We start from the raw sequence: 42204 nt of genomic DNA, 5'->3' as shown, positions 1-42204 counted from the left end.
CGGGGGTGGTCTCGGATTGATTCTCGTCATCGTCTTTACATTATTGAATGGGGGAAGCCCGACCGACCTCGTCAACAATATCGGACTAGGCGAGCCGCAAACCGAAGGAACATACACCGGTACGGAGCGAGAAGAGGAGATGGCGGACTTTGTGGCGGTCGTCTTGAAAGACACGGAGGAAGTATGGACGGATATTTTTGCAGAAAACGGCATGACGTACCAAGAACCGACGCTCGTCCTGTTCTCGGGACAAGTTGAATCCGCTTGTGGCATCGCCGGCTCGGCGGTCGGCCCCTTCTACTGTCCGGGTGACCAAAAGCTGTACATTGATTTAAGTTTCTATGATGAGCTGAGTCAACGCTTCAATGCGCCGGGTGATTTTGCGATGGCATACGTCGTCGCCCATGAGGTCGGGCACCATGTCCAGACGCTTCTCGGAACGACAGAAGAGATTATGCCGCTTCGGAATGAGATGAGCGAGACTGAATTCAATCGCTATCTCGTCCGTTTCGAGTTACAGGCGGACTACTACGCAGGCGTATGGGCGCATCACGCGCAAGGGCTCGGCTATCTCGAAGCAGGGGACGTCGAAGAAGCGATGAATGCGGCCCATCAAATTGGTGACGATACACTACAACGACAGGCGCGTGGATACGTGACGCCGGACTCGTTCACGCACGGAACGTCGGAACAGCGGATGCGCTGGTTCGAGAAAGGCTTTGAGAACGGATCGATTCAAGGTGGGGACACGTTCAATACGAACAACTTATAGGTCGGGCGCACGCTCGACCTTTTTAGCCGATTGGAATATGAGGATAGAATCCGCTATCATAAAAGAACAACAGTTGCAGGAAGGGGATGACCCGATGGAATCCTTACTTACGAAAATCGATTTAGCAAAAGACGATATGACGGCGGTTGAAAAGAAAATCGCGGACTATATCTTGTCCCATTCAACGCTCATTCCAAATATGACGACGAAAGAACTTGCCCAAAAGACGGATGTGTCCGAGGCAAGTATCGTCCGTTTTGCCCGCGTGGTCGGGATTGATAGCTTTAAAGCATTTAAACTTGCGCTCGTGAAAGACTTGGCCGTCACCGAAACGACATTGACGGACTTCAACGTTCTCCAGCAAAAGGATACGCCGTACGATTCGTTTCAAAAAGTCATCCATGTGAATAAAGCGGCCATCGAGGCGTGTGCCGAAGCGATGGACAAACGCGAGCTCGAACATGCGGTGGACTTATTCGCGCGCGCGAATCGTGTCATCTTTTATGGGGTCGGTGGATCGTCGACTGCAGCGATGGATGCGCACTATAAATTCACGAAGCTCGGGTATGCGGCTACGACATCGCCAGATTTTCATTACATGTTGTCATTGATTCCGCATTTAGGAAAATCAGATGTATTTGTCGCCATCAGCACGTCGGGTCGGACGAAAGATGTGCTCGAACTGGTTCGTTTCGCCAAGAAGAAGCGTGTGCCCGTCATCGCCATCACGAACTTGGACAAGTCGCCACTTTATCGGGAAGCGGACGTACGCCTTTGTACGCCGAACGTCGAGAGCGATTTCCGAATTGCGAGCATTGCCTCACGGATGACGCAACTGACGATTGTCGATACGTTATATATGGGTCTCTTGCATCGAAAAGGAGAAGGCTTGATTGATCGCTATGCAGAAGCGCGAGATGAGATGGTGAAGTTGCGCCGATGATCAGACCGTATTCGAAAGAAGATCGCGCGGATTTGGAAGACTTTTTGGTAAAGCAACGTACCTTCGCTCGCTTGAATGGACAGTCCTTTGAAGAGTTTTGCGACGAGAATGTGGCGGATTTTGAAGAGGATGGCACCGTCAGTCTGATTATTCGTGAAGATGGACGGATTGTCGCCATCGCGGACCTGTTAAAACGACATCCCGTGGACGGTTCGCTTTGGCTCGGATTATTCGTCGTCGAGGAAACCCTTCACGGGACGGGCTTGGCGCAAACGTTATATGAACAAGTGGAAGAAGAGTATATGCGCCCCTATGAGACGGTGTTTCGATTAGGTGTCCTTCCGAACAATCTGCGCGCTCGTCGGTTTTGGGAGCGGAACGGCTATGTATACGAAAAGGATTCTACCATGAATAAGGGTGTGCGCGTTCATGTCCTGAAGAAACAACTCATTCGACCGGAGTGAGTTTTTCTTTCGTAAATACTGAAATTAAATTTCAAAAATAATTAATAATAAATTGACTTTAAGTTTCAATATAGTACGATGAAATCATAGAGAAGAAAGGATGGTGGCGATGCTAGAAAAATTGGCTACAGAAAGACGGAATGAACGAACGATGCAACTAGATGAGATGTCGATCGAGGAGCGATTGACGATCATGAACAGTGAGGACCGACAAGTCCCGCAAGTGATTCAACATCAGATTCCTGTCATCGCGCAAGTCGTGGAGCGGGTCATCGCATCCTTTCGTAAAGGCGGTCGCTTGATTTATATCGGAGCGGGTACGAGTGGACGTTTAGGCATTTTAGACGCCGCAGAGTGCGTACCGACGTTCGGGGTGTCCCCGGATCAGGTCATCGGATTGATTGCCGGTGGCGAGCGTGCGCTCATTCAAGCGGTCGAGGGAGCAGAAGACAGCAAGGAATTGGCAGTCGATGATTTGAAAGCGCTTCAACTGACGGCGGACGACACGGTCATTGGGATTGCGGCGAGCGGACGGACACCATATGTGATCGGAGGTCTCGATTATGCGCGTGAAGTTGGAGCAACCACTGCGGCCATCTCCTGTAATCAAGACGCAATCATCAGCCGTCATGCAGACTATGCCATTGAAGTGGAGACAGGACCGGAAGTGTTGACCGGTTCGACACGATTGAAGGCAGGGACGGCACAGAAATTGGTCCTCAACATGATTTCGACGACGTCGATGATTGGAGTAGGCAAAGTGTATCAAAACTTGATGGTCGACGTGAAACCGACGAACGAAAAATTAGAAGTACGTGCCAAGCGGATGATTGCAGAAGCGACAGGGGTCGACATGGAAACGGCCGCGCGTTATTTTGCGTCATCTAAAGGACATGTCAAAACAGCAATCGTCATGATTTTGGCGGACGTCTCTTACGAAGAAGCCATCAAACGATTAGAGCGTGCGAACGGGTTTGTCCGCGAGGCGCTATAAGGGGGAAAATCGAGATGAAGAAAGAAGAGGTTTTAGCACGGGACATCCTCGCACATGTCGGGGGGAAAGAGAACATTCGTCAACTCGCTCACTGTATGACGCGTGTCCGGTTGTCGTTGAAGGATCCGACCAAAGCCGATCTTGACGCCTTGAAGAAGATTGATGGCGTCATGGGGGTCATCGATGATGAGACGCTACAAATCGTCGTCGGTCCGGGAACGGTGAATCGGGTTGCGGACTATATGAGTCATGAGACAGGTCTTGCAATTGGAGAAGAGTCAGTGGATGCGAACTTGACGCCAGAGGAACGCGCAGCGGTGGAGCGTCAAAAAGTAAAAGAGAAGCAAAAGTCACCGTTCAAACGATTCCTTCGTCGACTCGGGAATATCTTCATCCCGCTCATTCCGGGTCTTGTCGCTTCAGGAATCATCAATGGTGCGGCGAACTTTGCTGTCAACGCCGGTGTCGACCGGACGGAGACGTGGATGCAGATTTTACTCGTTCTCGGTAGCACAGTCTTCGCATACTTAGCTATCCTCGTCGGGTGGAACACTGCGAAAGAGTTCGGGGGGACACCGGTGCTCGGGGCGATTGCCGGGGGGATTCTGTTCAACCCGCTCCTCGCGGACATCGTCATTTATGGGGAACCGCTCGTCGTCGGACGCGGTGGCTTGTTCGGTGTCATTTTTGCCGGTTGGCTCATGACGTATATCGAGAAGCACATTCGTCGTTTCATGCCGGTATCGATCGATATTATCTTCACACCACTCTTCACAGTCCTCATCGTCGGATTTACAGCACTCTATGCGATCATGCCGGTCGCGGGTGTATTGTCAGATGGGATCATGCGAGGCATCAATGCGACGCTTGAGTTCGGGGGACCTGTCGCGGGGGCACTTTTGGCCGGTTTCTTCTTACCACTCGTCATGGTCGGGTTACACCATGGTTTGACGCCGATCCATTTAGAACTGTTGAATACGGTCGGGACGACGGCGCTTCTTCCCATCTTGGCGATGGCAGGTGCCGGTCAAGTTGGTGCGGCGCTTGCGATTTTTGTGAAGACAAGCAACCCACGACTCCGTAATATTATCAAAGGGGCCATCCCGGTCGGTTTCCTCGGAATCGGTGAACCACTCCTTTACGGGGTCACGCTTCCGCTCGGACGTCCGTTCTTAACGGCTTGTCTCGGCGCCGCGGTCGGTGGTGCCTTCCAAGCAACGATGAAGACGGCTGCACTTGGCATTGGCGTATCGGGTCTATCCCTTACGCCGCTGATTGACGACGGGATGTACTTGACGTATGTCGCCGGACTATTGATTTCTTATACGGCAGGCTTCCTGTTCACTTATTTCTTCGGCTTCAAAGAAGAGATGGCGGATGGGATTTGACAAACAAAGATGGCTCGCTCGAGTCATCTTTTTCTATACGTTTTGTGAGGAGGGAAATAGATGAGAGGGATTTCCGTTTACTTAAGTGAGGAACTGACGTCTGCGTCCATTGATTGGATCGAACGCATGCGAGAGAGCGGGTTCACGAGTATCTTCACGTCGCTTCATATTCCAGAAGACGATTCGACGTTATATACAGGACGGCTCCAGCAGTTAGGGGAATTGGCAAAACGTCTGGAGATGGAGCTCGTGGCAGACATCGCCCCGTCATCTCTACAGGCGCTCGGCAAAAACTGGAATGATGCCCATACATTGTTAGAGTGGGGCGTCACAGGGTTACGTGTCGACTATGGCGTCACACCGAAACAAGTGGCCGACTTGTCACGACATATGATGGTCGCACTCAATGCTAGTACACTCACGGAAACAGAGTTTGAAGAGATGTTGCGACAAGGGCTACGACGTGACCACGTCGAAGCGTGGCATAACTTTTATCCTCGTCCTGAGACGGGGCTCGACCGCTCCTGGTTTGACGAGAGAAACGCTTGGTTACATGCGCAAGGAATCAAGGTGCAGGCGTTCATCCCTGGAGATGAACAATTACGTAGTCCGCTTCATGAGACGTTACCGACACTCGAGGCGCACCGCCATCAGTCTCCGCTTTCGTGTTACATCGATTTACAAGCGACGATCGATCGGATTTTGATTGGTGACCCGCGCGTGTCCAATCAGGCGATGCGACAATTTCAGGCGTACGATGAAAGGGTCATCGTCCTTCATGCAACTTCAGAGTACCGTGTCGATTCATTACCGACACTGCATACGAACCGGATGGACCCAGCCCGAGATGTTATTCGTTCGGTCGAATCGAGAGCTTACGGACGACCAGGTGACCATTTGATTCAACCGCAAAATACAGAAGAACGACTGCTCGGTAGCATCACGATGGACAATGAACGATATGGACGTTATGCGGGAGAACTGCAAGTGACGAAGCGAGATTTGCCGGCAGATGAACGGGTCAACGTCATCGGTCGGGTCATTGAAATAGACCGCACGCTCGTTCAACATATCGGACCTGGTGGACGTTTCCAAATCGATTGGACGTGACTCGGGATTGCCACCATCCTATATCATTGTGTACAGTAGAGAGGGAGGGTGGAACATGAAAGACATTAATTTTAATATCATTTCAGACGACGCGACGGACGGGCACGGCGGTTTTGGTGTCGGTTCGCTTAGTTTAAATAACATGTCCCCGGTCATCATCGATGTCGAGGCGGGCACGGCGACAATCGATATAGGTGCGATGCACGCCAAGTCTGCCATCGAGAAGCGTATCAAGTTTTTGACGGACCAAGAAGCGGTACCGAATGGGAAACCGTACTGGATCGTTTGGGTGACGGTCGGTCGGAAACGAGAAGGCTTTTACTATGGCGGCGTCGCCGCATGTGACATGTTGGTAGATGTCGAAGCGAGACGAGGCTATAAACTATTGCCTTATCACGTCAATCAGATGGACAAATCGTTGAAGGGTCGGATTTTAATCGACATGATGGACGCTCCGTCCCGCAACGTATTGGCGAATTTCCTACAAGAGCATCGCCCGGAAATTTGGACGAACTCGACTGAACTTCATGCAGAGCTCGAGCGCTTAGGCGTCGAGTAAAAAGATTGGACGATTATTTCGTCTCCAATCTTTTTTGTTTCGCATTTTTGGGAGTAACAGGAAATTATGTAACTGAAGAGATATTCATTTGTAATTGTATGAAAATTCAGTATTATGATATACTGACTACATTGTGAAAAAACGAAAGGGTGATACGATGAGCGAAACGAAAAAAATCTTAATCGGTCTCGCGCTAGGTGTTGTAGTTGGTCTCGGATTGGCAGGATTGCCGGATTCAATTTATGAGATTGTAAATCCGTATATTTTATCTCCGGTCGGAACGATCTTTTTGAATTTAATTAAAATGTTAGTCGTGCCGATTGTCTTCTTCTCGATTATTTTAGGCGTCATGGGTCTCGGGGACCCGAAAGAGCTAGGTCGGGTCGGGACGAAGTCGATTTTGTTCTTTTTAGCGACGACAGCACTCGCGATTATGTTGGCGATGGGCGTCGCATCTGTCTTACAGCCAGGGGAGCGTGGGGACTTCCAAACAACAGGTCTTGAATTTGAGTCAACAGCGACCGAGGAATCGTCAAATATCGTACAGACATTCGTCAATATGATTCCAACGAATCCGATTACGGCACTCGCTGAAGGGAACATGCTTCAAATCATCGTCTTTGCAGCATTGATTGGATTTGCGTTAATCGCTCTTGGGGACAAGGCGAAGACATGGCGTCAATTCGTCAAACAAGGTGATCGCATCATGATGTACCTCATCCATATCGTCATGAAGCTCGCTCCTTACGGCGCATTCGCATTGATTGCTTCGGCAATCGGAGGCATCGGTCTCGATGCGGTCGTCGCCATGGCATGGTATATGATTGCCGTTGTCTTGACGCTCTTCTTACACGCAACGATTGTATACGGGGCAGCCGTTTACTTCATCGGGAAGATGAGCCCAGTGTTCTTCTTCAAAAACTTCTATGAGGCGATGACATTCGCATTCTCGACATCTTCGTCGAATGCGACGCTTCCGGTATCGATGGAAGTCGCACAGAGAAAACTCGGTGTGCCACGTTCGATTTCTTCGTTCGTGCAACCACTCGGGGCAACGGTCAACATGGACGGAACAGCCATCATGCAAGGTGTTGCAACCATCTTCATCGCGCAAGTATTCGCGTCTGATTTAACAATGACTCAATTGTTGACGGTCGTCATTACGGCGGTCCTCGCTTCAATCGGGACAGCGGGTGTACCAGGAGTCGGGCTTGTCATGCTTGCCCTCGTCCTTCAGTCGGTCAACTTACCGGTAGAGGGAATTGCCCTCATTATCGGGGTCGACCGTATTCTCGATATGCTTCGCACATCTGTCAACATCACGGGGGATGCGGCATGTGCGGTTGTCGTTTCGAAATTGGAAGAAAAACATTTACCACCAGTCGACGAAGACTCGTGGGATGAAGCGGGTGCGACCTCTTCATCATCGCTATGATATAGTAAAGGACCATGACAACACGTCATGGTCCTTATTTTGTGAATAGAAAGAGTGATGATTATGGAATGGGAACTGCTCCCGCTCCCTTTATTTTTAATAATGAGTATTTTACTAAATAGTGTGATTGCGGTGGCCGGGGTGTTACCGAGCGCTTTTTTGACGGCGATCAACGTGAGCGTCCTCGGTCTCGTACCTGGTATTCTCGTCTCGATTGTCGGTGAGGCGGTAGGGGCCATCGTCAGTTTCATCCTTTACCGAAAAGCGCTGCATCGTTACACGTCCCCGGACGGTGGCCGGTTTCAGCGACTCCGCGAGGCCACAGGAGCCGAGGCCTGGTTTCTCGTCCTCGGCATGCGTCTCATGCCGTTCGTACCGTCTGGACTCGTCACGTTATCGGCAGCGTTCAGTCGTATGACACTCGCCTCATTTGCGGTCGCAAGTACGATTGGGAAAGTGCCTGCCCTCATCATGGAAGGGCTGGCGGTGACGGCAGCGATGCAATTGACGATCGGATGGCAATTGTTCTTAGTCGGTCTCGTCGGAGTTTCTTATCTCGTCTGGCGAATGCGTCAGAGAAGGGGCGAGAAGATATGACAAAACGCCTCGATGAATCGCTTGCCGGTCGTTTTCTTCCGTAACACGGCCCAGTCGATTAAAATCGATTCTTCAAAATCCTTTAAAAAGGCTTCGTGAAGTTGTTGAATCGACGTCGTATCGAATTGGGCGATCATCATCTCATGGTTGAGAAACATACTCCGGAAGTCGAAGTTAGCTGACCCGACGAGGGCAACTTTGCCATCGATCAGGAGCGTTTTGGCATGAATGAAATGGCGATTGTATTTATAAATTTTAATGTTCCGCTTCAAAAGCTGTTCGAAATAATATTCGGTCGCATGGAAGCTGAACCATTCGTCTCCCTTGCCTGGTACGACGATACGCACATCGATGCCGCTACGACCTGCGACTTCGAGAATCGCCAACAGTTCAGGTGGAGGCACAAGGTATGGGGTGGTGAGCCAGATTGACTCTTTTGCCTCCATCAACAGACGCATCAACCCATCGCGAATCGTCACGTCTTTACCCGGTGACGTGACGAGTAGTTGTGTCGCCCCGTTTTGTCCTTTTGGTTCATTCACAAAGTACTGAGAGAGATGTTCTTCGTCTGCGAATAAATCCCACGTCTCATCGATGGCTCCTTGTCCCGCATATAACCAGTTCTCGACGAAGAGCTGTTGAAGTTCTCGGACGAGGGGACCTTCGAGACGTAGATGCGTGTCACGCCAGAAACCGAGCAACTCATTCTTCCCGAGATATTCATCACCGACGTTCAACCCGCCTGTTAGCGCGATTCGCCCATCCACGACAATCAGTTTTTGATGGTTGCGGAAGTTGGCATTGAAGACAAGATAAGGGTGCAGGACCGGATCGAACGCTTGGACGTGGACACGGGACTCCCGTAACGGCTGGATAAAGTCTTCCCCGATTTCTTGGCTACCGAGTCCATCATATAAAAAGCGAACGATAACGTTCTCATTGGATTTTTGGATGAGTGCATCTCGGACCTTTAGTGAAATCTCATCGGTTCTAAATAGATAGTATTGAATGTGAATATGGTCTGTCGCACTATTAATGGCGTCTAACAGTGCGTCGAATTTTTCTTCGCCATTGACGAGGAGAGTCGTCGACGTGTGAGCGTCCGCACCGGTTGCTCCTAATTTTTCAAGTGTCCGTGTCAACGGATAGGTAGATACGATATCGGGAGAAGTCTCGATTTTTTCGCTTTCAATCGCTTGTCTTAGCATCCGAATTTCGGATGACGTTCGTTTAAAGCGTCGATGGCGACGCGGTGTACGGCCGAACATGACCCATGCCAAGACGCCGATGAACGGAATGAAGAATACAGTCAATAACCAGGCGAGCTTCCCTTGGGGCTGTACTTGGTCAAATAATATCTGCCAACCGACGACGAGCGGTGCGACGATGGCAATCCCGATTAATACGGGAATGAGGACATCGAGCCAAAACAAGAGACCGACGAGCAAGATGACGCTGATGATCATGATGATGAGTTGAATGACGCGACGTTTCAAAGGAAACACCACCTTTCCAAAACGATGAAAACGAGGGGAGATTCCCCTCGTTTTTTAGTACACACTGTTTAGGACAGCGTTGATTTCGTCCGCATAACGAACGAAGAAGTACACATTTACTGCGAGAGAGAACAAGACGAGGAAGAGACCGAACTGTGCTTTGACCCGATTTCGATTCCAGTAATAGAAGACGGACAAGAGCACTGCCAGTCCTACGAATAGAGCGATGACTTCAACGATTCCCCAGACGATATCCTTGGATAAAAACATGTCGACGATTGTCATGACGACATAGATGAAGACGACAATCCCCATAATCACGACTAAAATAGCTAAAATGATGCTAATCCAATCCGAGCTAACTGCGTCAATTAGGTTTTCAATGGCCATTTCATATTCGCTCACAACCGTTCCTCCTTTCGACAGATTGCATAACTATACATCTCTTACCCTTTTTTTCATCTCTAAAATCAGGCTTTTATTGGCGAATGGATGAATGAGGGGAGTGGAATTTTAGAAACGATGGCCACGACCGCAAATACATAGAGCCAACTATTCGGCGGGAAAAAGAGCACGAGTAACACAATGATGGCCAACGGTTGTCGCATCGCCGTGGCGAGTAAGGCACTCGTTGTTAAAACGACCGAGAATGTCATATCGAGCTCGAATAAGAGGCTGAAAAAATAGCCGAGTGTGAACGACGAGAAGAGAAGCGGATAGATGTGTCCACCGCGCCATCCAGTTGCTAGACAGAACGCCGTAAAGAGCAGTTTCAACACGCTGTAGAGAAGAAGGGTGTACAGCGGAATGAGTTGCCAGTCTTCTGCATATTCGAGAATCGTTTCTTCTCCGGAGAAGAGGAGGTCCGGATAAAGTAGAGCCATGATCCCGATTCCGACGCCGCCGAGCGTTGTGAGGAGTAGAATTGGCACGTTTGTGAAGAGGCGCATCAATACATGTTCACTGATTAAATACAACCAGCCGAGAATCATGCCACTAAAAATAATCAATAACATCGTCCAATCAATCTGGACACTTTCAATCGCAGGGAACTTAATGATGAACGGTGGACGTTCGTCAAGTTGATTGAGTAAATAAAAAGTCCCGATTCCGGCGAGTGTCGCAAGCAGGTTCAGCATCGGTTGTTTTTTCTGCTCGGTCTCTTCCGCTGCGATTGCCCCGAAGAGTGGCGCGTTGAAGACGATCCCGAGCACGACGGCATGACCGACTTCTTGCAATTCCGCTAATTCTTGACGGACGTGACGGATGCGCTCTGAGAACCACGTCGTGAGCCCGCCGACGATGCCGACGAGCGCGGCCTCGGGACCGAGACTTGCTCCTCCAATGAGAACGAGGAGGGCGGTCAACGTCGTAAAGCCGATCAAACGATAGTCAATGCGTCCCGTTCCTTTTCGTTCTTCTAGCACCTCAGGCATGAGACGGGGCATTCGCCCATACCGACGTTGCAACAGACCGATGCATATACCGGCGATGACCGGAACGAGAAACACATAAAACGGAAAATTAAATTGCTCAGGTACCGTATGCCACACAACGTGTATGCCTTTATAAACAACGGATAAAAAGAGCCAACTCACTAAGCCGATGATGATTCCGAGTACGATGGCATAGCCACTGACAATCCATGATTTCATCTACATCTCCACCTTTTTCGCTCGCGTCGACCTTCTATAATATGCTATCTCCTGAACACCTCAGACTGAAACCTAAAAATCGACGAAACCGTTTAGAAGAGATGAGTGGGGGCTACTCACCGTAGAAAATAAAAAAGTGCGGGCACTCGATCACGTCGATGCCCGCACTTGGAATAAAGAAATATGCTTATGCTGTTTTGATGGCGTGCTCCTTCGCAGGAGCCGGTTTTCCGAAGAAATAACCTTGTGCCAAATCAAATCCGAGTTCACGGCACACATCGGCTTCTTCGATGCGCTCGACGCCTTCAGCGAGAAGTGTGATGCCCATCGAGTGGGTCAACGCACGCACTTTTTTGAGGAAATCCCGCTTCTCGGCATCCTCATCACAAAATGAAATATACGAGCGGGGTCAACATATCGATGGTCGAGAAACCTGCACCGACGTCGTCTAAAGCCACTTTCATCCCCCGCTTTTTATACGTTGAGAATACGTGCTGCAAATGATCGACGTCATGTACCTTTTCTGTCTCCACGACTTCAAAGATAAAACGGTCTGGGCTAAGTTGATATCGGTCGATGATATCGAACGTATGCTGCAAACAATAGTCCGGGTTGTAAATCGTCGAAGGTAAGAAGTTGATGAATGTCTTTTGGTGAGGGGCGACTGCTTCGTGTGTCGCTTTAATCGCCTCAGCACGAGCTCGTTGATCGAGCTTTGAATGAAGACCGAAACGGTTTGCCGTCCGAAATAAATCATAAGGTGAGATGTTGGCACCGCTACGGAGAAGTGCCTCGTACCCGAATGTTTCCGTAGAATCGAGGAAGATGATTGGCTGGAGATGGCTCTCGAACGTGCCGTGCTGAATCTGTTCAATGATGTGCCGATTGGCAAGCTGATCCTTTAACATGTCGACCTCAAGCGGCGGGGTCTGACGGTTCGATGCAGGATCGACACAGTATACCGTTCCATTTACTTGTGTGAGGAGTACATCTAGTTCTTCAAACGATGTATACGGGTATTCCTTAAATGTTGTGACGAGGGTCCCTTGAGCAATCAAAGGAATTGTTGTATTACAAGAAGCGCAGGGTGACCACATACTATTCCACCTTTCCATTCAAAATTGGTTCATTCAGTATATCGGTCACGTCTCACAAAAAACTCACATTCCGGAGACATTCTTCAAAAAATTCGTGCAAAATGGGTACAGGTTTTGTATACTTCCTATCGTATGATTAAGAAGCGCCTCAAAACGCCACTCGCATACGAACAACTTTTTGAACAGAAAGGGGTTCTATCGATGGACCAAAAATTAAAATTATGGTTTACGGAGCACCAAACAGAAGATTACGGAATCACGTTCCGTGTAAACCACGTTTATGAGAGCGAACAAACGGAGTTTCAACGACTAGAGATGGTCGAAACGGACGAGTTCGGAACGATGTTGTTACTTGACGGGATGGTCATGACGACGGATAAGGACGAATTCGTCTATCACGAGATGGTCGCACACGTCCCACTCTTTACACACCCGAATCCAAAGCATGTGCTTGTTGTCGGTGGGGGAGACGGCGGTGTCATCCGTGAAATCATGAAACACCCATCAGTTGAAAAGGCAGTTCTCGTTGATATCGACGGGAAAGTCATTGAATATTCGAAGAAATACTTGCCGAACATTGCCGGTGAACTTGATAACCCACGTGTTGAAGTCATCGTCGGTGACGGTTTCATGCATATTGCGAAGTCAGAAAACGAGTATGACGTCATCATGGTCGACTCGACAGAACCAGTCGGACCAGCAGCGAACCTCTTCACAAAAGGATTTTATGCAGGCATCTCGAAAGCGCTCAAAGAGGATGGCATCTTTGTCGCACAGACAGATAACCCGTGGTTCACACCAGAACTCATTCAAACGGTTCAACGTGACGTGAAGGAAATCTTCCCGATCACGAAATTGTACACAGCGAACGTTCCGACGTACCCGAGCGGGATGTGGACGTTCACAATCGGTTCGAAGAAATACGATCCGGAACAAGTATCGGCTGAGCGTTTCCATGACATCGAAACAAAATACTACACGCCGAAGCTTCATAACGCGGCGTTCGTCCTTCCGAAATTCGTGGAGGATTTGACAAAATGATCAAACGTTTTGATGAAGCATACTCAGGTAAAGTGTTTATCGCCAGTCTCCCAGAGGTGACAGAGGCGAAGACGGTTCTTTACGGGATGCCGATGGACTGGACGGTCAGTTTCCGTCCGGGTTCACGTTTCGGTCCGAACCGAATTCGTGAAGTGTCAATCGGACTTGAAGAATACAGCCCGTATTTAGATGGTGATTTGGCAGATGCGGCGGTATACGATGCTGGGGATATCCCACTTCCATTCGGGAACGCACCGAAGTCACTTGACCTCATTGAAGCGTTCGTCAAAGATGTCGTCAAAGCAGGCAAGTTCCCACTCGGAATGGGTGGCGAACACCTCGTCACATGGCCGATCATCAAAGCGATGCACGATGTGTACGGCGACGACTTTGTCATCATCCACTTGGATGCGCATACGGACCTTCGGGATGAGTATGAAGGCGAGCCGCTCTCACACTCGACTCCGCTTAAAAAAGCGGCAAACTTGATTGGACCATCGAACTGTTACTCGTTCGGGATCCGTTCAGGGATGAAAGAAGAGTTTGAGTGGGCACGTGAAGTCGGCTACAACATGCATCAATTTGAAGTCATCGAGCCTCTCAAGCGCGTCTTACCGACACTCGCTGGGAAAAAAGTATACGTCACCATCGACATCGACGTCCTTGACCCTTCAGCAGCACCTGGGACAGGCACACAAGAAATCGGTGGTATCTCGACGAAAGAATTGTTAGAAGCGGTACACGCCATCGCGAACGCAGACCTCGACATCATCGGTGCAGACCTTGTCGAGGTGTCACCGGCATACGATCAGTCGGATATGACGGCCATCGCGGCGGCAAAAATTCTTCGTGAGATGATGATTGGATTCGTGAAGTAAATGCGGAAAAAAGGTCAGCTGGAAATGGAACTGAGCGCCCGAATCACCCAATGGGAGAAAGAATACTTGGGTCGCGGGTCATTGACGTGTAAGGCAGACCTGCTTCGGGACCTCGCCATCATCACACTCCAAGGTGTGTTGACGCCGGCCGAGTATGACTTGGCCACCAAGTCGTCAGGTCGCGAGCAATTGAAAAAATACCGCAACAATCTCGTCGAATCGGGACGGAGCCAACTTGAAACGATTGTCGGGCAAGTGCTCGGCCGTTCGATTGTTTCGCTCCACACGGACATCAGTACGAAAACAGGGGAGCGTCTCATCGTCTTTCGGTTGGACGCACCTTGGGATCAAACCGATTGACAACGGAACGTCGACTTTTTAAAATGAAATTCAGAGACGTGAGAGGAGCGAATGGACGAGTCGTCACGAGGCGTGCTTTCGAGATCTTCTTACGGAGCTACTGAACAATTTAATCAACCGACAGTTGTCGGCCTGACGGAGCGAATAGTCGAGCCGTCGGCATACAGCGCACGCCTTCTTTAGGTGTGCGCTTTTTTGTCGCCAAGGAGGAACATGTATGGATTTGTTTTTATTTTTACTAACGAGCGCTCCCGTGCTTCTATTTGTGACGGGCGTGATTGCCGCAGTCGGGAAATCGAACTTGAAGATTCCTGATTCACTGAGCACGACGCTCAACATTTACTTACTACTTGCGATTGGATTGAAAGGTGGGATGGGACTCGCCTCGGTATCATTTGAAGAAATTGCACTGCCATTGACGGTGACGCTGTTGATTGGGATTTTATTACCGCTGCTCGCCTTTCTCGCAGGAGGTCTCCTGAAGTTTACCTTCCACGAACGGATTGCCATGGCTGCGACGTTCGGTTCCGTCTCGCTCGTGACTTATGTAGCCGCATCGACACAGCTTGAGCGACTTGGGATTGGATATGAGCCGTTCATGACGACATTGGTCGTCGTGCTTGAAATCCCTGGATTGATTGTAGCGTTACTGTTATATAACCAAACGCAGGTGATGGGGATTACGGCGACGTCGGGTAAGGCGAATTCGTTGTCTGTCCTCCGAGATAGCTTATTTTCGAAGAGCATCTTGCTTATGCTAGCAGGTCTTGTGGTTGGACTCGTGACGCCAGACGCGACTCCGCTCAAACCTTTCTTTGTGGACTTGTTCCCAGGCGTGTTGCTTCTCTTCTTATTAGGATTGGGAGTAAAAGTCGGGCAACAGTTGAAGACGGTACCGACATATGGGCTGAAGTTCGTTGCGATGGGTATGTTGTTCCCGTTGATTGGAGCACTCGTTGGCTTTTTGGCGGCGGGTGTCGCTAGTCTTTCGGAAGGGGGAACGATTCTTCTCATGACGTTAGCAGCGAGCGGTTCATACATCGCTGCGCCTGCGATGCTACAAGCTTCGGTCCCAGAAGCGAAACCATCCTTTTATTTGACCCTCTCCCTTGCGGTCACGTTCCCGTTCAATTTGTTGATTGGCATTCCGTTGTACATTGCAATCGTCACATGAAAAAAGCGTCGACTCCTCCTGAGTCGGCGCTTGAGCATCATTGTGTCACTTTTTGCGCTTCCATACATTTGAGAGCGGCCGTCCAGCTGCCAAAGAGGACGTTAATCGTCGATGTACTCGGTACGTTCCGTCCTTCCGCCCATTTTCGATAATGGAGGATGCTGAAATGAGGCAATTCTTTTTTCGCGAGCCGGAGCGCTTCAATCACATCCTCTTCATCCCATTTTCGTTTCGGAGGAGCGATGTCTAATACGAAAAGAGCATAGCTCCAAGAACCATACTTTCTAGCGATGGTCGCAACGGTCGGATAGCCTCGTTCTTGCGCCCACACCGCATAATGTTGAGACGTGAGGCGTTCGAGTTCTTCCGATGCTTCGATCAAGGCTTGGATGATGCGTTCTTCACTATTTTTAGCGGCTGTCGTTTGAAGCTTCGCTTCTCGGAGTGCATTCGACCATGAACCAAAGCGACTACTGATGAGTGTGAGAGAAGGCGATCGTGTCACTTTTGACCATTCTCGGTACGTTTGACTCGTGAATAGTGTGAGCTCTTCTGCGGCTTTGTTTAACGCGCGTAGAATATCTTCGTCTGAATAATAATGAAACGAAAGCTTAATCTGTGCTGCAACGAGGGCTTCACGCCACGAACCAAATTGGTGGATGACGGTGGAAAGGGAAGGGACATTTTTGTCATGAGACCAAACACTATATTGTTTGGAATCAAGTTCTGCGTATTCTTGGGCAGCCAACTGCAAAGCTTGTACGATTTGAGGTCGTGTCCATTTTTTCATCTTGGTGTCTCTCCTTTTGTGTGAACGCTCACGAGCGTCTCAGAAGGTCTCTTGGTGTGAATGAACATGTATGTTGTCAGATTGGTCGTACAGAAGTCAAACAGCGATGCGTTATGGGTACCTCCTTTTCATTTAAAACATAGTTGTCAACAACACCCAATTTTATTTGGTATGTTCTTTCCATTCCCGCTCGGAAGAAAATTATTCATTATGTGAAAGAAAAGATGAGAATAACTTTGTGAACTTATTTGTTACAGCGATTTCATTAATAACAAAAAGCTCGCATTATCCTTAAATTTGTTACAACATCAACGTATTCTTCGCACACCATACCCAACACGATTACACAACTTAGACATTTGGAGGTGCAATACACAATGGCTACACTCGTCAACGTATATCGAAGAAATCGCAGAAACTTATTATTCTTCTGCGTCGATATCGCAATCGTCTCAATCGTCTTATATATGACGTTTGACATTTTATTTTCGAAAGTGATGCCGTTCACAGCGACAACATACGATTTGTTGCTGATGGTGGCAATCAAAATGTTTAGCTTCATGCTTGTCGGAGCGCTTTTGAAAATTCATCGCATCGATTGGCGATACGCTTCAATCCATGAAATGAAACAAGTAACCATTGCGTTGGTTAGTAGCGACTTGATTCTCTTTGCCTACAACCAGTTTCAATTCGGACGTGGTCTCGGTGTCATGATTGCGGTTCAAGGGCTATTAGCATTCAACATGATTTTATTCACGCGTTTCTTAGCCCGTCATCACGTCTTGCATACGTTCAAGCCACACGCTGCTCCACAAGGCCGGAAAACACTGATTATCGGAGCCGGGAATTCTGGACAGCTCATCGTACGTGAGTTGAAAGAGTATCGGACGAACGTCCTCCATGTGGTTGGAATTCTCGATGACGATCCGATGCTCGCCTCTTTATATGTACACGGTGTCCCGATTCTCGGTATGACAGACGATTTAGAGCGCATCATCGAGGAACAAGGAATCGAAGTCGTCATTTTCTCTATCCCGAGTCTTGCACACGCGAGACGGATTGAATTGTTGAAACGGATTGAAAAGACTGGCGTTGAATCACATGCACTCCCGATGTTGTCTGAACTTGCGACCGGAAATGTGTCGATCAATGAAATTCGCGAAGTGAAAATCGAGGATTTGTTAGGACGAGAGCCGGTACAACTTGATATTTCAGGTATTTCGAAACATGTGGAAGGAGCAACGGTCCTCGTGACAGGAGCTGGAGGGTCGATTGGTTCGGAACTCTGTCGTCAATTGATTAAGTTCAAACCGGCCGAGATGATTCTTTTCGGACATGGTGAAAACAGCATTTATTTAATCGAGAAAGAGTTAAACGGACTTGGACTCGAGACGAAACTTCATCCAGTGATTGGGGATGTGCAAGATGTAGAGCGACTCGAACACGTCTTTCAAACGTATCGTCCAGAAATTGTCTATCATGCGGCGGCACACAAACACGTTCCACTCATGCAAGACAACCCGCTTGAAGCAGTCAAAAATAATATCTATGGCACAAAGAACATGGTCGATGTGGCTTCGAAATATCGGGTCGATCGTTTCGTCATGGTATCGACCGATAAAGCGGTCAACCCAACGAACGTCATGGGGTCGACGAAACGAATCGCCGAGATGATCGTTCAAGAAAAAGCACGTTCAAGCGATACAATTTTCGCTGTCGTTCGATTCGGTAACGTTCTCGGTAGCCGTGGTTCGGTCGTCCCTCTCTTCAAAGAACAAATTGCTCAAGGAGGACCGGTCACGGTAACGGATTCGGAGATGACACGTTACTTCATGACCATTCCAGAGGCGAGTCGACTCGTTATTCAAGCGAGTGTACTATCTCGAGGCGGAGAAATCTTCGTGCTCGATATGGGGGAACCGGTCAAAATTATCGATTTAGCGAAAAAAATGATTGAGCTCAGCGGGTTTACCATCGATCAAATTCCGATTGAAGTGACGGGAATTCGTCCGGGTGAAAAGCTATACGAAGAATTGCTGGCTACAAACGAACTCGACCCGGAGGCGAATATTTTCCCGAAAATCTTCGTCGGTTGCACCCGCCCCTTCACATCGGTCGCTCCAATCTTACGGTTGATCGAACACTTCCGACAGAACGGTCCAGCATTGACAGACGCGTTATTGTTTGTGGCGAACAGTAATGATATTGACCGAGATTTACAACGGATTTTTGCAAGTGGATTCGAGTTTATCCCAGCCCAGCATGTGCGCATCCGGGTCGTCGATGGAAATTAAAGGGGGGAGTGCAATGGATCGTGTCATGGTGATCGGTGTGTCCACGTTCAAAGGGTTTCATCTTGCCAGGCGACTACTAAAAGACGGATACGAAGTGATTGGGATTGATGACGAAGGAGAATCAAAAACGCAACTTGCGAGACAACGGCTATACGTCTTGTCTCACCCCTTGTTTCATCTCATTCGAACGGATGTCTCACATAAGCCACATATGCGCCAAATCATGACGATGTATGAACCGAATCACGTCATCTTATGCAGTGGGTTCTATCAAAATCGTAAAATAGAACGTTACGAACAAGTGAAGCAGCTCGTCATGAATCAAAAAAATCGAGTACCGATTCAGTCGTTCATCACGTTCGATCTTCCGATGGAACAGACTCGTCATTCTTCATCAGCCCTTCATCTTATAACGGAGGATGTATACGGACCTTGGGATGATTCGACAACCCTGTTTTCGAAAGCGGTACTCGCGATCGACCAAGGCCATCGTATGGTCGGATTCTATGCAACGGATATTGTAAAAGCCTCTTATATCGATGATGTGGTCGAAACCGTCGTTCGTGTCATCAAATTGATTCAGTCAGGCTTACCGATCGTTGGACAGTTCCGAATCGATGCCTCGGATTATGTACACGTCCAAACGCTGCTCACAGAAATCGGACACCAGATGCATCAACCGGTCCATGTATCTCTACCGATGCGTGACCAAGTCTTTCAAGAAACAGATTTGCCTACGCTAGAAGCGATGATTGGATTTCGACCACGCACCCCGCTTCACGAGGGGTTACGGAAGACGATTGAATGGTACAACGCCTATCAAACGATGATGAAGGAGGACATGAGCACATGACTATTTTATTATCAAAACCGCACATGTCCGGACGAGAGATGGCTTATGTAGAAGAAGCATTCGCAAGTAACTGGATTGCGCCACTCGGTCCGAACGTTAACGCCTTTGAAGAAGAGCTTGGGAAGTACGTTGATCACCCGCATACACTCGCGACGAGTTCTGGCACAGCGGCGCTCCATCTCGCGTTGTTGACGTTAGGAATCGAAAGAGGAGATGTGATCTTTTGTCAGTCGCTCACGTTCGTCGCTTCGGTCAATCCCATTCTGTATGTCGGGGCGACCCCGGTATTCATCGATTCAGAGAAAGAAACGTGGAACATGTCACCGGAAGCATTACGAAAAGCATTGGTTCAAGCCGCTACAAAAGGAAAGTTACCAAAAGCGGTCATTGTCGTTCATTTATACGGGGTAGTCGCGAAGATTGGCGAGATTCGTCACATTTGCCAAGAGTTCGGGGTGACACTGATTGAGGATGCGGCGGAATCGCTCGGAGCGACTTGGAAAGGGCAGATGACCGGTACGATTGGTGACATCGGATTCTATTCGTTCAATGGGAACAAAATCATCACCACGTCCGGTGGAGGGATGTTATTGCTAAGCTCTGAAAGTCAGCGCCAATATGCGTTGAAGCTTGCAACGCAAGCAAGAGAGAACGTTTTACATTACGAACATGAAGAAGTCGGGTACAACTATCGCTTGAGCAATGTGTCGGCAGGGATCGGTCGAGGACAGCTAGAGGTCATCGAACAACGAGTTCGGGCGAGACGTAACGTCTTTCGTCGGTATGAACAAATGTTTTCGACGATTGATGTCACGTATCAACAAGAAATTCCCTTTTCTCGTGCGAATCGTTGGTTGACCGCCATGCAAGTCGGACGCGACATCGCCAGCCGTGATCAGTTGATTCAACAGTTGAACGATGAGGGGATTGAATCACGGCCAGTCTGGAAACCGATGCACCTACAACCGCTCTATCGAGATGCCGAATACGTCACGGTTGACGGGGAAGACGTGAGTCGTCACTTATTTGAAAACGGTATTTGCTTACCATCGAGCTCGAGTTTGACGATTGGTGAGCAACAGAAAGTGATTCAGGCCGTGCTAGATACACGCCATTTCGTAAAAGAAAAAAGCGTGTAAGGAGGAAATGAAATGAAAACGGAAGCAGAGATTATTCGAGCGCTTCAAACCGCAGCATCTCTGACTCCATCTCTCACGGTGACACAATATCAACGATGGAGCCAATATCGAGACGTTCCCACGTTCGCTGATATTTTATCTGTGTATGGAACGTGGACAAATGCCCTGAAAGCATCCGGACTGTTAGAGGTCAGGAGATATGAGTCCCAGGATATGATTCAGGCACTTCGGCTCGCATCGGCAGAAGAAGGAAGGCTGACGAGTGCTCAATATCGGCACTGGGCATCAGGACGAAGTGTTCCTTCATTAGGCGATATTATTACCCACTTCGGGTCGTGGAGTCTCGCCGTCAAAGCGGTCGAGCGTTTAGAAGAAGAGCATTTCACCGTACAATCTGCCAAAGACAAAACGGAGATTGTACAAGCGTTATATGAAGCGTATCGAGTATTAACACCTTTCAATGCGATTACGTATCAAAAGTGGGCTAAACGTTTTAATAAACCGAGCGTCGCAAAAGTATCGAGACGATTTGGTTCTTGGAAACGAGCGTTATGCGAACTAGGGATTCATGAAATGACGGATCAAAAGTGATCAATGGAGGGATCGAGAGATGACTAGACCGATTGTACTCATGATTAGTGACCATCATACATCCACTTTCGTCTATCACGCTATCCGCGATTTAGGCGTGACACATGTCATTCAAGAAGACGGTCCCACTGAACATCGACCACAGTCGCTCAAACAATGGATGACTCAATTGTATATTCGATGGGCGACACCGCTTATGAAATGGACGAGTCAAGCGCGTATTCGAGAAGTGAGAGAGCGTTATCCACTACAGGATTCTCCGATTCCCCCGCACCACCTCATTCATGTCTCATCCTTGAACGATGACAAAACGCTCATGTGGCTCGAACGACTCGCACCGAAGCTGCTTGTGATTCATGAAACCGGTCCAATCGAGCCGAGTCGTTTGAACCAGTTTTCATGCCCCATCATCACCGTTCGTCCATCGATGGCGGAAGGGCAGCTACAAGCCTATTGGGCGATTCAATCTATGCCTTCTTTTTGTGAGGCGACGCTCGAACAATGGACGACACAAGGATGGCGCGTTCTCGATCGGGCGGTCATTTATAAAGGTGGAAGCGACAATTTTGCCACATATCCTTATTTACAATTGACCACGGTCTTGCCGATGTTGCGCCGACACATCGAAACACTGGATCTCGTACAATCAGACCGACGACAAATTAAAGTCCAAGCCTGAGGCTTGGACTTTAACTGTTCGCGATACAATAATACTGGATGGCTTCGTTATAATACGATGCAAGACCTGATTCGAAGCGATCATAATAGGTGGTGAATCGCTCATCCGCTACATACATCTGTCCGAGTCCGCTGAACATGTCGAGCGAACAATCGTAAAAGTGAGTGTGGATGAACAGATGATTGTCTCTGACGACTGATTGAACGCGGTCATCTTCGATTGCGACTTGTGAAAGAAACAAATCGACGAGTGGCGCAATCAAATCGAGTTGCATCTGATTCATACGTTCCCAGTCCGCTTTCGAGCGCTTCGCAGCTCGTTCTTGCGCAGTTTTGTAAGCGGAACTGTCTCCCCAACGCTCGATTACCTCATCTTGATGCTTTGCCTCATGTGCTTGAATCTCTTCATAAGACAATCCTTTGAACAATGACTTGTCTTCCATCGGAATCCCTCCTTTGAGTGAGGTGAGGGTCGCTTCCGCCGTCTCCGCGAGTTGCGCGAAATAGGCGGCTTTTTGTCGTAACGCCTCGACATGTTCGTTCAATACTTCGACTCGATCAAACGCCGATGCATCGAGCAACTGTCCGATTTGATCAAGCGGAACGTCGAGCGTTCGATACAGTAAGATGAGCTGTAGACGCTCGGCATCACGCGACGTATAACGGCGGTAGCCATTGTCGTCACGCATGGGGACGAGTAATCCAATCGAGTCGTAATGGCGAAGCGTCCGTGTCGTCGTTCCGGCGAGTGACGCAAGCTGTTGAATCGTATACATCCCTTCACCTCCTTAGCACAAGCGTAAAGGTTGACGTCACGTCAAGGTCAAGCCTATTTTTCAAATAATGAAAATCCGTTCCGTTCTCCGATATAGCGGAAGCCAAATTGAGGATAGTACCCATTCAAGAACGTGTTGTCTGCGACGCAATCCAATCGAACGGTCGAAGCAGTGTGAGAGAGGGCGTACTGCATTAAACGCTCGCCGATGCGTTCTCCTTTCACGTTCGAGTCCGTGACGAGTCGGTGCAAGTAGACGGCACCGTCCGCGTCATTCCATAGATGATGGTCCCAATCGGTCGGTGGGATGAGACTGACCGCACCGACGACCTGGTGGTCACGTTCATACACAAACACAGTCCCTTTCGTTAAATCGTGTCGCACATAATCCGAGCGACTCGGCTCTAAATATTTGACCCATTGGGACTTCCCGGCTGCCTGAAACTCTTTCGCTTTCTTTACAATCAACTGGTCGATGGCTGAAAAATCATCAAGTGTAGCGAATCGAAACATGATGAGGCACCTCGCTTTCATTTATTTTCAAAATCGTGTAGGGTACACGTTGAGTATGCTGATGAAACATCTTTGTATCATCGAATGTTTTTTGGTAAAATAAATTTATTGCATCGTGCAAACGATTGCGCTAATGATATAAAGTTCACAGCACGAATAAGATAATTATAAATGATGAGCAGTGAGTTTTGGGATAAGGAGTATCTAGATCACATGCAACTTTTACAACGAGAACAACAACAAACACAAACGCTTAAACGCAACTGGTGGAAAGAAGCCGTCGCCTATCAAATCTATCCGCGCAGTTTTTATGACGCGAACGGAGACGGAATCGGAGACATTCAAGGAATCATTGATAAGCTCGACTATTTGAAAGACCTCGGCATTGACGTCATCTGGATTTGCCCGATGTATAAATCGCCAAACGATGACAACGGGTATGACATTAGTGACTACCAAGACATCATGGACGAATTCGGTACGATGGAAGACTTCGACCGTTTATTGGACGAGGTGCATCAGCGCGGTATGAAATTATTGCTCGACCTCGTCGTCAACCATACGTCGGATGAACACCCTTGGTTCATTGAATCGAAGAGCTCAAAAGACAATCCGAAGCGCGACTGGTATATCTGGCGTGACGGGAAACCAGACGGCTCGAAGCCGAACAACTGGGAATCCATCTTCGGCGGCTCGGCTTGGGAATTCGATGAAGCGACAAAGCAATACTACTTGCACGTCTTCTCGAAAAAACAGCCAGATCTCAACTGGGAAAACGCTGAGATGCGTACAGCCGTATACGACATGATCAACTGGTGGCTCGAAAAAGGAATCGACGGGTTCCGTGTCGATGCGATCAGCCACATCCGCAAGAATCCGACGTTCGCCGACTTGCCGAACCCAAACGACCTCGACTTTGTACCGTCGTTCGAGATGCACATGAACGTGGACGGGATTCACGACTATTTAGAAGAACTTCGTGACGAGACGTTCAATAAACATGACATCATGACGGTCGGTGAGGCGAACGGGGTATCACCTGACGATGCGCACCTTTGGGTCGGTGAAAAAGAAGGGAAGATGAACATGGTCTTCCAATTCGAACACATGGACCTATGGAGTGAGGACGCCGATTCGAAACTCGATGTCGTCCACTTGAAGAACGTGTTGACGAAATGGCAAAAAGGACTTGAGGCTGACGGATGGAACGCGCTTTACGTCGAAAACCACGACCAGACGCGTACGGTCTCGAAATGGGGAGACGACGAACGTTACTGGAAAGAAAGTGCGAAGTCGATTGCGATGATGTACTTCCTCATGCAAGGAACGCCATTTATCTATCAAGGTCAAGAAATCGGGATGACGAACGTCAAATTCGATTCGATCGACCAATATGACGATATCGCGACACGCAATCGCTACTATATCGGCGTCGAGCAAGGGAAGAGTCATGACGAGATGATGCGGATCACGTGGAACTCGTCACGCGACAACACACGCACTCCGATGCAGTGGAGTGATGCACCGAACGCCGGCTTCACATTCGCAGAGAAGCCATGGGTCGGCATCAACCCGAACTATACAGACATCAACGTCGAAGCACAGCTTGAAGACGAGGACTCTATCTTTAACTTCTATAAAGAGATGATCCAACTCCGTAAAGACGATGAGACGTTTGTATACGGGGCGTATGATGTCGTTTTACCGGATCACCCGGAAGTCTATGCGTATACGCGTACGCTCGGTGATACGCAGTACCTTGTCGTCACGAACTTGACGGCGAAAGAGACGATGTTCGATATGGACCAGACACTTCGTGCGAAAGATGTCGTCTTGAGCAACATGCCGGTCGAGGGCGATGCAGAATCGACGCTTCTTCACTTGAAGCCGTTCGAAGGTCGCGTGTATAAAATCAGTTAATTTTTCAGAACTCCAAGGTCGTGGACGAAAATTCGTCTACGGCCTTTTTTGTTGAACAAAGGGGATAACGGCGACTCATGCGAACTCCTTATAGGGAGATGAAGAAGGAGGAGACGGAGATGAAACTGTTATTAACGTCAGCAGGTATAAAGAACGAAAGCATCAAACAAGCACTTCTCGAGTTATTGGACAAGCCGATTGAAGAGTGTGAGGCACTCTGTATCCCGACAGCCATCTATGCGTTGAACGGTGGAACGCAGCATGCATGGAACTTTTCCAAGGGGGATTTCTCGACACCGATGTGCGAACTGGGCTGGAAGTCGATCGGGGTGCTCGAACTGAGCGCGCTCCCGAGTATCGATGAATCGGTATGGAGACCGGCATTTGAACGAGCGGACGTGTTATTGGTGAACGGTGGTGATCCGCTGTTTTTATATCATTGGATGAAACAGTCTGGGGTGGTGGCGTTACTCTCATCTTGGGAAGGCGTGTATGTCGGATTGAGCGCCGGCAGCATGGTGATGACCCCACGAATCGGAGAAGCATTTGTCGGATGGCGTTCATCTGATGAGCAGAGCGATGAGACGTTAGGGTTTGTTGACTTCTCAATCTTTCCACACCTCGATCACGAGATGCTACCGGAGAATACGTCACGAGATGCGGCAGAGTGGGCGGAAGCGTTACAGGCACCCGCCTATGCGATTGACGACGAGACTGCGATTCGTGTGAATGAAGGAAAGGTCGATGTGATTTCGGAAGGAAAGTGGAAGAAGTTTTTCTGACTGTATAAAAGTAATAGGAAGGGGACCTGAAAGATTGAACCGATTTACGCATCAACGAAAAACGAATCGAATCGTTGTACGACCGTTAGAGAAACAAGATTATGACGCGTGGTTAAGTGGATTTACAAATCGTCTTGTTTCGCAACATGAGTATGACCCTGGGAAATTAGACATGAGCGACTGTACGTCCGTTTGGTTTGACCAGCTAGTCGACAACCATCAGGCACTTGCGCTTGAAGACGAGGCACATGTCTTCGCCATTTTCCGACTCGACGATGGGACACACCTTGGTATGGTGGATTTTTCTACTCTTGCGCGAGATGCGTTTCAATGGGGGAGGGTCGGGTATACGATTCATAATCAGCATTGGGGTCAAGGGTATGGCACAGAAGCAGTCGACCTGGCGATACGTATCGCTTTTGACGATTTGAACTTTCAACGAATCGAGGCACATATCAATCTCGACAATGAGGCGTCGGTTCGTCTCGCGGAGCGTGTCGGCATGTCGTACGAGTGTACGAGAGAAGGGTTTATCTATGAGAATGAGGAGTGGGTAGACCATCTCGTCTACGTGAAAACGAAGCGCCGTCGATAGAACGACTCCTACCACATATGGTACGATGAGTTGACGGAAAGGGGGATGAGCATGGCGATTGAACCACTTCGCGTGCGTGTCCAGCAAACAACACGGATGAGTGATATGCCAGAGGCAATCGAACTCTCGGCTGACGGCTTATATTATCCATTGAAGACTGGCTTTATTTTAATGTTTGACCAACAACAAGAGGACGGACCGGTCCCGACGACAATCAAGTATACGCCGGAACGATTGGCGCTGATCTGTAAGGGACCAATCGAGATGAATCACTCCTTCATCGAAGGTCGCTTCACGCAAAGCTTATACAAGAATCCATATATGTCGATGACGATGGCGACGACGACATCGCGCCTCGATGTGTCAGAAGAATCATGTACGTTCGTATATGAGTTGTCCATGAATGAAGAAGATGTTGGCATATATGAAGTACATGTCACATGGACATTTGAAGGAGGAGAAGACTGATGAACTTTACAGAACGCGTAAACAAGATTGAAGAGATGTTGAACGAAGACTGGTTCGAGATGCTCGAAACAAACGAAGAAGAGTATGAAGAGTGGCGCGGTCGCCTCGAGGACCATGCCGAACAAGTCATCACGCACTACGATCAGGAGAACGGTGTCGATGTCAATTCGATCGATAAACTGCTTCAATTGAACGATGAGTTCCCGCTCCTTTACGGAGAAGACACCGTTCGCCTGTATATCGCACTCATCGAGGCACGTCCAGAGGACAAAGCGGTATACGATCGGTACGTCGATTATTTGGCAGCCATCAGTGATGCATCGCACGAACAGTTCTTACATTTCCATACGCTCGTCGAAGCAGGGCGGTTAGAAGAAGCGAGACAACTCGCTCCACACATGCCGCAACGTCTCGGACTCGAAGAATAAGCATACCGAAAGTGTCATCTGAACAAGGTGGCACTTTTTTCATGTCTGAAAGGGGACAAACCTTGACGAGAACGTCCATTTTATTTCGAGTGTGCGTTCCTTAAGATGAAGGAACAAGGAAATCAATTTATAGAGCGCGAATGGAAATGAATAAAGGGGGAAATGTGATGTTAAGACTAATCAAGACGTCTGTCGAACAAAAAGAACAGATTCTCGCATTTTTAGAGGAATGGTACGAACGAGATGAACGGATTGTCCCGACCTCGGTGGACCGAGAAACGACAGACTTCGAGGCGTACGTCAACACGTTACGTCAGAAAGAGTTACGTGAGAACATAGAGGAAGGCTGGGTCCCGAGCACGACGTATTGGCTCACGGACGGAGAGGAGCTTCTCGGGGCGGCGAACATTCGTCACGAGTTGAATGAATCGCTCTTGAAGATTGGCGGGCATGTCGGATACGGGGTAAAACCGAGTGCGCGTGGACGCGGACTCGCTACGATTCAATTACAACTTGCGCTTGAGAAAGTGAAAGAGCTAGGCATTGAGCGTGCCTTAATTACGTGTAATCGGACAAACGTCGCTTCCCGTCAAGTCATTTTAAACAACGGTGGCGTCGCGGACACACCGTATACGGAAGAAGATGGGACGATTGTCGAGCGGTTTTGGATTGATTTGAGAGGATGAAGACGAGATGGCGAACTGGATCATCATCTATTTGGCGCTGATTAACTTCTTCGGCATCTATTTGTTCCGGGAAGAGACCGTTCCTTCAAAGAAATGGTTCTCTTTCTCGAGCGGGGTCGCCATCACTTACTTCTTCATGCATCTCTTGCCGTCGCTGAACAAACGCCAGGACACGCTTCGCATCGATTGGTTGAATCTGGCCTTACCTTCAGAGATTTACATCGTCAGTCTCATCGGGTTTACGTTGTTCTACGGTACGATGCGGTTCGTTCGGACGCCTCACTTCCAAGATGAAGCGGTCGATCGGGCCGTTTCGTATTGGCTACAAGTGACCTTGCTCACGGCATACATGACATTTTCAGCGTATGTGGTGACGGCGGACTCCGTGACGTTCGTTGCGAGAAGCTTCTATGCGACGGCACTCGGTGTCCACTTTTTGGCGCTCGGGCATGACTTGAATCGGCACTATGGAGAACGTTACATGCGACAAGGACGCTACTTGTTGAGCGGTGGGATTTTGCTCGGTGGGTTCTTTTCACGCTGGATTGACTTGGCCGCGCACATCGAAGCGCTCTGTTTTGCGTTCGTGGCCGGAGCGATGATTCTCAATATCGTGAAGTTTGAACTCCCGTCCGACCGAAATCTGCACTTCCGCACATTCGTATTGGCCGTATGTAGTTATGGGGGATTATTGCTCATCTTGAAACATCTTCTAAACTTCTGACGAGAACTTCACAAAAATGAATGACTGTTCATTCATCATTTGATATACTGAATTCAAGATTGAATCCGTTTTCAAAAGGGGGAGTTTTGGGGATGTCTACATTTTTAATCGTCAACTGGATTCTATTCTTGCTCGTCCTCGGCTATGGGGTGTATTTATTTGCTTCGCTGGTTCATCAGCGTTATACATTCATCAAGCTCGGGAAGAAGGCAGAATGGAGCCAAACGAACAAAGAACGACTCGAACAGGTCATGATCAACGTGTTCGGTCAAAAGAAATTGTTAAAGGATAAAAAGAGTGGCGCCATTCACGTCATGATGTTTTATGGTTTTATCCTCGTCCAATTCGGGGCGATTGATTTTATTTGGAAAGGACTAGCGGTCGGAACACGTTTCCCACACATCCCGCTCGGTCCACTCTATCCGATTTTCACGTTCATGCAAGAAATCGTCATGCTCATGATTCTCGTCGCGGTCGTTTGGGGATTCTACCGTCGTTACGTCGAGAAGCTCGTGCGCTTGAAACGAAACTTTTTAGCAGGTCTCGCCCTCATCTTCATCGGCGGATTGATGGTTTCCGTCTTGTTCGGGAACGGGTTTTACCTCGTCTATAAAGAAGAGCTCCCGATGTGGGGTGAACCGGTTGCGACACTCATCGGTTCAGCGTTTGCTTGGGTACCAGGTCCGATCGCTTTCGCCTTGTTCGTCGTCTTTTGGTGGATGCACCTCTTATTCTTACTCAGCTTCATGGTCTACATCCCGCAAGGCAAACACGCGCACTTGATCGCCGGGACGCTCAACGTCTGGCTCGGGCGCACACACAAAGTCGGTCGCTTGGCACCTGTTGATTTTTCAGCGATGGAAGAAGCGGAAGAGTCAGATGAAGAAATCGTCTTCGGGGTCAACAAGATTGAAGACTTTAACCAGAAGCAACTCGTCGACTTATACGCTTGCGTCGAGTGCGGACGTTGTACGAATGTATGTCCGGCAACGGGGACTGGGAAGATGTTGTCACCGATGGACTTGATCGTCAAACTTCGTGACCATATGAATATGAAAGGGGCGGCGGTCACAAGAAAATCACCGTGGGCACCGGCACTCATGTTCCAAAACACGCAAGGTGCTGAAATCGCAGCAGCAGCGCAAGATGGCCATATGCTCGTCGCAGACGAATTGATCGGCAACGTCATCACGGAAGAAGAAATCTGGGCGTGTACGACGTGCCGGAACTGTGAAGATCAATGTCCGGTCATGAACGAGCACGTCGATAAAATCATCGACCTTCGTCGTTACCTCGTCATGATGGAAGGGAAGATGGACCCTGAGGCACAGCGCACGGTCGCAAACATCGAGCGTCAAGGAAACCCGTGGGGAATGAACCGGAAAGAACGCGAGAACTGGCGCAAGGATACAGAACTCGTCATTCCGACGGCGAAAGAGAAGAAAAAAGCAGGCGAAGAATTCGAATACCTCTTCTGGGTCGGTGCGATGGGCTCTTACGATAGCCGTAGTCAAAAAGTCGCGCAGAGCTTTGCGAGCGTCTTGAACAAGGCGGGCGTCTCATTCGCTATTCTCGGAAACGAAGAGAAGAACTCAGGGGACACACCTCGTCGAATCGGAAACGAATTACTCTTCCAAGAACTCGCCGAAGCGAACATTAAATTGTTTGAGAAGTACGGGGTGACGAAAATCGTCACGGTCGACCCACACGCCTACAACACATTTAAAAACGAGTATCCAGACTTCGGACTTGATGGTGTGAAAGTGTATCACCATACGGAGTTACTCGCCGAGTTGCTCGATACGGGTCGAATTCAGCCTGATCTTCAAGTGAATGAGCGTGTCGTCTATCACGACTCTTGTTACCTCGGTCGTTACAACGGCATTTATGATGCACCACGATTCGTCCTCGAACGAATCCCAGGTGTCGAACTCGTCGAAGCGACACGCAACCGTGAAAACGGCATGTGTTGTGGAGCTGGTGGTGGCCTCATGTGGCAAGAAGAGAAAGTCGGGACACGTGTTAACGTGGCTCGGACGGAACAATTGCTTGAAACGAAACCGACAGTCATCGGTTCGGCATGTCCGTACTGTTTGACGATGTTGTCTGATGGAACGAAAGCGAAGGAAGTCGATGAGACGGTCGGCACGTTCGACGTCGTCGAATTACTCGATCGCTCGCTGAAAGCCATCGAGATACCGGAACCGATTGTACAATAATGCAGGAAGGCACGGTCCGCGGACCGTGCCTTGTTTGTTTATTGCATTTCAGCGGTGGATAGAAGTGAAGAGGTCAGGTGAGACAAACCTTGTGTCGTCTCGTTGATGGATGAAATGGTTTCAACCATCTGTCCGAGGTCTTGTTTGTTCCGTTCAAATGAAAGGACGTATTGCCCCATTTCATCTTGAACGGTCGAGAAACCTGCTTTCACGGCGTTCAGTTGACGCATTGCTTCATCATTCGTCCGATGCATATGCCCCATTTGATCGAAGAGTTCGGCGATATTTGCTTCATTTTCGTTAATGAGCGCATTGATTTGACTGCTGAGTTGTTTTGCGTTCTCCGCGAGTGTGCGCACCTCGGTGGCGACGACAGCGAATCCTTTGCCGTGTTCACCCGCTCGAGCCGCTTCGATTGAGGCGTTTAAGGCGAGCAAGTTCGTTTGATTGGCGATTTGTTCGATACTTCGCGTCATGCTGACGATTTCTTGAGAACCATTTTTTAGAGCCGTGATGCGATCGAGCGAAGTGTCTACATAAGTAGCAGACTGTTTGAATTCGACTTCCATCTGTTCGATTTGTTCGCCGTTCGTATGTGTCAACGTCATCAAGTGGCGACTCATCTTTTCCGTTTGCTCCGTTTCCGCAAGGACTTGATGCGCGCGATTGCTTGTTTCAGACATCGCTTGCCCCGTTCGGTCCATCGTCGTGGCGACTTCTGCACTGACGCGTGAGACGTCGCTTAATAATGTGGCACGGGCTTCGTTTGCGGACTCGAGTTCATCGAGACGGGCGTTCACGTATTGTTCGGTAACGATTTGCGCGTCTAAGTTCATCGCGTGTGATAACGCCAAAAGCGATTCTGTCAAAGTCGCCGGGTCATGTTGATATGTCTCGACGACTTTCGGCACGAGGAGTGTGTTAAAAGCAGAATACGTCGCGAGGAACCAGACGACAGGGACCGCGAAGTGGTGATGTGTCTGTCCCATTCGTTTTCGCATGGCTAAGAACTTGTCATCGATGTTTCCCGTCAACAAACTGCGGAAATAATCGGCGAATACTTTCTTTAAACGCTCCCTTGTTGATGAAGCGTTTGCGATGCGAACCATTTCGGGTTGGAGCATTAAGTGGTCGAGCACGCTTTCAAGTACGTCATCTAGCACGGACTCCACGAGCGGAGCCATATCTTGTAGACGCTTCACTTGAGAGGTCGTGTAACCCATATAATGAGTGCGTCCGCTCAAACTCGAGTCAGACGGTTTGGCGATTGTCTGAATGTCGGGAAAACCTTCTGAAGCGACGAAATCTGTTGAAGTAGTTTTACGAAAAAATGCCATATTCGATTCTCCTTTTATGTCATATCTAAATTGGGGTTCTCTTCTATATCGACAGAAATGTGAAGAAACTGAGAAGTGAATGTGTTCCGAAAAAGGTTCATTGATAAATGGATATGGGAAAGGATGACTGAAGAGCAGAATATTCAATCTTGAGATAGGGGTGCGGACCGTGAAAAATATGATTGTCTTGTTGACGATTGTCAGTGCGCTTAGTAGCCAAATCCTTCCCCAGATTTTGTTTTTGTCCATCATGGCAGTCGAAGAAGGTGTCGGGCGTCTCATTCCATTCCTGATTTTTTATGTGGCGAGTATGTCTGGTCTGTTATTGTGGGTGTATGTCATTGGTCGACGCGGTTCAAAGGATACATTTTTAATTGCTTTGTCTGTCCTTGTCGTCGGTCTCGTGTGTTTTGTGCTTCCATTTGATCGCGCCATTGAGTGGAGCGCGTTTTTGGTAGGCGTCGGCTCGATTGGAGTCGGTACCATCATGACGACGATTCTATCGCAATTGAACGAACTGAAGCCTGCGGAAGATCCTGAGTCAGAAGAAGAGGGTGGCAGCTCATGGCCTTTGGTTCTCATGTTAGTCGGCTGGATTGCTGTGTTCTCTTATGCGTTGACACAGTCGTACAATCTTGCCATCGCCTTATTCTTAGTGAGTCTTATTTTGCCTTGGCTATTCGTGAGAAAGTTACCCCTTCAAAAATCTGCGACATGGCAGTTTGACACCCGTTCTTTTCTCCGCGCCTTTATCGCGGTCACTGTCTTTACGTTGATTAGTCGTCTCCTTAGTCTCTTAGAAGGAGCGCGTGGCTATATCGAAGTGTTTAGTCTGATGATTATTTTGTTAGCATATGTGGGTTGGTTGTTATTCCAAAAACGGGTTCGGACCTTCATTGGGGCGAGTCGGACGCGCCAAGTTCAATTATTGTCATTTGTCATTGGATTGTTCGGCGGTTGGACGTTGATTGGTGCTGTGTTTGTCAGCATTGCTCTCTATTCGTTCCAAGTATTAATAATATATGTGTTCGTTCCGTTTTTAGCCGGCGTAATTGGTTGGATCTTATTTGGTCATATATTTGATTTTGCCCGCCATCCTTATCTTGTTTTACTCATCTCCTCTTTGGTTTTTTTCCTAGGGTTTATCGAACCTCTTGCATTCATACCAGTATTATTTGTGAGTGGCTATACACAAACTATGTATTCGAGTGTCAGTCATACCTATTTATTCGAAGAGTACGGGGAGAACAAAGAGTTTGCCTCGTTGCTCATTCAATTGTGGAAGCGGTTCGGGATGGTCGTGTCCTACTCATTTCTGATGGTCGGATTATTAGCGTACGGTTTATACGTTGGACAGACCGTCAATGCGGAATTGTCATTTCAAATCCCGCGAGGATGGATGTTTGGCGTTCTGGGACTGACGTGGTTGTTCAATATCGGGTTGATCAGTGTTTATTGGTTCCGTGTTCGAGCCGAGGCATCCAATGAATCATAATTTCCTCTAGCTTTTTCATATCGCTTTTGTTTATAATGAGGAGTGATGTTTAACTAGTGACGGAAAAGGAGTGTCCTTTAATGAATAAATCGTTGATTGATTTCGTTTATGAACTTCTCCAAGAAACTGGCGAACAGCCTGTTTCTTTTGATGAGATTCGCGAAAAAATCAAGCAAAACTATACGTTTGCGAGTGAAGAAGAAGAGCTCGAGAAAATCGCACAACTTTACACCGATTTGAACATCGACGGGTTGTTCGTCAACTTGGGAGCAAACCGTTGGGCGCTTCGCGTTTGGTATCCATTCGATAAGTCGGATGAAGATCTCGTCATCGAAGCACGTCAACGTGGTGAACTTGACGAATTCGAAGAAGAGTTCGAAGAAGCAGACGAAGGCATCGTCGACATCGAAGATGACTTAGATGTATTCGCAAAAGTAGAAGATTATGATTCATCTGAATTTGACAATGAGGACGAAGAAGAAAAAGTAGAAGGCCTTGATGACTTCAAGGACGACGACTTGGACGACGACCTCGATCTCGAAGACGAGGATGATTTATAAGAGACCGCAAAAAGCCGGGCATCGCGCCCGGCTAGGCGTGTCTCTTTTTCTTTTTTAGTCGTTTTCATCGACTTGGAAAAAAGAAAAAATAATATCTTGACGACTGTATCGTCTCTGGCGTAAATTAGTCATGGGCTAGTTTAGCACGTAACGATGCAGCAAAAGTGTCCTCCATTCACGGGGGCACTTTTGCTTTTTTTGTTTTTTCGTTTCCCGATGGTTGGTATTCAAGAGAGGAGAAAGAAACATGACAAAGTACATTTTCGTAACAGGCGGGGTAGTATCTTCGCTCGGTAAAGGGATCACGGCAGCTTCACTCGCGCGTCTACTCAAAAATCGAGGACTCAACGTCACGATTCAAAAGTTTGACCCATACATCAACATTGACCCAGGTACGATGAGCCCGTATCAACACGGAGAAGTATTCGTCACAGATGATGGCGCTGAGACTGACCTTGACCTCGGACACTATGAGCGCTTCATCGACATCAACTTGTCGCAAAACGCGAACGTCACATCAGGTCGCATTTATTCGACTGTCTTGAAAAAAGAGCGTCGTGGAGACTATAACGGTGGAACGGTTCAGGTCATTCCACATATTACGAATGAAATCAAAGACCGTGTCTTCCGTGCAGGACGTGAGACGAACGCTGATGTCGTCATTACAGAGATTGGTGGAACAGTCGGAGATATCGAATCTCTTCCGTTCATCGAAGCCATTCGCCAAGTAAAAAATGACATCGGGAAAGAGAACGTCATGTACGTTCACTGTACGCTCGTTCCTTACCTTCGCGCGGCAGGCGAGATGAAGACGAAACCGACGCAACACAGCGTCAAAGAGCTTCGCAGCTACGGGATTCAGCCAGACATCATCGTTCTCCGTACAGAGCACGACATTCCAGAAGATATGCGTGAGAAAATCGCACTCTTCTGTGATACGCGTAAAGAGGCGGTCATCGAGGCGCAAGATGCGTCGACACTTTACGAAGTGCCGCTCAATCTTCAAAAACAAGGAATGGACCAACTCGTCAACGACTACTTCGGTTTCAATACACCGGCTGCCGACATGACGGCGTGGAAAGAGCTCGTTCACACGGTCACACACCTTGAGAAGAAAGTGAAAATCGCACTCGTCGGGAAATACGTCGAGTTGCGTGATGCGTATATCTCAGTCGCAGAGGCACTCAAGCATGCGGGTTATGCGTTCAATGCGGACATCGATATCGACTGGATCAACGCAGAAGACGTGACAGCTGAAAACGTCTCGGACATCCTTGGGGATGCTGATGGTATCCTCGTTCCTGGTGGATTCGGAGAACGTGGGATCGAAGGGAAAATCGAAGCGACACGTTTCGCTCGTGAAAACAATGTCCCATTCTTCGGAATCTGTCTCGGAATGCAACTCGCGACGGTCGAGTTTGCCCGTAACGTCTTGAAGTTGGAAGGTGCCCATACGGCTGAAATCGATCCATCGACACCATATCCGATCATCGACCTTCTTCCAGAGCAAAAGGATATCGAAGACCTTGGCGGTACACTCCGTCTCGGACTCTACCCATGTAAACTCGAAAAAGGGACGAACGCACACGCCGCATACGATCAAGAGCTCGTATACGAGCGTCACCGTCACCGTTACGAGTTCAACAACGAGTACCGTGAAGCGTTTGAAGCAGAAGGCTTTAAGTTCTCAGGTACGAGCCCGGACGGTCGTCTCGTAGAAATCATTGAGATTCCAGAACACAAGTGGTTCGTGGCATCACAGTTCCACCCAGAGTTGATTTCGCGTCCAGAACGTCCACAACGTCTATTCCATGACTTTATCCAAGCGTCACTTGGAGAATAAGTGATTGAACACCACGGTCCATTGCGGATCGTGGTTTTTTCTACATCAAAAGCATGAGATGGAAGGTGCCCTTGGCAGGATACATCCCCTTCACTTTCTGGGTACACTAGAAGTAGAACGGGGAGAGGGTGATGGCTCATGAAAGAACGACATTCGATTTATCTTGGATACGGATTGGGGCTTGTCGCGCTCAGTCTGTTGCCGTTTGTCGTCTTACCTTCCCTCCTATTGCCGTACCAGCTCGGGTGGACGGGCGTCGTCTTACTCGCTCTATCGGTCGGGCTACTACGGGCGATTCGGGACGGCTCGAATGTCATCCTGAAGCAAATGTGGAAAATTACGTTCTCTCTCTTCTTGATTTTCGTTCTCGTCTATTATGTCTCTTTCGGACTTGTTCTCTATGACACATACGGGTTAGATCGTCTTTTAGAGCAATATGAACGACAGGCGGTCTGGGTGTTCGCGGCATTCAGCTTTTTACAGCCGATTGCCTTGCCGGTCCCGGAAGCGGTCAGTGTGCCGATTGGAAGTGTCGCGCTCGGACCGTTTCGTGCGGCTTTAGTCGGGAGTATCGCGACCACGCTTGGTATCTTTGTCATGTATGGATTGGCTCGGTTCGGTCGTGAACGGATTATCCGCTGGGTCGATGAGGAGAAGTTGAAGACGTACGACCGATATGTCGAGAAGTATGGTCTTGGCATTTTGCTCGTCTTATTCATCATTCCGATTTTGCCGGACGAGGTCATCTGTCTTGCGGCCGGATTCAGTCGCGTGCCGTTCCCACGTTTCGCGGGCATCGCGTTCGGTGCAAAACTCGTCACTTCGTTCGGACTTGCCTATTCTGTCTCCATCGGACAATTGTTTATGACCGATTCGAGTCCAATTGCAATCGCTTCCGTCATGGCGAGTTTGATCGTCTTGATTCTTGCGTTCATCTGGCGTAAGCGAAAAAAAGGAGATTCGAATGGGACGCAAGAATAAGGTAAGGACGATCTTTAGAGAGGAAGACAAGATGCGACAAGACAATGAAGTGGTCATTCGACCGATTGAAGAACAAGACTTATCACGACTATGGGAATTGATTTATCGGGATGCGACACCGGAGTGGAAACAATGGGACGCCCCTTACTTTGAACACAAGGCGATGTCCTACGAAGAGTTTCAGCAAATCGAGCAGTCGCTCATCCAAAAAGATGACATGTGGGTCATTGAAGTGGATGGAACCGTATATGGGACCGTTTCTTACTATTTCGAAGATACCGGACGAGAGTGGCTCGAGATGGGAATCATCTTGCATCAGTCCGACCGCTGGAATCGTGGTGTCGGGACGCGTGCCCTTCGTCTATGGACCGAACATTTATTTGAGACGTTACCAGTCGTCCGTGTCGGCTTGACGACATGGTCAGGAAATGAACGGATGATGCGGGTCGCTGAAAAAGTAGGTATGCAACTGGAAGGTCGAATCCGTCAAGTGCGTGTCGTGAACGAGAAGCGCTACGATTCGATTCGGATGGGCATGTTACGAGAAGAGTGGGACGCATAAAAAAGCACCGCGGATCAAAAAAGACCGCGGTGCTTTGTGTTACTTCACTTCTTGATCTTTAATCGGGAACCAACCGGCACGAGTCGTAATGGCGTTCCAGAGTGGAGCGGGAACAGCGAGTTCGGCTTGTTTGTTCAAGTCGAGTTCTGTCTCAATCTCGTCTTCGCGGTCCGATTTCACTTTTTCAAGCCATTCCGGGTCGATGATCAGTTCGCGACCGAGCGCGGCAAGGTCGACGACCTCGAGTGCGTCTTCGACTTGCGCCGGACGCTGAAGTTGCCCGACTCCGATGAGCGGGATGGCACCATTGATTCGTTTGGCGATGCGGTCAATCGAACGTTCCGTGACGTTCTCGTCACGCATGGAAGCCGTATTGAAGTTCCAGAGAGACGCGTGAATATAATCGACGCCTTCTTCTAAAATCATATCGAGCAACACATCCGTGTCGTCGAGCGTGATGCCTGGCTCTTCGATTTCTTCTGGTGAGAAGCGATAGCCGACGAGGAAGTTTTCTGCATCTGCGGCTGCTTCTTTGACACGGCGAATGACTTCGCGTGGGAACGTCAAACGTCCATGGACATCACCGCCGAAGCGATCTTCACGGCGATTTGAGTGCGGTGAGAAGAATTGTTGAATCAAGTAGGTGTTCGCCCCGTGAATCTCGACTCCGTCAAATCCGGCTTCGATGGCGCGACGCGTCGCTTCGCCGAACGCCTCGATGATGGCTTCGACCTCTGACGTCTCGAGGGCACGAGGTGTAGCGGCACCCTCTCGGACAGGTGCGACGGCACTTGCACTTACAGGTTGTTCGTTCGGGACGAGTTCAGGTGGTGACATCCGTCCGGCGTGGAAAATTTGAAGGATGGCTTTTGCGCCTTCCGCTTTTAAACTTTCCGCCAATTGACGGAGACCCGGGATGAATTTGTCGTCATTGACCCCGAATGCGTTCGGGAAACCTTTCCCGTCTTCTGTCACGTAGGCGCAAGCCGTGATGGCGAGCCCGACGTTTTGCGCCCGCTTCCGATAGTAGGCGAGCTCATGCTCGGATACTTCGCCCGTTGGCTCTGATGAGTAATGTGTCATCGGTGCCAATACGAGGCGATTCGGTACTTCGACGCCATTTTTAAACTGAAAAGGTTGTAACATACGTTTCATCTGAAATCCTCCTTCAACATGATACCTTGAAGTCTAAGCTTCTCGAATCAAAAATGCGAGTCGGATGCTTGTGAAACAACACATTACAGGTTGCTCAAGCGTAAGAGATGATTGAACTCAAAAGAATAGGGTATAATACAGGAGAAAAGTTGATATTCGGTTCGAGACAATAGAGAGACCACAACAGAAGGGGGAAGCCTTGTTTTTGTTGTGGTCTCTTTTTCTATTCATTGAACCGTACTTACTATAGGAGGGAATAAGATGGAAATCAGAAATTTCTCAGCGAAAGAACGAGCGAAACGATATGAGCAACTGACAAGTGAACGTCATGACGTTCTTGTTGTCGGTGGAGGGATTACCGGAGCGGGGATTGCGCTCGATGCGTCATCGCGTGGGATGAAGACAGCTGTCCTCGAGATGCAAGACTTTGCTGCAGGGACATCAAGTCGTTCGACGAAACTTGTTCACGGGGGACTCCGCTATTTGAAACAATTCGAAGTGGCGCTCGTCGCAGAAGTCGGGAAAGAGCGGGCCATCGTATACGAGAATGGTCCACACGTCACGACACCGGAACAAATGCTCTTACCGATGCACAAAGGGGGGACATTCGGTCCCTTCTCAACATCGATCGGACTGATGGTGTACGACTTCCTCGCAGGCGTTAAACGTGCAGAACGTCGCATGATGCTCAAACCAGATGAGGTCATCAAAAAGGCACCGCTCGTAAAAAAAGATGATTTGGTCGGAGGCGGCTATTACGTCGAGTACCGCACAGATGACGCACGATTGACGATTGAAGTGGCGAAAGAAGCAGCGAATCATGGTGCACTTCTCATGAACTACGCCAAAGTGACAGGATTGATTTACGAAAACGGCAAAGTGGCCGGTGTACACGTCGAAGACCAGATTGACGGGTCGACGTATGACGTCTATGCGAAGAAAATCATCAACGCGACCGGTCCATGGGTCGACGAGTTACGAGAAGAAGATAACTCGAAAAAAGGGAAACAGCTTCGCCTGACGAAAGGGATTCACTTGGTCATCGACCAGTCGAAGTTCCCGCTCAAACAAGCGATTTACTTTGATACACCAGACGGTCGCATGGTCTTTGCGATTCCACGTGGAAACAAAGCATACGTCGGAACGACGGATACGTTCTTCGATAAAAACAAAGCGCACCCACGCATGACGACGGAAGACCGCGATTACATTTTAGAAGCGATTCACTATATGTTCCCAGACGTCCATGTCACAGCGGATGATGTGGAATCAAGTTGGGCAGGTATTCGTCCGTTGATTTATGAAGAAGGAAAAGACCCTTCTGAAATTTCACGTAAGGACGAAATTTGGCAGTCAGACAGCGGCTTAATCACGATTGCCGGTGGTAAATTGACAGGGTATCGCAAGATGTCGGAAACGGTCGTCGACCTCGTCGCAAAACTGTTGAAAGAAGAAGACGGTGTCGTCTATTTGGCTAGCCGGACGAAGCATATGCCGATGTCAGGTGGTCACGTCGGCGGTTCGAAAGGCTTCAAAGACTTCCTTGAGAAGAAAACAAAAGAACTTCAAAATCATGGCTTAGACGCAAACCATGCGGAAGAACTCGTTCGTCTATACGGATCGAATATCGATCGCGTCATCGAACGGATGGATGCGAACGCATATGACCTTCCTGAAATCGTCTATGCGCAATTGGTTTACGGAATCGAAGAAGAATCAGTCGTACGTGCCATCGACTTCTTAATTCGCCGCACGGGCGCAATGTTCTTCGATATCGACTTCGTCCGTCAATATAAAGACGGTGTCCTTCGCTGTATGGCCGATGTCTTCAAATGGTCAGATGAGCGTTTGAAAGAGGAACGTGAAGAGGTCGAGAAAGAGATTGAAATCGCAGTCGTTCCAGTGACTGTCGAATCATAACATCCAACGCGTCACACGAGAGGTTCATTCTGAACAGGATGAGCCTCTTTTCGTGGAATGGTTTCATGACTTCGGAATAACGGTATATCTCATAAGTAGTCACTCTTACGTTGAAGGAGAACTGTTTATGATGCGAAAACTCATCGCCGTCTTATTGATTGGCGTTCTATTCATAGTAGGCTGGCGTTATGTCAATCTGGATCGTCTGTTAGCCGATGTGTATTATGTCAAGGTCCCGAGCGCGGAAGTGGCGACACAGACATCGAACGGATATCGGTACGACCTCATCGGCTACGATGAAGGCGGGAAGAAGCGACCGCTCGCCATTGCGACTCCGTCATTATTAGCAGAAGGGGACTTTCTGAAAGTGTATGTCAAAGAAGAAGCTCCCGAAGTAACCGATTATGAACGTGTGAACGCGCTAGAAGTACCTGCACAATTGAAAGAAGAACAACAAGAAGATACCGAGTCATCGTTCCCTTGATTTCAAAAGATAGGCATCGCGAAAAAGAAGCGAGTTTGGTATGGTTAAAATGTTTGATTATGGAAAATGATGAATGAAAGAAGGGACATGCATGTCACGGATGTTGATTGCAGATGACCAGGACGGAATTCGTACGATGCTCGCACAAGTGTTCACGAACATGGGTGTTGATGTGGACACGGCGCAAGACGGCATCAAAGCCTGGGAGTTTTTAGAACGAGAGCAATACGATTTAGTACTTCTCGATATGAACATGCCCCGTATGTTCGGTCATGAGGTATTGCGTCGAATGAGAGAACAAGAACTAGAGACACCTGTCATGATCATGACGGCATTCGGAGAAGAAACGGTGATTGACGAGGTGCGTCGTCTCGGAATCACTGCACAATTTGAAAAGCCGTTTGATATATACGGAATGATTGAAAAAGTGAAAGAAGTCTTGAAAATTT

The 42204-nt window shown here is 48.7% G+C and carries 44 protein-coding genes; 34 read left to right on the top strand and 10 right to left on the bottom strand.

Annotated features, from left to right (window positions below):
• From ypfJ to ON063_RS06395, 9 genes are all read left to right on the top strand, one after another.
• Nucleotides 1–772 (top strand): KPN_02809 family neutral zinc metallopeptidase (gene ypfJ / locus ON063_RS06435; RefSeq protein WP_274664592.1); only part of this gene is annotated, 772 nt, incomplete at its 5' end.
• 94 nt (nt 773–866) lie between these two features.
• A complete protein-coding gene (locus ON063_RS06430) occupies nt 867–1715 on the top strand; it encodes a MurR/RpiR family transcriptional regulator (protein WP_214744676.1) in 849 nt (282 codons plus the stop codon).
• Nucleotides 1712–2179: a GNAT family N-acetyltransferase gene (locus tag ON063_RS06425; protein ID WP_274664591.1), complete on the top strand. Its 468-nt coding sequence runs from the start codon at nt 1712–1714 to the stop codon at nt 2177–2179. Before ON063_RS06430 ends, ON063_RS06425 begins: the two co-directional genes overlap by 4 nt.
• A 100-nt stretch (nt 2180–2279) precedes the next feature.
• Complete coding sequence (gene murQ, locus ON063_RS06420; protein ID WP_274664590.1) at nt 2280–3173, top strand: N-acetylmuramic acid 6-phosphate etherase; 894 nt, start codon at nt 2280–2282, stop codon at nt 3171–3173.
• Between the two features lie 14 nt (nt 3174–3187).
• The gene (locus ON063_RS06415; protein ID WP_274664589.1) at nt 3188–4561 is read left to right on the top strand and encodes a PTS transporter subunit EIIC; all 1374 of its coding nucleotides are present in this window, start codon (nt 3188–3190) and stop codon (nt 4559–4561) included.
• Between the two features lie 60 nt (nt 4562–4621).
• Nucleotides 4622–5671, top strand: a complete 1050-nt coding sequence (locus ON063_RS06410) for a DUF871 domain-containing protein (RefSeq protein ID WP_274664588.1) — start codon at nt 4622–4624, stop codon at nt 5669–5671.
• Between the two features lie 55 nt (nt 5672–5726).
• Entirely contained in the window at nt 5727–6230 is a 504-nt protein-coding gene (locus ON063_RS06405) for a YwhD family protein (RefSeq protein ID WP_274664587.1), read from the top strand.
• A gap of 157 nt (nt 6231–6387) precedes the next feature.
• Nucleotides 6388–7665 (top strand): dicarboxylate/amino acid:cation symporter, encoded by a 1278-nt coding sequence (locus ON063_RS06400; RefSeq protein WP_214874974.1) that lies wholly within the window; start codon nt 6388–6390, stop codon nt 7663–7665.
• A gap of 63 nt (nt 7666–7728) precedes the next feature.
• On the top strand, nt 7729–8262 hold the full coding sequence (locus ON063_RS06395; protein ID WP_274664586.1) for a TVP38/TMEM64 family protein: 534 nt from the start codon (nt 7729–7731) through the stop codon (nt 8260–8262).
• Here ON063_RS06395 and cls read toward each other — a convergent pair.
• From cls to ON063_RS06370, 5 genes are all read right to left on the bottom strand, one after another.
• Nucleotides 8238–9767, bottom strand: coding sequence for a cardiolipin synthase (cls, locus tag ON063_RS06390; protein WP_274664585.1), 1530 nt, complete (start codon nt 9765–9767; stop codon nt 8238–8240). The two genes, ON063_RS06395 and cls, sit on opposite strands and share 25 nt — an antisense overlap.
• A gap of 45 nt (nt 9768–9812) precedes the next feature.
• Nucleotides 9813–10163 (bottom strand): hypothetical protein, encoded by a 351-nt coding sequence (locus tag ON063_RS06385; protein ID WP_074035622.1) that lies wholly within the window; start codon nt 10161–10163, stop codon nt 9813–9815.
• A gap of 65 nt (nt 10164–10228) precedes the next feature.
• On the bottom strand, nt 10229–11413 hold the full coding sequence (locus tag ON063_RS06380) for a chloride channel protein (RefSeq protein ID WP_274664584.1): 1185 nt from the start codon (nt 11411–11413) through the stop codon (nt 10229–10231).
• Nucleotides 11414–11600: 187 nt separating this feature from the next.
• Complete coding sequence (locus ON063_RS06375; RefSeq protein WP_274664583.1) at nt 11601–11762, bottom strand: EAL domain-containing protein; 162 nt, start codon at nt 11760–11762, stop codon at nt 11601–11603.
• A 34-nt stretch (nt 11763–11796) separates the two neighbouring features.
• Nucleotides 11797–12510: an EAL domain-containing protein gene (locus tag ON063_RS06370; RefSeq protein ID WP_274664582.1), complete on the bottom strand. Its 714-nt coding sequence runs from the start codon at nt 12508–12510 to the stop codon at nt 11797–11799.
• Between the two features lie 201 nt (nt 12511–12711).
• Between ON063_RS06370 and speE the strand changes: the two genes are divergently transcribed.
• From speE to ON063_RS06350, 4 genes are all read left to right on the top strand, one after another.
• Nucleotides 12712–13551: a polyamine aminopropyltransferase gene (speE, locus tag ON063_RS06365; protein ID WP_012727429.1), complete on the top strand. Its 840-nt coding sequence runs from the start codon at nt 12712–12714 to the stop codon at nt 13549–13551.
• The gene (speB, locus tag ON063_RS06360; protein ID WP_214694652.1) at nt 13548–14429 is read left to right on the top strand and encodes an agmatinase; all 882 of its coding nucleotides are present in this window, start codon (nt 13548–13550) and stop codon (nt 14427–14429) included. The genes speE and speB overlap by 4 nt, the downstream gene beginning before the upstream one ends.
• A complete protein-coding gene (locus ON063_RS06355; protein WP_274664581.1) occupies nt 14430–14789 on the top strand; it encodes a DUF2294 domain-containing protein in 360 nt (119 codons plus the stop codon).
• A 217-nt stretch (nt 14790–15006) separates the two neighbouring features.
• Complete coding sequence (locus tag ON063_RS06350) at nt 15007–15963, top strand: sodium-dependent bicarbonate transport family permease (protein ID WP_274664580.1); 957 nt, start codon at nt 15007–15009, stop codon at nt 15961–15963.
• Nucleotides 15964–16000: 37 nt separating this feature from the next.
• On the opposite strand, the gene ON063_RS06345 is transcribed toward ON063_RS06350, so the two are convergent.
• Nucleotides 16001–16753: a homing endonuclease associated repeat-containing protein gene (locus tag ON063_RS06345; protein ID WP_214744652.1), complete on the bottom strand. Its 753-nt coding sequence runs from the start codon at nt 16751–16753 to the stop codon at nt 16001–16003.
• Between the two features lie 377 nt (nt 16754–17130).
• Between ON063_RS06345 and ON063_RS06340 the strand changes: the two genes are divergently transcribed.
• Genes ON063_RS06340 through ON063_RS06320 form a run of 5 tightly spaced genes read left to right on the top strand, consistent with a single transcriptional unit; the run spans nt 17131 to nt 22309 of the window.
• On the top strand, nt 17131–19047 hold the full coding sequence (locus tag ON063_RS06340) for a polysaccharide biosynthesis protein (protein WP_274664579.1): 1917 nt from the start codon (nt 17131–17133) through the stop codon (nt 19045–19047).
• A gap of 13 nt (nt 19048–19060) precedes the next feature.
• Complete coding sequence (locus ON063_RS06335) at nt 19061–19900, top strand: NAD-dependent epimerase/dehydratase family protein (protein ID WP_274664578.1); 840 nt, start codon at nt 19061–19063, stop codon at nt 19898–19900.
• Nucleotides 19897–21039, top strand: a complete 1143-nt coding sequence (locus ON063_RS06330) for an aminotransferase class I/II-fold pyridoxal phosphate-dependent enzyme (protein ID WP_274664577.1) — start codon at nt 19897–19899, stop codon at nt 21037–21039. The genes ON063_RS06335 and ON063_RS06330 overlap by 4 nt, the downstream gene beginning before the upstream one ends.
• 12 nt (nt 21040–21051) lie before the next feature.
• On the top strand, nt 21052–21630 hold the full coding sequence (locus ON063_RS06325) for a hypothetical protein (protein WP_274664576.1): 579 nt from the start codon (nt 21052–21054) through the stop codon (nt 21628–21630).
• A 19-nt stretch (nt 21631–21649) separates the two neighbouring features.
• Entirely contained in the window at nt 21650–22309 is a 660-nt protein-coding gene (locus ON063_RS06320; protein WP_274664575.1) for a hypothetical protein, read from the top strand.
• A gap of 10 nt (nt 22310–22319) precedes the next feature.
• Here the strand turns inward: ON063_RS06320 and ON063_RS06315 are convergent, their stop codons facing one another.
• Nucleotides 22320–23084, bottom strand: coding sequence for a MerR family transcriptional regulator (locus ON063_RS06315; RefSeq protein WP_274664574.1), 765 nt, complete (start codon nt 23082–23084; stop codon nt 22320–22322).
• Between the two features lie 53 nt (nt 23085–23137).
• Nucleotides 23138–23596 carry a GNAT family N-acetyltransferase gene (locus ON063_RS06310; protein WP_274664573.1) on the bottom strand — a complete coding sequence of 153 codons (459 nt, stop codon included), beginning with the start codon at nt 23594–23596 and terminating at the stop codon, nt 23138–23140.
• A 213-nt stretch (nt 23597–23809) separates the two neighbouring features.
• Between ON063_RS06310 and ON063_RS06305 the strand changes: the two genes are divergently transcribed.
• From ON063_RS06305 to ON063_RS06270, 8 genes are all read left to right on the top strand, one after another.
• Nucleotides 23810–25516 (top strand): glycoside hydrolase family 13 protein, encoded by a 1707-nt coding sequence (locus ON063_RS06305; protein ID WP_274664572.1) that lies wholly within the window; start codon nt 23810–23812, stop codon nt 25514–25516.
• Between the two features lie 119 nt (nt 25517–25635).
• A complete protein-coding gene (locus ON063_RS06300; protein WP_274664571.1) occupies nt 25636–26298 on the top strand; it encodes a Type 1 glutamine amidotransferase-like domain-containing protein in 663 nt (220 codons plus the stop codon).
• Nucleotides 26299–26332: 34 nt separating this feature from the next.
• Nucleotides 26333–26893 carry a GNAT family N-acetyltransferase gene (locus ON063_RS06295; protein WP_274664570.1) on the top strand — a complete coding sequence of 187 codons (561 nt, stop codon included), beginning with the start codon at nt 26333–26335 and terminating at the stop codon, nt 26891–26893.
• A 51-nt stretch (nt 26894–26944) separates the two neighbouring features.
• A complete protein-coding gene (locus tag ON063_RS06290; RefSeq protein ID WP_214694605.1) occupies nt 26945–27361 on the top strand; it encodes a DUF1934 domain-containing protein in 417 nt (138 codons plus the stop codon).
• Nucleotides 27361–27789: a hypothetical protein gene (locus ON063_RS06285; RefSeq protein ID WP_074035800.1), complete on the top strand. Its 429-nt coding sequence runs from the start codon at nt 27361–27363 to the stop codon at nt 27787–27789. Before ON063_RS06290 ends, ON063_RS06285 begins: the two co-directional genes overlap by 1 nt.
• A 167-nt stretch (nt 27790–27956) precedes the next feature.
• Entirely contained in the window at nt 27957–28475 is a 519-nt protein-coding gene (locus ON063_RS06280) for a GNAT family N-acetyltransferase (protein WP_214744620.1), read from the top strand.
• Nucleotides 28476–28482: 7 nt separating this feature from the next.
• Nucleotides 28483–29199, top strand: coding sequence for a hypothetical protein (locus ON063_RS06275; RefSeq protein ID WP_274664569.1), 717 nt, complete (start codon nt 28483–28485; stop codon nt 29197–29199).
• A 92-nt stretch (nt 29200–29291) separates the two neighbouring features.
• On the top strand, nt 29292–31418 hold the full coding sequence (locus ON063_RS06270; protein ID WP_274664568.1) for a (Fe-S)-binding protein: 2127 nt from the start codon (nt 29292–29294) through the stop codon (nt 31416–31418).
• A 38-nt stretch (nt 31419–31456) separates the two neighbouring features.
• On the opposite strand, the gene ON063_RS06265 is transcribed toward ON063_RS06270, so the two are convergent.
• A complete protein-coding gene (locus tag ON063_RS06265; RefSeq protein WP_274664567.1) occupies nt 31457–32755 on the bottom strand; it encodes a globin-coupled sensor protein in 1299 nt (432 codons plus the stop codon).
• Between the two features lie 178 nt (nt 32756–32933).
• On the opposite strand from ON063_RS06265, the gene ON063_RS06260 reads away from it, so the two are divergent.
• The 5 genes from ON063_RS06260 to ON063_RS06240 all read left to right on the top strand — a co-directional run bounded on the left by ON063_RS06260 (nt 32934) and on the right by ON063_RS06240 (nt 38196).
• A complete protein-coding gene (locus ON063_RS06260; RefSeq protein ID WP_274664593.1) occupies nt 32934–34250 on the top strand; it encodes a hypothetical protein in 1317 nt (438 codons plus the stop codon).
• Between the two features lie 80 nt (nt 34251–34330).
• Nucleotides 34331–34810, top strand: a complete 480-nt coding sequence (gene rpoE / locus ON063_RS06255) for a DNA-directed RNA polymerase subunit delta (RefSeq protein WP_274664566.1) — start codon at nt 34331–34333, stop codon at nt 34808–34810.
• A 247-nt stretch (nt 34811–35057) separates the two neighbouring features.
• On the top strand, nt 35058–36653 hold the full coding sequence (locus tag ON063_RS06250) for a CTP synthase (RefSeq protein ID WP_214774324.1): 1596 nt from the start codon (nt 35058–35060) through the stop codon (nt 36651–36653).
• Between the two features lie 138 nt (nt 36654–36791).
• Entirely contained in the window at nt 36792–37634 is an 843-nt protein-coding gene (locus ON063_RS06245) for a TVP38/TMEM64 family protein (protein ID WP_274664565.1), read from the top strand.
• 31 nt (nt 37635–37665) lie between these two features.
• A complete protein-coding gene (locus ON063_RS06240) occupies nt 37666–38196 on the top strand; it encodes a GNAT family N-acetyltransferase (RefSeq protein WP_274664564.1) in 531 nt (176 codons plus the stop codon).
• A gap of 39 nt (nt 38197–38235) precedes the next feature.
• Here the strand turns inward: ON063_RS06240 and ON063_RS06235 are convergent, their stop codons facing one another.
• Complete coding sequence (locus ON063_RS06235; protein WP_274664563.1) at nt 38236–39351, bottom strand: NADH-dependent flavin oxidoreductase; 1116 nt, start codon at nt 39349–39351, stop codon at nt 38236–38238.
• 261 nt (nt 39352–39612) lie between these two features.
• Here ON063_RS06235 and ON063_RS06230 point away from each other — a divergent pair, with 261 nt between their 5' ends.
• The 3 genes from ON063_RS06230 to ON063_RS06220 form a co-directional block, all read left to right on the top strand.
• On the top strand, nt 39613–41271 hold the full coding sequence (locus ON063_RS06230) for a glycerol-3-phosphate dehydrogenase/oxidase (RefSeq protein WP_224862317.1): 1659 nt from the start codon (nt 39613–39615) through the stop codon (nt 41269–41271).
• 127 nt (nt 41272–41398) lie between these two features.
• Nucleotides 41399–41755: a DUF1093 domain-containing protein gene (locus ON063_RS06225; protein WP_274664562.1), complete on the top strand. Its 357-nt coding sequence runs from the start codon at nt 41399–41401 to the stop codon at nt 41753–41755.
• Between the two features lie 91 nt (nt 41756–41846).
• A partial coding sequence (locus ON063_RS06220; RefSeq protein ID WP_074035830.1) for a response regulator occupies nt 41847–42204 on the top strand: 358 nt, incomplete at its 3' end.

This window comes from Exiguobacterium sp. B2(2022) (assembly GCF_028823655.1).
GTDB classification, from domain to species: domain Bacteria; phylum Bacillota; class Bacilli; order Exiguobacteriales; family Exiguobacteriaceae; genus Exiguobacterium; species Exiguobacterium aestuarii_A.
The sequence above is the reverse complement of the archived record's forward strand: the minus strand, read 5'-3'. Positions and strand labels throughout refer to the sequence as shown.

Excerpts from the sequence above, each read along its gene's own strand:
- ON063_RS06345 (WP_214744652.1), bottom strand. The coding sequence starts at position 16,753 with ATGAAAAAATGGACACGACCTCAAATCGTACAAGCTTTGCAGTTGGCT.
- rpoE (WP_274664566.1), top strand. The coding sequence starts at position 34,331 with ATGAATAAATCGTTGATTGATTTCGTTTATGAACTTCTCCAAGAAACT.
- ON063_RS06230 (WP_224862317.1), top strand. The coding sequence starts at position 39,613 with ATGGAAATCAGAAATTTCTCAGCGAAAGAACGAGCGAAACGATATGAG.
- murQ (WP_274664590.1), top strand. The coding sequence starts at position 2,280 with ATGGTGGCGATGCTAGAAAAATTGGCTACAGAAAGACGGAATGAACGA.
- ON063_RS06260 (WP_274664593.1), top strand. The coding sequence starts at position 32,934 with ATGATTGTCTTGTTGACGATTGTCAGTGCGCTTAGTAGCCAAATCCTT.
- ON063_RS06290 (WP_214694605.1), top strand. The coding sequence starts at position 26,945 with ATGGCGATTGAACCACTTCGCGTGCGTGTCCAGCAAACAACACGGATG.
- ON063_RS06330 (WP_274664577.1), top strand. The coding sequence starts at position 19,897 with ATGACTATTTTATTATCAAAACCGCACATGTCCGGACGAGAGATGGCT.
- ON063_RS06430 (WP_214744676.1), top strand. The coding sequence starts at position 867 with ATGGAATCCTTACTTACGAAAATCGATTTAGCAAAAGACGATATGACG.
- ON063_RS06355 (WP_274664581.1), top strand. The coding sequence starts at position 14,430 with ATGCGGAAAAAAGGTCAGCTGGAAATGGAACTGAGCGCCCGAATCACC.
- ON063_RS06310 (WP_274664573.1), bottom strand. The coding sequence starts at position 23,596 with ATGTTTCGATTCGCTACACTTGATGATTTTTCAGCCATCGACCAGTTG.
- ON063_RS06370 (WP_274664582.1), bottom strand. The coding sequence starts at position 12,510 with ATGTGGTCACCCTGCGCTTCTTGTAATACAACAATTCCTTTGATTGCT.
- ON063_RS06425 (WP_274664591.1), top strand. The coding sequence starts at position 1,712 with ATGATCAGACCGTATTCGAAAGAAGATCGCGCGGATTTGGAAGACTTT.
- ON063_RS06265 (WP_274664567.1), bottom strand. The coding sequence starts at position 32,755 with ATGGCATTTTTTCGTAAAACTACTTCAACAGATTTCGTCGCTTCAGAA.
- ON063_RS06350 (WP_274664580.1), top strand. The coding sequence starts at position 15,007 with ATGGATTTGTTTTTATTTTTACTAACGAGCGCTCCCGTGCTTCTATTT.
- ON063_RS06280 (WP_214744620.1), top strand. The coding sequence starts at position 27,957 with ATGTTAAGACTAATCAAGACGTCTGTCGAACAAAAAGAACAGATTCTC.
- ON063_RS06335 (WP_274664578.1), top strand. The coding sequence starts at position 19,061 with ATGGATCGTGTCATGGTGATCGGTGTGTCCACGTTCAAAGGGTTTCAT.
- ON063_RS06300 (WP_274664571.1), top strand. The coding sequence starts at position 25,636 with ATGAAACTGTTATTAACGTCAGCAGGTATAAAGAACGAAAGCATCAAA.
- ON063_RS06285 (WP_074035800.1), top strand. The coding sequence starts at position 27,361 with ATGAACTTTACAGAACGCGTAAACAAGATTGAAGAGATGTTGAACGAA.
- ON063_RS06240 (WP_274664564.1), top strand. The coding sequence starts at position 37,666 with ATGCGACAAGACAATGAAGTGGTCATTCGACCGATTGAAGAACAAGAC.
- ON063_RS06250 (WP_214774324.1), top strand. The coding sequence starts at position 35,058 with ATGACAAAGTACATTTTCGTAACAGGCGGGGTAGTATCTTCGCTCGGT.
- ON063_RS06270 (WP_274664568.1), top strand. The coding sequence starts at position 29,292 with ATGTCTACATTTTTAATCGTCAACTGGATTCTATTCTTGCTCGTCCTC.
- ON063_RS06320 (WP_274664575.1), top strand. The coding sequence starts at position 21,650 with ATGACTAGACCGATTGTACTCATGATTAGTGACCATCATACATCCACT.
- ON063_RS06245 (WP_274664565.1), top strand. The coding sequence starts at position 36,792 with ATGAAAGAACGACATTCGATTTATCTTGGATACGGATTGGGGCTTGTC.
- ON063_RS06340 (WP_274664579.1), top strand. The coding sequence starts at position 17,131 with ATGGCTACACTCGTCAACGTATATCGAAGAAATCGCAGAAACTTATTA.
- ON063_RS06395 (WP_274664586.1), top strand. The coding sequence starts at position 7,729 with ATGGAATGGGAACTGCTCCCGCTCCCTTTATTTTTAATAATGAGTATT.
- ON063_RS06315 (WP_274664574.1), bottom strand. The coding sequence starts at position 23,084 with ATGTATACGATTCAACAGCTTGCGTCACTCGCCGGAACGACGACACGG.
- ON063_RS06410 (WP_274664588.1), top strand. The coding sequence starts at position 4,622 with ATGAGAGGGATTTCCGTTTACTTAAGTGAGGAACTGACGTCTGCGTCC.
- ON063_RS06415 (WP_274664589.1), top strand. The coding sequence starts at position 3,188 with ATGAAGAAAGAAGAGGTTTTAGCACGGGACATCCTCGCACATGTCGGG.
- ON063_RS06225 (WP_274664562.1), top strand. The coding sequence starts at position 41,399 with ATGATGCGAAAACTCATCGCCGTCTTATTGATTGGCGTTCTATTCATA.
- ON063_RS06380 (WP_274664584.1), bottom strand. The coding sequence starts at position 11,413 with ATGAAATCATGGATTGTCAGTGGCTATGCCATCGTACTCGGAATCATC.
- ON063_RS06275 (WP_274664569.1), top strand. The coding sequence starts at position 28,483 with ATGGCGAACTGGATCATCATCTATTTGGCGCTGATTAACTTCTTCGGC.
- ON063_RS06305 (WP_274664572.1), top strand. The coding sequence starts at position 23,810 with ATGCAACTTTTACAACGAGAACAACAACAAACACAAACGCTTAAACGC.
- ON063_RS06325 (WP_274664576.1), top strand. The coding sequence starts at position 21,052 with ATGAAAACGGAAGCAGAGATTATTCGAGCGCTTCAAACCGCAGCATCT.
- ON063_RS06400 (WP_214874974.1), top strand. The coding sequence starts at position 6,388 with ATGAGCGAAACGAAAAAAATCTTAATCGGTCTCGCGCTAGGTGTTGTA.
- ON063_RS06405 (WP_274664587.1), top strand. The coding sequence starts at position 5,727 with ATGAAAGACATTAATTTTAATATCATTTCAGACGACGCGACGGACGGG.
- ON063_RS06235 (WP_274664563.1), bottom strand. The coding sequence starts at position 39,351 with ATGAAACGTATGTTACAACCTTTTCAGTTTAAAAATGGCGTCGAAGTA.
- speE (WP_012727429.1), top strand. The coding sequence starts at position 12,712 with ATGGACCAAAAATTAAAATTATGGTTTACGGAGCACCAAACAGAAGAT.
- speB (WP_214694652.1), top strand. The coding sequence starts at position 13,548 with ATGATCAAACGTTTTGATGAAGCATACTCAGGTAAAGTGTTTATCGCC.